This window comes from Pseudomonas sp. GW823-FHT01D03, assembly GCF_058798255.1.
Genome location: NZ_JBXAKK010000001.1, coordinates 1,994,042 through 2,051,712 on the forward strand (window position 1 = coordinate 1,994,042; position 57,671 = coordinate 2,051,712).

The window sequence follows — 57,671 nt, forward strand, 5'->3', positions numbered from 1 at the left end:
TTTCGAAATGATCGGCCAGATGGGCTTCGACGCCACCGCGCTGCGGGTTTACAGCCACGTCGAGCGGATCAACCACGTGCATACGCCGGGCAACAGCTCCGGGATCGTTGACGGTGCGGCGCTGATGTTGATCGGCTCCGAAGCCAAGGGTCGTGCACTGGGCCTGCAACCGCGGGCGCGCATCGTCGCCACAGCGGTCACCAGCACTGACCCGACCATCATGCTCACCGGCCCGGCACCGGCCACCCGCAAGGCTTTGGCCAAGGCGGGTTTGCGCGTGGAAGACATCGATCTGTTCGAGGTCAACGAGGCGTTTGCCTCGGTGGTGCTCAAGTTCATCAAGGACATGGCGGTGGACCCGGACAAGGTCAACGTCAACGGCGGCTCCATCGCCATGGGTCATCCACTGGGCGCCACCGGTTGCGCGATCCTCGGCACTTTGCTCGATGAACTGGAAGCCCGGCGCCTGCGCTACGGCCTGGCGACGCTGTGTGTCGGCGGCGGCATGGGCATTGCCACCATCATCGAACGCCTCTGAGCCCCGACTTCAAGGAAACCTTGTTATGAGCGAAGCCATTCGTTACGAAAAAGGCCAGGACACCATCGTCGTGCTGACCATCGACATGCCGGGCCAGAGCGCCAACACCATGAATGCCGTGTACCGCGAGGCCATGAGCGCCTGCGTTGCGCGGCTGGTGGCGGAAAAAGACAGTATCGCCGGGGTCATCATGACCTCGGCAAAGAAAACCTTCTTTGCCGGCGGCGACCTCAATGAGCTGATCAAGGTCGGCAAACCCGAAGCCAAAGCCTTCTATGACATGGTGCTGAGCCTCAAGGCGCAATTGCGCACCCTGGAAACTCTCGGCAAACCGGTGGTCGCGGCGATCAACGGCGCGGCGCTCGGCGGTGGCTGGGAAATCTGTCTGGCCTGCCATCACCGGGTGGCGCTGGACGATGCGGCGGTGCAACTCGGTCTGCCGGAGGTGACCCTTGGTCTGTTGCCGGGCGGTGGCGGGGTGGTGCGCATGGTGCGCATGCTCGGCATCGAAAAAGCCTTGCCGTATCTGCTCGAAGGCAAGAAGGTGCGCCCACAGCAGGCGTTGCAGGCCGGTCTGATTGATGAACTGGCGGCGGATCATAACGAGTTGCTGGCCAAGGCGCGCGCCTGGATTGTCGCCAACCCGAATGCGGTGCAGCGTTGGGACGCGAAGGGTTATCAGATTCCCGGCGGCACACCGTCGAATCCGAAAGTCGCGCAGATGCTGGCGATTGCGCCGTCGATCCTGCGCAGCAAGACTCAGGGCACGCTGCCGGCGCCGGAGAAAATTCTCTGTGCGGCGGTGGAAGGCGCGCAGGTTGATTTCGACACCGCGCACCTGATCGAAACCCGTTACTTCACCGAACTGACCACCGGGCAGATCTCGAAAAACCTGATCGGCACCTTCTGGTTCCAGCTCAACGAAATCAACGCCGGTGGCTCGCGGCCGCAGGGTGTAGCGCCATATGTCACGCGCAAGGTCGGTGTGCTGGGCGCGGGGATGATGGGCGCCGGGATTGCCTTCGTCAGTGCCTCGGCCGGTATCGACGTGGTGCTCAAGGACATCAACCTGGCGGCAGCCGAGAAGGGCAAGGCGCATTCGGCGGCGCTGCTGGACAAGAAAGTCGCCCGTGGCCAGATGACCGCTGAAAAACGCGAAGCGGTGCTGGCGCGGATTCACGCCACTGAAGATGATGCAGATCTGGCGGGTTGCGACCTGATCATCGAGGCGGTGTTCGAGGATCGCGAACTCAAAGCCAAGGTCTCATCGGCAGCGCAAAAAATTGTCGGTTCTGACGCGGTGATTGCCTCCAACACTTCAACGTTGCCGATCACCGGGCTGGCGACCGCAGTACCCGATCAGAGCAAATTCATCGGCCTGCATTTCTTCAGCCCGGTGGACAAAATGCCGCTGGTGGAAATCATCAAAGGTGCGCAAACCAGTGCTGAAACCCTGGCGCGGGGTTTCGACTTCGTCCTGCAAATCAAGAAAACCCCGATCGTGGTGAACGACAGTCGCGGCTTCTTTACCTCGCGGGTGTTCGGCACCTTCACCAATGAAGGCATCGCCATGCTCGGCGAAGGCGTGAGCGCGCCGATGATCGAGACCGAAGCGCGCAAGGCCGGGATGCCGGTCGGGCCGCTGGCGATCTCCGACGAAGTTTCCCTCAGCCTGATGAGCCATATCCGTCAGCAAACGGCCAGAGACCTGCAAGCGGAAGGGAAACCGCTGACAGATCATCCGGCATTCGCTGTGATTGAATTGCTGCTCAACGAATACAAGCGTCCGGGCAAAGCCGCCGGCGGTGGTTTTTACGATTACCCGGCCGGCGCTCAGAAGCATCTGTGGCCCGAATTGAAGACGTGTTTCGAGAAGGCCGACGGGCAGATTTCGCCGAAGGATGTGCGTGACCGGCTGTTGTTCGTGCAGGCCCTGGAAACCGTGCGCTGCGTGGAGGAGGGCGTGCTGACCTCGACGGCGGATGCCAACGTCGGCTCGATCTTCGGCATCGGTTTTGCGCCGTGGACCGGTGGTGCGTTGCAGTTCATCAATCAGTACGGGGTGCAGGACTTCGTCGCACGCGCGCAGTATCTGGCCGAGCAGTACGGCGAGCGTTTTGCGCCACCGGCGCTGCTGCTGGAAAAAGCCGCGAAAGGCGAGCTGTTTTAAGTGATCGGCTGAACGCTGCGGGGCTTGCCTTGCCGGGGTGTTTCAAGGCAGGCTCTGGGGTGTTCATTATTCCCATCACGTGTCAGGTATTTTTTATGTCGCTACGCATCTGCATTCTGGAAACCGACATCCTGCGTCCGGAACTGGTCGATCAATATCAGGGTTACGGGCAGATGTTTCAGCGCCTGTTCTCGCAGCAACCGATTGCCGCCGAGTTCACCGTGTACAACGTGATGCAGGGCGAATACCCCAACGACGACCTGACCTTCGATGCGTACCTGATCACCGGCAGCAAGGCCGATTCGTTCGGCACTGACCCGTGGATCCAGACCCTCAAGCAATACCTGCTGACCCGCTACGAGCGTGGCGACAAGCTGCTCGGCGTGTGCTTCGGCCATCAATTGCTGGCGCTGCTGCTGGGTGGCAAGAGCGAGCGCGCCAGCCAGGGCTGGGGCGTCGGCACCCACAACTACAAACTGGCGGCCAAGGCGCCCTGGATGAGCCCGGTCCGGGAAGAGCTGACGCTGCTGATCAGTCACCAGGATCAGGTCACTGCGCTACCGGAAAACGCCACGGTCATCGCTTCCAGCGATTTTTGCCCGTTTGCCGCGTACCACATCAACGATCAGGTGCTGTGCTTCCAGGGCCACCCGGAATTCATTCACGACTATTCGCGGGCGCTCCTGGATCTGCGCCAGGACGCGCTGGGTTCGCAGATCTACTCGAAAGGCGTGGCCAGCCTGGAGCAGGAGCACCATGGCGCCACGGTGGCAGAGTGGATGATGCGGTTTGTGGCGCATAAGCCAGAAGCCGAAGCGATTTAAGACCTGACAGTTACCTATGTGGCGAGGGAGCTTGCTCCCGCTCGGGTGCGCAGCAGCCGTAATTTACGGCAACTTGATGTCTGTATGGGGGCGCTTCGCACCCCAGCGGGAGCAAGCTCCCTCGCCACAGGACTACAACCACCCCGACTTCTTGAAGCTCGCCCACAAACTCACACATCCCACCGTGATAAACCCCAGCACGGCGAAATAGCCGTAGTGCCAGCTCAGCTCCGGCATGTTCTGGAAGTTCATCCCGTAAATCCCCGCCACCGCCGTCGGGAACGCCAGAATCGCTGCCCACGCAGCAAACTTGCGCTGCACCACGCTCTGCCGTGACGCCTCCAGCAATACGCCGACCTCGATGGTCTGGCTGGCGATGTCGGCCAATGTGGTCAAGTCTTCCATCTGCCGCGTGACGTGAATCTGCACATCGCGGAAGTACGGGCGCATGTTCTTGTCGATGAACGGGAAGCTCAGCTTCTGCAGTTCCTCACCGATCTCCACCATCGGCGCTGCATAGCGGCGCAGGCGCAACACATCGCGACGCAGGCCGTGGAGCTTCTGGATGTCATGCTCGTTCAACGCACTGCACAGCACGTTGCGCTCTAGCTCATCGATCTCGGCATGAATCGCTTCGCCCACCGGCTGGTAGTTTTCGATGACGAAATCCAGGATTGCATAGAGTACGAAATCTTCCCCGTGCTCCAGCAGCAGCGGACGCGCCTCACAGCGTTGGCGGACATGCGCGTAGGACGCCGAGTGACCGTTGCGAGCGGTGATGATGTAGCCCTTGCCGGCGAAGATATGCGTTTCGATGAACTGCAAAATCCCGTGTTCACGGATCGGCGAGTAGATGACGATAAACAAAGCGTCGCCAAAGGTTTCCAGCTTCGGCCGACTGTGTTTTTCCAGGGCGTCTTCGATGGCCAGTTCGTGCAGATTGAACTGGCGTTGCAGGTTGGACAGCTCCTGAGCGTCCGGTTCTTCCAGACCGATCCAGACAAAGTGCCCGGTTTTCGCGGCCCAGGCGGCGCCCTCATCGAGGGTAATATTGGTGACTTTCTTACCGGCGCTGTAAACCGCAGCAGCAACAACTCGACCCATGGTGGTGGTTCACTTCTTCTTGGCAGATGGCAGGGAATACAAGGCTTCAGCTTAGCCGTGTCGCTGCTTGAGAGTCAGTGAAATCTGCACAGTTCACCCGGCAAAAGAAAACCCGCACAAGGCGGGTTTGTTTTTCACGCAGCCTGCAGCTGCTGATCCATCGCGGCGATGCATTCGCGCATCTGTTCACGGCACTGGGACATGAGCATGGGCATGTCATCCATGGTCAACCCGGCTGTAGGAATCGCCGGCAGCGATCGTATGAGAATTTTCCCGCTGCGCCAGCGGTTCAGGCGCATGTGCTTGATGTAGCTGCTGACGCACACCGGCACGATCGGCACTCCAGCGGCGATCGCCATCTGGAATGCGCCTTTCTTGAATGGCAGCAGTTCTTCACCGAGGTTGCGCGTACCTTCCGGGAATACCCAGATCGAGGTGTCTTTGTGTTGCAAGGTGTGGGTGGTGGTGAGCATCGACTTGCGCGCCTTGTGCGCGTTGCCACGATCAATCAGCACGTTGCCCGCCAGCCAGAACAGTTGGCCGAACAGCGGCACCCATTTCAGGCTTTTCTTGCCGATGCACACGGTACGCCGAGGCACCACGTTGCCGAACACAAACAGGTCGTAATTGGATTGATGGTTGGCAACGATCACGCAGCTGTCAGGCTTGTTCATCAACGGGCCAACGTCGGCTTTTACCCGCAAGCGCAGAATGCACATCGCCGGAAGCGCGTAGAGGCGGGCGCACAGTCGGCTGTTGTCCGGATTGAACGGACGGCACAGGCCGAGGATCACCCCCAACACACCGGCCAGAATAAAGTGCAGGCCCATCAATAACATACGAAACACAAACAGCATTTTCAGGCCCCACCGGGACAAAAGGTGGCGCAGTGTACGGATGTGCACTGTTTTCGGCAATTGCTGCTATAGAGTGCGGAGATAGGCGATGTTTAAGCGCATGTTTCCGAGTTGATTGTCAGACCCGTCCTAGAGCAGTCGATGCCCGATCAACCGAACACCCAAGAAAAAGCCCGACACGACGGTCGGGCTTTTTTTCGGCTCGGGAAGCGCGGGCTTAGCCCAGATGCTCCTGATCCTGGATGATCGCGTTGTCGAGGGCTTCGAGCAGTGCCTTGCGCACTTTGAGCTTGGTGTTCTTGTGCGCATTCATGTTGATTTTCTTCAACTGACGCGCCGCTGCCAGGGCTGCGCCTTGCAGCTCTTCGGCCGCCACCACCTTGTCGAGGAAACCGGCATCCACCGCGCTTTTCGGATCAAACATCTCGCCGTTGATCACCGAACGGTGGAACGCCGAACGACGCAGACGATCACGCGCCAGCTCGATGCCGGCGTGGTGCATGGTCATGCCGATCTGCACTTCATTCAGACCGATGCTGAACGGGCCGTCGACACCAATGCGGTAGTCGGCGGACAACAGCAGGAACGCGCCTTTGGCCACGGCGTGACCAGGGCAGGCAACGATCACCGGGAACGGATGAGAGAGCAGGCGACGGGCCAGGGTCGAACCCGCGGTCACCAAAGCCACGGCTTCTTTAGGGCCAGAGGTCATCACCTTCAAGTCGTAGCCGCCAGACAGAATCCCCGGCTGACCGGTAATGATCACGATGGCACGATCAGTCACCGCCCGATCCAGCGCCGCGTTGAACGCCGCAATCACATCCGGGGAAATGGCATTGACCTTGCCGTTGTTCAAGGTCAGGGTCGCGATACCGTCTTCGAGGTGGTAGGCAATCAACTCACTCATGACGCTATTCCTTGTAAGAAAGATGGGCAGACGTTACCCACCGCCGTAGGCCAGGTAAAGCGCCGTGACTGACTCGCCAGTCACCGTTTCCGCCCCCACCCGGCGTAGCACGCCGTTCTGCTTCTATATAGAAGGGTGGCCGTCACCAGAGATTGGCCGGTTTGCCATCGCCCATCAGCGGGAAAAATGTGTTTTTGTCTTAAGCGCATGAAAATTCTGAAAAAAAGTTTGCCATCAGAAAAGCTTTCGACTACATTAGCGCGCCTCGACAGACAGAACATGTTTGAAGAGATACGGTGAAGTGTCCGAGTGGCTTAAGGAGCACGCCTGGAAAGTGTGTATACAGGAAACTGTATCGAGAGTTCGAATCTCTCCTTCACCGCCACATTCAATGCACAAAACCCCTGATTTCGAAAGAAATCAGGGGTTTTGTGGTTTCTGGCGTCTGGATTTTAATCCGCTGCGCAAGTGATCCGTGCAGGTGCTCAGCCTGATTCGCCATAGCGCATTACAATCGCCGCTTTATCAGTAGAAAAAAGGACTGTTCCCATGATCATCTCCACCACCCACGCCATTGAAGGCCGACAGATCACCGCGTACCTGGACATTGTCAGCGCGGAATCGGTGCAGGGCGTCAATGTGATCCGTGACCTGTTTGCCGGCATGCGCGACTTTTTCGGTGGGCGCTCGCAGACGCTGGAGCGTGCGTTGAAAGAGGCGCGGGTTCAGGCGACGGACGAGATCAAGGAGCGGGCGCGGGCGTTGCAGGCGGATGCAGTGGTCGGGCTGGATTTCGAGATCAGCATGCCGGCGGGCAAGGGTGGCATGGTTGTCGTGTTCGCGACCGGCACGGCGGTCAAGTTGCGTTGATGCAGTCGCCGTTTTCAAGCGAGCCCATTCAGATGATGAATGGGCTTTTTGCTTTTTGCCTTCGGTCAGCCCTGTGGCTTGAGGATGACAAGTCCGTGGGCGTCATAGGTCAGTGGCGTATCGATCGCGACCAGAGGAGGGGTACCGGTGGCGGGCGTCGGATCGGCCGGCTGACTCGGATGGTAGATAACGCCGGGGGTCAGAACCGGTTTGTCCGGGTAGGTGATGGTGATGTCGCCTGAAGCGAGCTTTTCCTTGAATTTCTCACCGGCGGCTTTGCCGGCAGCGATCTGTTCGTCCGTGAGTTTTACGACAGGCATTTCCGGGAATCCGTTGATTTTCATGTTCTCTCCTTGAGATTCATTTGTATGAAAAAGGGCAACGGCCTGTCGCCGGGAATCTTTAGCGTTGTGAGATCAACGGTTGGTTCGGATGTTGAACAGGTGTAGGCCATTCGTCGGGCATCTGTCGAACTGAACCGCAAGTCCAGTAATGACCGGCTAGTCTCAAAAGCCTGGGAGGTCGATATTTTTCGGGCAAAAAGGCTTGGCCGGTATCGATCCATTACGAAGGGGAGAGGCTATGACTGGTCCGTATATCGAAGACGATGGAGCCGAATTTTCATTCAATAACTGTGTCCGTTGCGGTCAGACGGAGTACCAGTCGGGCTTTGGCGAGGATCCGGTGCAGACCGGCAAGATCAAGTCCACGGTGCCCAAAGGCCCGAAAGCCAAATTTCTTCCGAAGGTTTCGGCCCGCTCAAGAAAGTAAGGCGAGACACCAAACGACCCCGTCTATGAACGGGGTTTTTTTATGCCTGCTGTTTATGAAATGGGAATTTCCTACAAACTCTTTGGCTGGTTTTGTTTTTTTCACAAACTTTTCACGTCCGCGGTCGTAGGGTGAAGCCATCCGTTAGAAAGCAAGTCTCCAGCCCGTCTCCCCAGCGGGCTTTTTTTTGCCTGCGATAAAACCTTTTGCCAGATCGCTGTCCAATCGGCGCCAAGAGTGCGGCGGCAGCTGATTTGTCTGGACTTCAGCGCGGCGGCGACATTCAATCTCGGCCCCATTTGATCTCCCTATTTTTTGAGGTTTCTGTCATGCGTCTAACATTGCCTGCTCTGGTTCTGGGGCTTCTGGTTGCTCAAGGTGCGGTCGCCGGTGAAGGCACGGCGGCACTCGGCGGTGGTCTGGGTGGTGCGCTGGGTAATGTGGTCGGCCAGAAAATGGGCGGCAGCACCGGCGCGGCGATTGGTGCCGGTGTTGCAGGCGCGGCGGGCAGCGCGATGGCCGCCGGCAAGGGCAGCCGCACCAAAGCGGCCATCGGTGGTGGTGTTGGCGCGGCCGGTGGTTCGGTAATCGGCAACAGCCTGGGCGGCAGAAATGGCGCGACCATTGGCGCCGGTCTCGGTGGTGCTGCCGGTGGTGCTGTGGGCGCCAACCTGTCCAAGGGGCACAAGCGTCACTGATACTGAGCGCTTGTCAGAAAAAGCCCGGCTCAATGTCGGGCTTTTTCATGGCTGAACGTTTTCCCGAAAAATGTCTCCAATCTGACATAGGCCCTATGGGCATACCCTCCCGATTCGGGAACTGTGAGGTTCAAATGCGCTTGTCATTGTCTGCACTGTTTTTCGGATTACTGGTCGCTCAAGGCGCCATGGCCGCCGGAGATGGTAGCGCTGCTGTAGGCGGCGGACTGGGCGGCGTGCTCGGTAACGTGGTCGGTGGCCAGCTCGGCGGCAGCACCGGTGCTGCAGTAGGCGCGGGGGTTGGTGGCGCGGCGGGCAGCGCGGTCGGGGCGAATAAACACAATCGCACCGAAGCCGCCATTGGCGGTGGCCTTGGCGCTGCCGGCGGCTCGGTAGTCGGTAACAGCCTGGGCGGCTCCACCGGTTCTGCCATTGGTGCCGGTTTGGGCGGCGCGGCCGGTGGTGCGGTGGGCAACAATCTGGGGGATGACGGCGGCAAAGCCCACTCCGGTGGTGGTCACAAGCACAACAAGTACAAACATAAAAAACGCCATCATTGATTGAATACTCGAAAACAAACCCGGCCTGGTGCCGGGTTTTTCGTGTCTGGCGGTCGGACACTGGAACGATTGCCTGTGAGGCTTTTCGAACGTTATACAGCCCACCAGACGTAGAGGTTTGCCATGACGCCCGAAACCGAAGGCAAGGAAGAAAAAGGCCCGAGCGGTTTGCCGTTTATCAATGATCCGGGGAACGAGGATCCGGGGTCGCTGATGGATGATGCGACCGTGCCGTTGAATGATGCGGATGAGGCTTTGGATGAGGAGTATGAAGAGGATGAGGATGAGCAATAAGTTGTCTTGAAAGTCGAGCGTGGCGGCGCACTGAATTTAAATATCCGGGGCCTGTACTTCAGGCCCTTTGATTTGGATCGGTTTGTTCTCGAGGTCAAGCTTGTTAAACAGTCGTCCAGGCGGACGAAAGCAAACCGACCAAATATTTTGTTATTTGCCTGTTAATTCAGGTCTGACTAGTACGTACAGGTTATCTGATGTCGACATTTTTTCTATTCGACCTGATGCGATGTATTCTTGAAACTCCTTTTCAATTGTTTTTTTGTCGCAGTATTTTTTATATTCAGATGGCCTATCGCTAGCGTAAATGTAAAGGCGCCATACATCAAAACCGTCGATTCTGTTATCCGAACCATAATCAAAGTCCACTGATTCTGATGGGAAGTGAATGGCGCACCCTACGCCGTGCAGTTCATATTGAATTTCATCAGTTATTTCACCGCAGCGTTCGATTTGCTTGCTTCGCCAAAGTCTTAAAATATTCCGAGTGCCAAATTTTCTTTGTAGCAATTCTGTTCCACTTTCAACTTTTGAAAGGAAGTCAGTTATTAGGTCCTCAAGATTTTTATCGTCTTTTTTCATCTTCTTCTGTGATGCTCCAATCGGTCGTGTCCGACATTGTTAGCCGATTCAATGACTTCTTCGATAGTATTGAGCTCTCCCTTGTGCTCTCTGATGTTCGTGATCAGTTTTACAGTTATAGGTGTTGCTGTTTGTTTTGCAGCTGCTGCACGGTGATGTCCATCTAGAATATAGAAGTTGCCCTGATGTTCTGCTACGTCTGTGGGATAGCTGACATCGTATCCACCTGCTCGCATTTGATCCCTTATTTTTTCGACGTGTTTAGTTGATTTTTTTCCCATGATCGCATGCGTTCGCTTCACTGAATGTGGGTCAACGCCATGAATCAAGTCCGGTAATTGTGGTTCACCCACATCTACCTTAGCGCCACCAATCCCGCCCGGCACCTCACAGCCTGGCCTGTTCGGCGGCGGACAGTTCGACGTCAACCCCAACGGATCCACCCACCCCGTCGGATTCGGCGTGTACTGGTACTGATTCAGCCCACCTGCGAGCTTCACCGGATCCGGCGTCAGATACCTGCCCAACCTCGGGTCGTAATACCGATGCCGGTTGTAATGCAGCCCGCTTTCCGCATCGAAATACTGCCCCTGAAAGCGCAGCGGCTGGTCCAGGTAGTCCTCGCCCGCGAGGGTGATCGCCGCGACTTTGCCGTAGGCGTCGTACTGCGCTGACCAGACGATTTCGCCGCTGTAGTCGGTCAGTTCCTGCGGCGTGCCGAGGTGGTCGAGTTGGTAGTAGAACGGGCAGGCCTTTTTCGGGCCTTTGCCGTCGAGCAGGGCCAGCGGGCGGAAGGTGCCGGGTTCGTAGACATAGCTGCGGTGGTGGGTTTTGCTGCTTTCGGCGACGAGGTGGTCGCCTTGCCAGAAGAACTCGGTGCTGATGCCGTCGACGGTTTTGCGGATGCGCCGGCCGAAGGCGTCGTACTGGTAGGACGCGGTTTGGCCGTCGGGGCGGGTCAGGCCGATCAGGCGGTGCTGGCAGTCGTAGCGGTATTCGGTGACGAGTTGCTGGTCGCGGCCACGGCGTTCGCGGATCAGGTTGCCGAAGGCGTCGTAGTCGTAGTGCCGGTCGCCCTGCATCAGCAGGCGGTTGCCCTTGATCCGGGTCGGGCCGGGACGATCCTGCATCAGCAGGTTGCCGGCCGGGTCGTGGGCGAAGGATTCCGGCAGTTCGTCACGCGAGTGACGGACGCGAATCAGCCGGTCGAGGGCGTCGTAGTAATAACTGCGCTGGCCGTGTCGACTGTCGGCGATACCGGCCAGATTGCCGTTGACCGCATAGCTGTAGTGGCGCAAGTACAAGGGGCGCGTTTGCTGATTGACGGTATGCAGCTGCAATCGGCCCTGCTCGTCGTAGGCATAATCGCTGCGCAGCAGGCCTTGTTGCCGTTGTTGCTCACGGCCGGACTGGTAGACGTGGCTGGTCAGCCGCGTGCCATTAAGGTCAATGGCCGTCAGCGCGCCGCCCTTGGCGTAGTGGTAATCGAGCTTGCTGTTGTCCGGCAGACGCTGGCGCTTGAGCTGGCCGCAGGCGTCATACGCATAACGCAAGGTGCCCCAGCCCTGATGCTCGGTGATCAGCCGATCCTGCAGGTCGTATTCGAAGGCCAGTGGATGTTTCTGACCGTCATCGACCCCGGTCAAACGGCCCAGGCGGTCGTAGGTATAAGCCACCTCAACCCCGTCCGGTAGGGTCTTGAGCAGCAAGCGCCCGGCCGCATCACGCGCATAGGTGGTGACCAGCGTCGAGCCGTCATCGCCGAACTCGGTCTTTTCCAGCAGGTGCCCGTTGCGGTCGTAGGCGTAAGCGGTGCGTCGGCCGTCGAAGCCGGTTTCCTGTCGGATCAATCCGGTGGGCGTGTAGTCCAGTCGGTATTTTTCCCCGGATTCGTTCTCGATTTCCGTGAGCAACAACTGCGCATGGTCGTAGCGATACTGCACCCGCGTGCCGTCGGGATTGATCTTGCGCGAGACCAGGTGCAGGTCGTCGTCATACTCGTAGCGGGTGATGTGGCCGAGTTCGTCGCGCTCGGCGGTGACCTGGCCGTAGGTACCGTAGCTGTAGGCGCGGGTGGCGCCCGTAGGAAAGGTCGTCTGCACCAGTCGGCCAACGGCGTCCCACTGTTGGCGAGTGATCGCGCCGTGTTTGTCGCAAGTGGTCGTCCGCCGCCCCAGCGCATCGTAGGAAAAGCGCCGCACACCACCGTCAGGCAGGGTTTCCTCGATCAGTTGGCCAAGGTCGTTCCAGACAAAAATGTGCCGGCTGGTGTCCGGATGACGGATCGACAGCAACTGCCCACGGGTGTCGTAGTAGTAATAGGTGACCAGCCCGTCGGGGTCGACGGCCTCGGTGACATCGCCCTCGGCGTTGCGCCGAAACGTCCACACCGCCTCGCCGCGGGAACGGCTGTGCAGGAAACCGTTGCGGTACTCGTAGGACGTTGGCTCATCGTCCGGCGGCAGCAGCGCGATCAGGCGTCCGACGTCGTCGTAGCGATACTCGGTGACCGCACCCAGAGGATCCTGCTCGGCGATCAGCCGGCCCTGATCGTCATAAACCTTGAGGTGCTCACCACCATCGGCCTCGACCTTGCGCACCAGCCGTGCGCTGTCGTCGTGGACGTAGGTTTCTTCGCTGCCATCGACATAGTGCACCGCGACGCTGCCGTCATCGGCCCAGACGTAACGCGTGTCCATCTGCGCGAACGACGCCCAATGGCGCACGCAACGCGCCGCTTTACCCGAGCGTTCCCACTCCCAGAAGAAACTCGCGCCGCCGGTCAGTTGCCGCTGCAGGATGACGTGCTGATCGTCGTAGTCGTAACGCTCGCTGTCACCGACCGCGTCGGTCGCGGCCAACAACCGCTGACGGGCGTCGTAGCAATAACTGACCAGCGTTTGCTCGGTGCGCCAGCCATCAGCCTCAAGCACCTGGTAATCAACCGCGACCAGATGCGCCCGGTCATAGCGCAAAAGCAGCGAGCGGCCCGCGCCATTGTCGAGCCGGACAATCCGCTGCTGATGATCGCGAGAAACGCTCAGACGATTGCTATACGCATCACTGACCGCCACCAACCGCCCGGCACGAAAGTGATAAAACCGCGCCACATCCCCCGCCAGCGCGAGGATCAGTTCCTCCGGCTCATCGCCGAGAAAAATCGCCGCCCGCGACAGGCTGTTGTGAATCGCCGGGCGTTCAACGCTGGGCAACGGAAACCGTGTGCGACGGTTCTCGTGATCGACCCAGACCACCGCATCGCCATCAAACTCCAGCCGATGCGCCAGCGAATGGCTCCAGCCAAACCCCAGCCCGACATCGATCTCCACCGCGCTGGTGCGGTACAACCGGGTGAATTCGAACGGCAGCAAGCCATCGAGCGTGCCATCGCTCAGGGTCAGCAGTTCTTCGCCGGTGACCATCGACACCGGACAGCCGTTGGTGCAGGTCAGCGGCGCGCAGTCGGCGCTGTCGCCGTTGGGGTTTTGCGCTTGATCGGAGGCGTCGTCACGAGATTCGTGACGCTCCATCCGCGTCGTGCCACGGGACTTGTCCCGGGCCATCGGTGCCGGATTCGGCACGGTCAACACCACGGCGTCCGCCTGACGAATGTTCAGCGGGATCGCCGGCGTCGGCCTCAACGGCACTTCGCGCGCATGCGCCATCAACGGCTTCAACGCGCCCGCGTGCTTGTTCAGATCCGCAGTTGAGGACAGTTCGCTCAGGCGCAACGCCGACGCTGCCAGCCATTGCCGCGCCCGTGCCGAGTTGATCTTGCTCAGCACCTTGCTGCTCAGTCTCACGGGCACGCCAACGCCGCCGCAAACGCGCATCAGCAAAAAGCTGATCAACAACTCGGCCCGGATTTCTGCCACCACTTCCGCCAGGTACTGCGGCGGCAGCATCTTCAACCAACTGCTAAACGCGGCCAGATGGATAAACAGCAACGGCTCGTCACTGAGGATCAGCAAGCCATTGGCGATGGCCTCACTGGAAGCGTCGAGCAGCGCTTGCAACTCGACAGCGCTCAAGTACTGCAGCAGTTTTTCGCTGTTGGCCTGCAGGTCGGCGAGCAGGCCAAACAGCTGTTTAACGTCATCCCAGATGTCGTGCAGGGCTTTCTCGAAACCGCGCCAGTCGGCCTGCTGCAACTGGCGGTAACGATCGTCGAAACCGGAACCGGAAAATTCCGTCCACAGCGGCTGAAACCCGTTCCACTCCTGGCGAAGCCAGACCTCCAGCCCATCCAGAATCCCTTCGTAGGAGGCGTACAGGGCTTGGATATGGGCGGTGGAAACATCAGGAAAGAAGGTGATGCGATAACGCTGGCCCCGGTCGCAGTCGCTGACTTCCAGAATGCCGCTCGGGCCGATGGTATGGCGCAGCGGTTCACCGAAACTCAATACCCCGTCGACTTCGCCGATCACTGGCTCGAGCATCACCGGGGTATTGCCGATCGGTACGAAGCGCGCCGCCTCGAACATATGCACCAGGGTCAACGGGCCGCTCGCGGGGCACATGACCACCGAGGTCTGGATCGGCTGGCGGGATTTGACGGGCGCGCTTAGACGGACGTGGTCACCGACCTTGAACACCTGCTCGACATCCAGCGCCGTCCCGGTCCAGAACTTCTCGGCCCAGGCCTCGTAGTTGTTCAGGCACAGGCGGAACTCGCGGATCAGCGTTTCGAAGTCCGGGTGTTGCGGGTTCAGGGCGGCAACCACCAGCAGGCCGATGCTGTTGTTCAGGGCCAGGAGCCGATCGGTTTGGAACATTCGCAAGCACTCGCGCACATGAAAGAGGTGCGCGGACTTTGCGGGGGATCAAAATCGAAAGAAGTCGGGAAAGTAGGCGTTATCTGTAGGGCATTTCGCTAAATGTCAGCGAGTCATTCCACGGCCTGTAAACATTGCCCGTTGCTCAATGTCCGCTGGCCTCGCTATGCTGCTGAACCCATTAATCAGATCCGCGTAGCGGCGCCGGTTGGGCCGCCCGGGATGTTTTTGATAACGGATCCGATGATGAATGCACCGATGAAGACGTTTGGCCCGATCAAGGCCGTGATTTTCGACATGGACGGTTTGCTGCTGGATACGGAAGGTATCTACACCGAGGTCACCTCGCTCATTGCCGAGCGTTACGGGCGGACTTTCGACTGGAGCGTTAAACAGAACATCATCGGTCGTGGCGCCAATGATCTGGCGAACTACGTGGTGCAGGCGCTGGATCTGCCGATCAGCGCCGAAGAGTTTCTGCTGATCCGCGAGCCGCTGATGCGTGAACGCTTTCCCAAGGCTCAGGCGATGCCCGGCGCGGAGGAGCTGATTCGTCACCTCAAGGCGCACAACATTCCGATCGCCGTGGGCACCAGTTCGTCGCGGCAGTCGTTCGGTCAGAAAACCACCTTGCACCGCGAATGGTTTGCGCTGTTCGATTTCATTGTCACCGCAGATGATCCGGAAGTTGGCGCGGCGAAACCGGCGCCGGACATCTTTCTCACCGCCGCCCGGCGTCTGGGCGTCGCGCCTGAAGACTGTCTGGTGTTCGAGGATTCGCCGTTTGGCGTCACCGCAGCGAAAGCGGCGGGGATGACGGCCATCGCGATTCCCGATGCAGCCATGGCCGATGAAAAATACGCGCATGCCGACGGGATTTTGCGCACGCTCAAGGCATTCACCCCGAGTGCCTGCGGTTTGCCGGCGCTGGAGTGGGCTTGATCTGCCGATAAGCGCCGATAAAAAAACGCCGCCCTCTGCAAAAGAGGTGCGGCGTTTTTTGTACCCGGGATTCAGCGCAATCAGGCGCCAAAACCACCGTCGATGGTCAGGCTGGCACCGGTAATGTAACCGGCTTCCGGGCCGACCAGATAAGCGACGAAACCGGCGATTTCATCAGCAGTGCCGTAACGGCCCACCGCCATCAGCGGGATCAGGCTCTCGGCGAAATCGCCATGGGCCGGGTTCATATCAGTGTCGACCGGGCCGGGCTGCACGTTGTTGATGGTGATGCCGCGCGGGCCGAGATCACGGGCCAGGCCTTTGGTCAGACCGACCAGCGCCGATTTGCTCATCGCGTACACACCGCCACCGCCGAAGGGCATGCGGTCGGCGTTGGTGCTGCCGATGTTGACGATGCGCGAGCCTTCGCCCATGTGTCTGGCGGCTTCCTGAGATGCGATGAACACGCTGCGCACGTTGATCGCCAGGGTCTGGTCGAAGTCTTCCAGTTTGAAGTCTTCCAGCGGCGCGATGGCCAGAACGCCGGCGTTGTTCACCAGAATATCCAGGCGGCCAAAGGCTTCGACGGTGGCACTGACGGCGTTGCGGATGGCTGTTTCGTCGGCGCTGTCGGCCTTGATCGCCAGGGCTTTGCCGCCGTTGGCAGTGATGCTGTTCTGCAACTCTTCGGCCTTGGCGGTGGAACTGACGTAGGTGAAGGCGACAGCGGCGCCTTCAGCGGCCAGGCGTTTGACGATGGCGGCGCCGATGCCACGGGAACCGCCTTGAATCAGAGCGACTTTGCCGCTGAGGTGTTGAGTGGTCATGTTCAATCTCCAGAAAATTCAAGGCCGGGTGCCTTGTTGTTGGAGCCGAGTATCGGCCTCGCATCGACAACCGTGTAGACCATGATTGCTATAGTCTGTGTAAACCAGAAGTTTATAGTGGCGATCATGGAAACTTTCAGCAGTATCGAATGCTTCGTGCGCAGCGCCGAAGTCGGCAGCTTTGCCGAGGCCGCCCGACGCTTGAGCCTGACCCCGGCCGCCGTTGGCAAGAGTGTAGCGAAGCTCGAGGTGCGGCTCGGTGTACGGCTGTTCCAGCGTAGTACACGCAGCCTGACCCTGACCGAGGCCGGTCAGCTGTTTTTGAGTCAGGTCAGTGGCAGCCTGACGACGATTCAGAATGCGGTGGCCAATCTGGCGAGTGTGGAAGGGCTTCCGGCGGGAACGTTGAAAGTCAGCATGGGCACGGTATTCGGGCGGCTGTATGTCGTGCCGTTGCTGCAGGAGTTTTTACGTCGGTTTCCGGCGATCAACCCTGACTGGCATTTTGATAACCGTCAGGTCGATCTGATTGGGCAGGGTTTCGATGCGGCGATTGGCGGTGGTTTTGAATTGCCCCAAGGCGTCGTTGCACGCAGATTGGCACCCGCGCACCGTGTGTTGGTCGCATCTGCTGACTATCTGCAAAGGCACGAAGTCATCGCCGAACCGGATGACCTGCAACGTCACGATGGCATCCTGATCCGCTCGCCGCAAACCGGCCGGGTACGTTCCTGGCAGTTGATCAGTAGTGGCAGTCAGCTCTGTCAGCCCTTGACTCTCAAGACGCGCATGACCATGAGCGATTCCGAAGCCGCTTGTGCCACGGCAGCACAAGGGCTGGGGATCGCACTGGTCAGCATGCCGTTTGCCGTGGGTTACCTCGACGCGGGCACTTTGCAACGCGTGCTGCCGGACTGGTACATCGATGACGGCAACATTTCGATCTATTACGCCGAACATAAATTGTTGCCGGGCAAGACTCGGGCGTTTGTCGATTTTGTGATTGAGCAGTTTGCCGAGCGGGGGTTGGCTCGGCGGTTCAGTGCTTTCTGAGCAAGGCGTGGCACCGAGTTGAGCCATTCGCGAGCAAGCCCGCTCCCACAGGGGATTTTTGTACGCCACAGATCCAATGTAGGAGTGAGCCTGCTTGCGAAGAACGATAACGCGGTCTACCGGGCAAACCGCTCCGCCCAGCCAATGATCTGCTTCGGCCGCGGCGTCGCATAAGTCCGCACCTTGGACGTCGACAACCCCAGTCGCACCAGCGATTCAGCAATGGTCACCGCCGCCGTCACGCCATCCACCACCGGCACCCCGGTGCGGCGACGAATCTGTTCATCCAGCCCGGCCATGCCGCCGCAACCCAGGCAAATCACCTCCGCCTTGTCCTGAGTCACCGCCAGTTCCGCTTGTTGCACGATGGCTTCCAGTGCGCGCTGTGGTTCGTGCTCCAACTCCAGCACCGCAAGACCACTGGCCCGCACCGAGGCACAGCGATCCCACAGGCCCGAGAGTTTCAGCCGGTCCTCGATCAGCGGCACGGTGCGGTCCAGCGTGGTCACCACCGAATAGGCGTGACCGAGGAACATCGCGGTACTGGCAGCCGCGTCGGTGATGTCCACCACCGGCACGTTGAGCAGTTCCTGCAATCCTTCGCGGCCGTGTTCGCCGTAACCGGCCTGAATCACCGCGTCGAACGGTTGATCGTAGGACATCACCCGGTCCATCACGGCGATGGCCGCCAGGTAACTTTCGAAATTGCCTTCCACCGAGTCGGCGCCGAAGAACGGCGTCAGGCCGACGATTTCCGTGCCGGGAGACGCGACGGCCTGCGCCGAGCGGGCGATGGCGTGGGTGATGGATTCGGTGGTGTTGACGTTGACCACAAGAATACGCATGGGAAGTCCTTATTGCGGGCAGTTCAGCGGCCCAAATCCGGGCCGCGAGGAAGTTAATGGCAGACGTTGTCCACGGCGATCGATTCGCCACTGACGTCGGCGTAGTGCGGCTGACGTTTGGCGATGATCAGGTAGAGCATCGCGGCAATGCCGGCGCCCACCAGCCAGGAGAACGGCGAGATGCTGTGGAAACCCGGTACCAGCGCCAGGACGATGGCGATCAACGCCGCCGGAATGAACGCCGCCACGGCGCGGAAATTCACCCCACGGCTGTAGTAATAAGCGCCGTTGGGATCTTCGCTGTACAGCTGCGGGACGTTGATCCGGCCTCTGCGGATCAGCCAGTAGTCGACCATGATCACCCCGTACAACGGGCCGAGCAGGGCGCCGAGGCCGGACAGGAAGTAAACGATCACCAGCGGACTGTTGTAGAGATTCCACGGCAGGATCAGCACGGCGATGGTCGCGCTGATCAGCCCGGCGCGGCGGAAGGTCAGGTACTTCGGCGCCAGGTTGCTGAGGACGAAGGCCGGGGCGACGAAGTTGGCCATGATGTTCACTGCTACGGTAACGATCAGGAATGCCAGGCAACCGAGTACCAGAAAGAACGTGTTGGGAATCGAGGCGATGATTTCGGTCGGGCTTTCGATGATCCGCCCGTTGATCTGGAATTGCGCACCGCAGAGCAGGACGGTGATGGCGGCGAACACCAGAATGTTCACCGGCAGGCCCCAGAAATTGCCGACCTTGATGGTCTTGCGGCACGGCGAGGAGCGGGCGAAGTCGCAGAAATTGAGGATCAGCGTGCCGTAGATCGCCAGCCACAAGGCGCCGCCGGCAAAGATGTTGCGCCACATCTCGCCACCGCTCAGCGGTTCGCGGATTGACCAGGCAATCGTCGCGTTGGCCTGGGTGTACATCCACACGGCGAGGGCGGCGACGGTCAGCAGAATCACCGGCCCGGCAAACGCTTCGTAACGGCGGACCATTTCCATGCCGTAGGCGAGGATCGCCAGTTGCACGAACCAGATCGCCACGAAACACACCCAGCCCAGCGTCGACAGGCCGAGGATCGAGTTGTGGTCGTAATCGGCGAAACCGGGATGAATCGCCGTCAGCAGCACACGAAATACCACCGACGCCAGATACGTCTGAATGCCGAACCAGGCGATGGCGATCACCGCGCGAATCAACGCCGGAATCTGCGCACCGTGGATGCCGAAACTGATCCGGCTGATCACCGGAAACGGCACCCCGGTTTTCTGCCCCATGTAGCCGGACAGGTTCATGAAGAAGTACACCAGTGCCGCGCCGATCCCCAGCGACAGCAGAATCTGCCAGCCGCCCAGGCCCAGCGCATACAGACCGATGGCGAACGAGTAGTTGGCGATGTTGTGCACATCGTTGGTCCACAGGGCAAAAATACTGTATTTGCCCCAGCGCCGACCTTCGGCGCGGGTCGGTGCCAGGTCGCGGTTGTGCAGGCGCGGGCTCAGTTGTAACGGTTGAGCCAGACCCGCGTCGGGCAATGGTTGGTCGAGTGCAGAGGCGGGCAGATTCAGCGCGATGTTACTGGAGAGACTTGTACGCATTCCGGCAGGCTCCTGATGGGCGGGGCCGCGATGACTGTGCATGAGCGGTGAGGCTCGACAAATCTTCGTCGCGGCCAGCAGACATCACTGGTTACGGGGCATCTGCAGCCTGTACGGGATAGGGCGCTTCAGGCTTGCGGATCGAAAGTGTGGATTGATGTTTTGCAGTTTTGTATACAAAACATGTATGCACCAAAGCCAGATCTGTGCCAGTCAGCGATCTATGCAGCGCTGTGCTCATTTCGAAAAGTTATCGATGAGCGCTAAGTGCCTGAAAAACAGTGGTTATAAATTGACCGATTGAACAGGTATTTATTTTTTGCGAGGGATTTTGCGCAGGTGGCAGAGTGCAGGGAATTCAGCAGGGATGTAACTTTTCAGGGCGTGAAAGCAAAAAGTGCACACATAAATGGCACCGATGGTGACATTCGTGTGTACACATTTTTAATGGCGCCACGAAGCAAATGTGGGAGCGGGCTTGCTCGCGAAGGCGTCTTCCCAGTCAACAATTCGCTGACTGACAGACCGCTTTCGCGAGCAAGCCCGCTCCCACAGGGGGGGACATCATTGGGGCGAGATTTACGCCTTGCTGATGATATTCCCCGCATGCAGCCCGCACTCTTTCTGCGTCGCTTCTTCCCACCACCAGCGGCCTTCGCGCTCGTGCTGGTTCGGCAGCACCGGGCGGGTGCACGGTTCGCAGCCGATGCTGATGAAGCCGCGCTCGTGCAGGCTGTTGTACGGCAGTTCGAGCATGCGGATGTAGCCCCAGATCTCTTCGCTGGTCATCTGCGCCAGCGGGTTGAACTTGTACAGCGTGCGCTCGGGCGTGGAGAACGCGGTGTCGATCTCCAGCACCGCCACGGCGCTGCGGGTGCCCGGGCTCTGGTCGCGGCGCTGGCCGGTGGCCCAGGCTTTGACGCCGGACAGTTTGCGGCGCAGCGGTTCGATCTTGCGGATGCCGCAGCATTCGCCATGGCCGTCCTTGTAGAAGCTGAACAAGCCTTTTTCCTTCACGAACGGTTCGAGTTTCGTGTAGTCCGGCGACACCAGTTCGATATCGATCTTGTAGTGCTCGCGCACCTGATCGATGAAGCGATAGGTCTCCGGGTGCAGGCGGCCGGTGTCGAGGCTGAACACCTTGACGTTTTTGTTCAGCTTCCAGGCCATGTCCACCAGCACCACATCCTCGGCACCACTGAAAGAGATCCACAGCTCGTCACCGAACTCGGCGAACGCGAGTTTCAGGATGTCCTGGGCGGATTTGTTGGCATAGGTCGTGGCGAGTTCCACGACATCGAACGTTGGGCTCATCAGGGCGGCTTCCTACAGGTCGGTGGCGCTGGGCGCTCTATATGGCGGCGATGTTAACAAAAAGCGGCGGGATAGGGGGCGCCCGCTGCGTTGCGCGGTGGCGGGGGAGTCGCTAGAGTTCGGGCTCGCTCGACTCAATAATCACTACAAACGGGAGTGTCTTGTGGAAATTGCTTGCCTGGATCTTGAAGGGGTACTGGTGCCGGAAATCTGGATCGCCTTCGCCGAAAAAACCGGAATCGAATCCCTCAAGGCCACCACCCGGGACATTCCCGATTACGACGTGTTGATGCAGCAGCGCCTGCGCATCCTCGACGAGCACGGCCTGAAGCTCTCGGACATTCAGGAAGTGATTGCCACGCTCAAGCCGCTGGACGGCGCGGTGGAGTTCGTCGACTGGCTGCGTGAGCGCTTCCAGGTGGTTATTCTCTCGGACACCTTTTACGAGTTCTCCCAGCCGCTGATGCGGCAGTTGGGCTTCCCGACTTTGCTTTGCCACCGCCTGATCACCGACGACAGCGGGCGAGTGACCGGCTATCAATTGCGTCAGAAAGACCCCAAGCGTCAGTCGGTGCTGGCGTTCAAGAGCTTGTACTACCGGGTGATTGCGGCGGGGGATTCGTATAACGACACGAGCATGCTCGGCGAGGCGGACGCGGGGATTCTGTTCCATGCGCCGGACAACGTGATTCGCGAGTTCCCGCAGTTTCCGGCGGTGCATACGTTTGCCGAGTTGAAGCAGGAATTCCTCAAGGCCTCGAACCGGGATTTGAGTTTGTAATTACAACATTGTGGCGAGGGAGCTTGCTCCCGCTCGGCTGCGCAGCAGTCGTAAGATTTTGGGGGAGCGCTTCGCACTCCAGCGGGAGCAAGCTCCCTCGCCACAAAAAGTTATAGGTTTTGCAGGGTTTCGAGGAGGATTCTGACTTTGGTAATCGACTCCTGATACTCCGCCTGCCAGTCCGAATCCGCCACGATCCCGCCACCACCCCAGCAGCACACCTGCCCATCCTTGACCAACAGACTGCGAATCGCGATGGAGCTGTCCATCTCGCCGCGTACGTCCAGGTACAGCAACGAACCGCAATACAACCCGCGCCGGGTCGGCTCCAGTTCGTCGATGATCTGCATCGCGCGAATCTTCGGTGCGCCGGTGATCGAGCCACCGGGGAAGCTGCCAGCGATCAGGTCGAGGGCGTCGCGGTCATCCGCCAGTTCACCGGTCACGCTGCTGACCAGGTGATGCACATTGGGATAGCTTTCCAGGCTGAACAGCTCCGGCACCCGCACCGAGCCGATGCGGCAGGTGCGGCCGAGGTCGTTGCGCAGCAGGTCGACGATCATCAGGTTTTCCGCGCGATCCTTGGGGCTGGCCAGCAGTTCGGCGGCGTTGGCGGCGTCTTCGGCAGGCGTCAGGCCACGGGGGCGGGTGCCCTTGATCGGGCGGGTTTCCACCTGGCGCTGGCTGACTTTGACGAAGCGCTCCGGCGACAGGCTCAGCACCGCGTCGCCGTCGGGCAGGCTCTGGAAACCGGAAAACGGTGTCGGGCAGGCCTCGCGCAACGCGCAATAGGCCAGCCACGGATCGCCCTGACAGGTTGCGCGGAAACGCTGGGCGAAGTTGACCTGATAGCAGTCGCCGGCCTGGATGTATTGATGAATGCGTTCCAGCGCCTGGCGATAGTCATCGGCCGACAGATCTGCGGTCATCGGCGTGTCCAGCTTGAACGGCGTCAGCGGCGCTGAAGTCGGTTGGCTAAACAGCGCGATCAGCCGTTGCCGCTCGCTGTCGGCCAGCGACGGGTGAAACACCAATTGACTGGTGGCGGTCTGGTGATCGCTGATCAGCGCCCAATCGTAGAGGCCGAACCGTGCGTCGGGCAGTTGCAAATCGTCCCGGGCCTGGCTCGGCAGATTCTCGAGATGTCGGCCGAAGTCGTAGCTCAGATAGCCGATCAGGCCGCCAGCGAAGGGCAGGTCATATTCGCCAGGCAGCTGCGCTTCGCCCAGGCGGGTCAGGTTATTGCGCAGGCGTTGCAGGAAAACGCTGCCGCTTTCGTCGGGCAACACCGCCAGCTGTTCCAGCGGCCAGGCGCTGAGCAGGTCATAACGGCCACGGTCGGCACTTGGCCGGCCGCTGTCGAGCAGCACAGCGCCGGGCGCATGGCGGATGGCCGCGAAGTAATCGGCGGGGTTGGCGTGGTAGGGCAGCGGGTGTACGGAACAGGTCAACATGGGCGGGGCAGATCGGCCATTGAGGCGGGGTGGGGATTGTAGTCCTCTGCGGGAGTTGCTCCTAGAGGGGATGTCGGGGATGAGCAGATTGGGGGCAGGGTTGAGTCTTGTAGTGGCGGTAAGTCCGCTATCGCGAGCAGGCTCACTCCTACAATTTGGAATGCGTTCCCCTGTAGGAGTGAGCCTGCTCGCGATAGCCGCGCCTCAGTGCTGGATCAGCCCTCAACCGCCGGAATATGCCCAAACATTTCCTGAGTAAACGCCACCCGTTCCTCGACCGACTCCGTCACCCCGCGTGCCTTCAGCTCTTCCAGATGCGCCTCGACCGCATGCGTACGCAGGGTCAGCCCGCAATCGTTGGCAATCTGGATATTCAGCCCCGGCCGCGCGTTCAGCTCGAGAATCAGCGGGCCTTTCTCCTGGTCGAGCACCATGTCCACACCGATGTAACCCAGGCCGCACAGCTCGTAGCAGCCGGCGGCGAGCTTCATGAAACCGTCCCAGTAGGGCAGTTGCACGCCGTCCACCGCGTTGGTGGTGTCGGGGTGTTTGGTGATGATGTTGTTCAGCCAGGTGCCGCGCAGGGTCAGGCCGGTGGCGAGGTCGACACCGACGCCGATGGCACCCTGGTGCAGGTTGGCCTTGCCGCCGGACTGACGGGTCGGCAGGCGCAACATGGCCATTACCGGGTAGCCCATCAGCACGATGATGCGGATGTCCGGCACGCCTTCGTAGCTGATGCTTTTGAAGATCTGGTCGGGGGTCACCCGGTATTCGATCAGCGCGCGGTCGCGGTGACCGCCCAGCGAATACAGGCCCGTGAGGATGCTGGAAATGTGGTGCTCCAGCTCTTCGTGGGCGAGGATCTTGCCCGAGACCGTACGGTAGCGGCCCTCGAAGCGGTCGGCGATGACGATGATGCCGTCACCGCCGGCGCCCTGGGCCGGTTTGATCACGAAGTCGTTGCGCCCGCCGATGATCGCGTCGAGCTTGTCGATTTCCTTCTCCGTGGAGATCACGCCGTACAGCTCCGGCACATGAATGCCGGCCTCGATCGCGCGCTCCTTGGTGATGATCTTGTCATCGACGATCGGGTACAGGCTGCGCTTGTTGTACTTGAGCACGTAGTCGGCGTTACGCCGATTGATGCCCATGATGCCCCGCGCCTCCAGAGCCTTCCAGGTCTTCCAGAAACCGAACATCAGGCGTCAGCCTTCTTCAGGAAAGCCTTGAAGCGCACCAGTTCCGTCAGGCGGTAGCCGCGATAGCGACCCATCGCCAGCATGAAGCCAACCAGAATCAGCAGGATCGCCGGGAAAGTGAACACGAAGTACACCAGCTCCGGCACGGTCATGATCAGGTGCGCCAGGGACGCCGCGAACAGCGTACCGATCGCCACTTTCATGGCATGGCTGGCACCGCGTTCTTCCCAAGTGATCGACAGGCGTTCGATGGTCATGGTCAGAATCACCATCGGGAACAGCGCCACCGACAAACCGCGCTCCAGGCCAAGCTTGTGGCTGAACAGACTGATGGCGGCAATCAGCACCACCACGAAGGTCAACACTACCGAAAGGCGCGGCAGCATTTGCAGCTTCAGATGTTCCAGATACGAGCGTAATGACAGGCCCAGCGCGGTGATCACGGTAAACAGCAGGATGCCGAAGCCCAGTTGCGTTTCGCGGAAGGCCAGGGCGATCAGCACCGGGGTAAAGGTGCCGAGGGTCTGCAGGCCGATCAGGTTGCGCAGGATCAGGATCACCAGCACGCCGATCGGGATCATCACCATGATCATGAAGGTCTGCTGGGTCTGCAGCGGCAGGCCGTAGAGCGAGTATTCGAGGAAGTTGGCGTCGGTGTTTTCGTCGGTCAGCTTGGCCAGACGAATCGCGTTCATCTCGCTGTTGTTCAGGCTGAAGGTCACGTTGGCTTTCTTCGCGCCCTCGATGGTGATCAGGTTTTCATCACCGGTCCACCACAGCAGGCGGTCGGTCGGCAGGCCTTGCTCGCCGGTTTCCGGGTTGAAGTACAGCCAGTCGTTGCCATTGAAACTGCGCAGCCACAGTTCCGGGGTTTGCGGCTGATCGGCGACGAGGCGGATGGTGTGGACTTTTTCTACCGGCACGTGAGCGATGGACAGCAGCAGTTCGACGATCTTCGCCTTGTGCGGCGTCGACGGGTCGCCGGCCAGCAGCAGTTTGACGTTGTCATCGTTGGCGTTGTTGACGCGTTTGATCGCTTCGCCGATGAAGGTTTCGACGTCGGCCGAGTGCTGGCGGATCGGCGCGAGCAGGGCTTCGGCGGCGATCTTTTCCGGGCCTTCGATGGCGATGCTGTCGCGGAAGGTCGGGCCTTTGATCTTGGATTTTTCCGCGGTGTAGCGCTTGGTCAGCACCAGACGGTAATAAAGGGTCTGGTTGCCCTTGGCCCGGCGCGCGGACCAGGTGACCTTGCGGTTGCCGTCGACGCGGTTGACCGCCACACCGTAGTTATTGGAGATAAAGCTTTCGTTGAGGCTGACGTAATCGCGGCTCAGGGGCGGCACGAACATCTGGACTTTCACCGGGTCCTTGGTGCTGGCGACGAACTCGACTTTGGCGTCGATGTTCCACAGGTCGTCGGTGGCGTCTTCGGTCACCGGGATGCCGAGCACGAAAATCTGATAGGCCGTAACCGAAACGCCCAGGAGCACCAGAATGGTGATCAGGATTTTCAGGTGGAAGGTTAGAGAACGCATGGAAATTACTCGGCGGTATGAGCGGCGATGGTGCAGGCGGGTTTGCCGGCAGCGTATTTAAGACTGGGGTCGACCAGCGCGTCGAAGCGTTTCAGCGCTTCGGAGCCGATCAAAAGCGGGTATTGGAACGCACTACGGTCGGTCAGGTTCACTTCGATGCTGCGCAATGCCGAACCCATGCAGATATCCAGTTCGATCACCGGGCGCGCGGTGTACTTTTTACCTTCTTCCGGGTCGTAGTCGCCGGCACGGCGCTTGATCTTGCTGACCCGGGCCAGCGGTCGTTCGATCGGGTGTGAATGCGCGGCGTCGATTGCCAGGTAGAAACGCACCCAGGACTCACCATTGCGTTTGAAGCGTTTGATGTCGCGGGCACTCAGCGAGGCGGTTTTGGCGCCGGTGTCGAGTTTGGCCGCGACTTCCAGATTGATGCCGTCAAGCGATGCATATTCGTTGAGGCCGTACACGGTTTTTTCCCCCGCCGCGGCGAGGCCGGGCAGGCAAAACAGAGCAAAAAATGTGGGGAAGGGCTTGAGTCTCATAAATCCTGGTGCGCAGCGTTCCGTTTTCGGTTCAGGTTCCTGGCAAAACTTGCGCAAGTCCCTTCGTGTGCCTATCAGCTTTTTATGACAAGCCGTACAAATGGCCAGCAAATGCGGGCGGCATTCTAGCACGGTGGGTTTATGGCGCCAGCGCTGGGGCCTGTCTATAAAAGATCAAAAGATCGCAGCCTGCGGCAGCTCCTGCACTGGATTCGCGTACACCCTGTAGGAGCTGCCGAAGGCTGCGATCCTTTCGGGTTATTAGACGATTGTCGACAATGTCTATTTATCCTTTGACTGGTGCGGGTTAATTGGCTAGTTTTTGCCGCATTGGATTTAAAGGTGTCGACAATCATGCTGGATCAACTCGATCCCCCGGTCATCAGCGGCGACGATTCCGAGACGCTCTCGGAAAACGTCTTCCGGCGCATTCAGGCGGCCATCGTCAAAGGTGAGATCGCCCCGGGCAGCAAGATCTCCGAGCCAGAGCTGGCGCGCACCTACGGCATCAGCCGCGGGCCGCTGCGCGAAGCCATTCATCGGCTCGAAGGCCAACGGCTGCTGGTGCGCGTACCGCATGTCGGCGCGCGGGTGGTGTCGCTCAGCCATGCCGAATTGCTCGAGCTCTACGAAATCCGCGAATCCCTCGAAGGCATGGCTTGCCGTCTGGCGGCCGAGCGCATGAGCGTTGAAGAAATCGACGAACTGCGCCGGGTGCTGGAAACCCATGAGCGCGACGCGGCGTTCCAGGCTGGCGTCGGCTATTACCAGCAGGAAGGCGATTTCGACTTTCACTACCGGATCATCCAGGGCAGCGGCAACCGCACCCTGACCCAGATGCTCTGCGGCGAGCTGTATCAACTGGTGCGCATGTACCGCATCCAGTTTTCCACCACGCCCAACCGGCCACGCCAGGCCTTCGCCGAACACCACCGGATTCTCGATGCCATCGCCGACCGTGACGGCGAGCTCGCGGAATTGTTGATGCGCCGTCACATCGGCGCCTCGAAACGCAACATCGCCCGTCACTACCAGGACGGCGCCGACAATAAGACAGCCACTGAACGAGGTGAGTCATGAGTTCCAAGCACAACACTCCAGGCCAGCGTTTCCGCGATGCGGTCGCCAGCGAGCATCCCTTGCAGGTGGTCGGCGCGATCAACGCCAACCACGCGCTGCTGGCCAAGCGTGCCGGTTTCAAGGCGATCTACCTGTCCGGTGGCGGGGTGGCCGCAGGCTCGCTCGGCGTGCCGGACCTGGGCATCACCGGCCTGGATGATGTGCTGACTGACGTGCGGCGCATCACCGACGTTTGCGACCTGCCGTTGCTGGTGGACGTCGACACCGGTTTCGGTTCGTCGGCGTTCAACGTGGCGCGCACTGTAAAGTCGATGATCAAGTTTGGCGCGGCGGCGATTCACATCGAGGATCAGGTCGGCGCCAAGCGCTGCGGCCATCGTCCGAACAAGGAAATCGTCAGCCAGCAGGAAATGGTCGACCGGATCAAGGCCGCAGTCGATGCCCGTACCGACGACAGCTTCGTGATCATGGCGCGGACTGACGCGCTGGCGGTGGAAGGTCTGGAATCAGCGCTTGATCGCGCCGCCGCGTGCATCGAGGCCGGCGCCGACATGATCTTCCCGGAAGCCATCACCGAGCTTGAGATGTACAAGCTGTTCGCCAACCGGGTGAAGGCGCCGATCCTCGCCAACATCACCGAGTTCGGCGCGACGCCGCTGTACACCACCGAGCAGCTTGCGGGGGCGGATGTGTCGCTGGTGCTGTACCCGCTGTCGGCGTTCCGCGCGATGAACAAGGCAGCGGAAAACGTCTACACCGCGATCCGCCGCGACGGCACCCAGCAGAACGTCATCGACACCATGCAGACGCGCATGGAGCTTTACGATCGCATCGACTACCACACCTTCGAGCAGAAGCTCGATGCGTTGTTTGCACAGAAGAAAGGCTGAACAAGATCCCCTGTGGGAGCGAGCCAGCCCGCTCCCACACGTTTCCCCTACAAATTCAAGAAAATTGGAGACAGCAATGGCCGAAGCAAAAGTACTCAGTGGCGCCGGGCTCCGTGGCCAGGTTGCCGGGCAAACCGCTCTGTCCACCGTGGGCCAGGCCGGTGCCGGGCTGACTTATCGCGGTTACGACGTGCGTGAACTGGCGGCAGACGCGCAGTTCGAAGAGGCGGCGTACCTGTTGCTGTACGGCGAACTGCCGACCCAGGCACAACTCGACGCTTACCAGCAAAAGCTGAGCAAGCTGCGCGACCTGCCGCAAGCACTGAAAGAAGTGCTCGAACGCATCCCCGCCGACGCCCACCCGATGGACGTGATGCGCACCGGTTGCTCGTTCCTCGGCAACATCGAGCCGGAGAAAGACTTCTCCGAACAGCGCGACAAGACCGACCGCCTGCTCGCCGCGTTCCCGGCGATCATGTGCTACTGGTATCGCTTCAGCCACGACGGCAAACGCATCAACTGCGTCAGCGACGAGCCATCGATCGGCGGCCACTTCCTGCACTTGTTGCACGACAAGAAGCCGAGCGAACTGCACGTCAAAGTGATGAACGTGTCGCTGATCCTCTACGCCGAACACGAATTCAACGCCTCGACTTTCACCGCTCGCGTTTGCGCATCGACCCTGTCCGACCTGTATTCCTGCGTCACCGCAGCGATCGGTTCGTTGCGTGGCCCGCTGCATGGTGGCGCCAACGAGGCGGCAATGGAAATGATCGAGCGCTTCTCGTCGCCGCAAGAGGCGATCAAAGGCACCCTCGGCATGCTCGAGCGCAAGGACAAGATCATGGGCTTCGGCCACGCGATCTATAAGGACAGCGATCCGCGCAACGAGGTGATCAAGGGCTGGTCGAAAAAACTTGCCGACGAAGTCGGTGACAAGGTGTTGTTCGCGGTTTCCGAAGCCATCGACAAGACCATGTGGGAGCAGAAAAAGCTGTTCCCCAACGCCGACTTCTACCATGCCTCGGCGTACCACTTCATGGGCATCCCGACCAAGCTGTTCACGCCGATCTTCGTCTGCTCGCGCCTGACCGGCTGGGCCGCGCACGTGTTCGAACAGCGCGCCAACAACCGCATCATCCGTCCAAGCGCCGAGTACGTCGGCGTCGAACAGCGCAAGTTCGTGCCAATCGAACGTCGCTGAATGGTGGGCCTGCCACACGGGTAACTGGATAAACCGGGAGCCAATGTGGGAGCGGGCTTGTTCGCGAATGCGGTGTATCAGTCGACAAATCCGTTGAATGACACTCTGCATTCGGGAGCAAGCCCCCTCCCACAATTGACCGAGTCCACTTCAGTGCCGGTGTCTGACCCACCCTTTGAAACTACCGTGACCCGAGTCCTGACCCGATGAACACAGAATTCCGCAAAAACCTGCCCGGCAGTTCCCTGGATTATTTCGACGTCCGTGCGGCGGTCGAAGCGATTCAGCCCGGCAGCTATGACACCCTGCCGTACACCTCCCGCGTGCTGGCGGAAAACCTCGTGCGTCGCTGCGACCCGGCCACGCTCACCGATTCCCTCAAGCAACTGATCGAACGCAAACGCGACCTCGACTTCCCGTGGTTCCCGGCGCGTGTGGTGTGCCACGACATTCTCGGCCAGACCGCGCTGGTCGACCTTGCAGGCCTGCGTGACGCGATTGCCCAGCAGGGCGGTGACCCGGCGCAGGTCAACCCGGTGGTGCCGACGCAACTGATCGTCGACCACTCGCTGGCGGTGGAAGCGGGCGGTTTCGACAAGCAGGCGTTCGAGAAGAACCGCGCCATCGAAGACCGGCGCAACGAAGACCGTTTCCACTTCATCAACTGGACCAAAAAGGCCTTCAAGAACGTCGACGTGATCCCTCCGGGCAACGGCATCATGCACCAGATCAACCTGGAGAAAATGTCTCCGGTGATCCAGGTGCGCGACGGCGTGGCATTCCCTGATACCTGCGTCGGCACCGACAGCCACACCCCGCACGTCGATGCGCTGGGCGTGATCGCCATCGGCGTTGGCGGTCTCGAAGCCGAGAGCGTGATGCTCGGCCGCGCCTCGTGGATGCGCCTGCCGGAAAGCGTCGGCGTCGAACTGACCGGCAAGCTGCAACCGGGCATCACCGCCACCGACATGGTGCTGGCACTGACCGAATACTTGCGCAAACAGAAAGTCGTCGGCGCCTGGCTGGAGTTCTTCGGCGAAGGTGCTTCGGCGCTGACCCTCGGCGACCGCGCGACCATCTCCAACATGGCCCCGGAATACGGCGCCACCGCTGCGATGTTCTACATCGACCAGCAGACCATCGACTACCTGAAACTCACCGGTCGCGAAGACCAGCAAGTGCAACTGGTCGAGCAGTACGCCAAACTCAACGGCCTGTGGGCCGACAGCCTGAAAGGCGCGCAATACGAGCGTGGCCTGAGCTTCGATCTGTCGTCGGTGGTGCGCAACATGGCCGGCCCGAGCAACCCGCACGCCCGTGTCGCGGTAGCGGATCTGGCGGCCAAAGGCATCTCCGGGCAGTGGGATGATGTGCCGGGGCAAATGCCTGACGGCGCAGTGATCATTGCCGCCATCACCAGTTGCACCAACACCAGCAACCCGCGCAACGTGATCGCCGCCGGCCTCTTGGCGCGCAATGCCAACAAGCTTGGCCTGACCCGCAAGCCGTGGGTCAAATCCTCGCTGGCGCCGGGTTCGAAAACCGTGGCGCTGTACCTTGACGAAGCGGGGCTGACCACGGAGCTGGAGCAACTCGGTTTCGGCGTCGTCGCGTTTGCCTGCACCACCTGCAACGGCATGTCCGGCGCCCTCGATCCGGTGATCCAGCAAGAGATCATCGACCGCGATCTGTATGCGACTGCCGTGCTCTCCGGCAACCGCAACTTCGACGGCCGCATCCACCCGTACGCCAAACAGGCGTTCCTCGCGTCGCCGCCGCTGGTGGTCGCTTACGCCATCGCCGGGACCATTCGTTTCGACATCGAGAAAGATGTGTTGGGTGTGGTCGACGGCAAGGAAATCCGCCTGAAAGACATCTGGCCGAGCGATGAAGAAATCGACGCGGTGGTGAAGTCTTCGGTCAAGCCGGAGCAGTTCCGGCAGGTCTACATTCCGATGTTCGCCATCCACGAAGACACCGGCCCGAAAGTCACGCCGCTGTACGACTGGCGCGAGATGAGCACTTACATCCGCCGTCCGCCGTACTGGGAAGGCGCACTGGCCGGCGCCCGTCCGCTGAAGGGCATGCGCCCGCTGGCGGTGCTGCCGGACAACATCACCACCGATCACCTGTCGCCCTCCAACGCGATCATGCTCGATAGCGCCGCCGGCGAATATCTGGCGAAAATGGGCCTGCCGGAAGAGGACTTCAACTCGTACGCCACGCACCGCGGCGACCACCTGACCGCGCAGCGCGCGACCTTCGCCAACCCGAAGCTGTTCAACGAGATGGTTCAGGAAAACGGCAAGGTCAAACAGGGTTCGCTGGCCCGCGTCGAGCCGGAAGGCAAAGTCATGCGCATGTGGGAAGCCATCGAAACCTACATGGAGCGCAAGCAGCCGTTGATCATCATTGCCGGTGCCGACTACGGTCAGGGTTCGTCCCGCGACTGGGCGGCGAAGGGCGTGCGTCTGGCAGGTGTCGAAGCGATCGTCGCCGAAGGTTTCGAGCGCATCCACCGCACCAACCTGGTGGGCATGGGCGTATTGCCGCTGGAGTTCAAGCTGGGCACGGACCGTCACACGCTGGCCATCGACGGCAGCGAAACCTACGACGTGATCGGCGAGCGCAAACCGCGCGCGGACCTGACGCTGGTGATCCATCGCCAGAACGGCGAGCGGGTTGATGTGCCGGTGACCTGCCGTCTGGATACTGCTGAAGAAGTGTCGATCTACGAGGCCGGCGGCGTGTTGCAACGCTTTGCTCAGGACTTCCTTGAAGAGTCGGCGGTTGCCGTTTAAATCAACTGATGCGGGCATGGGATTTTAAGTCCCATGCTTTCGGTAAGGAGCAATATGGCTCACGCACCACAAATCAAAATCCCCGCCACCTACATGCGCGGCGGCACCAGCAAAGGCGTGTTCTTCAGCCTCAAGGATCTGCCCGAAGCCGCGCAGATTCCCGGCCCGGCCCGCGATGCCTTGCTGCTGCGAGTGATCGGCAGCCCCGACCCGTACGACAAGCAGATCGACGGCATGGGCGGCGCCACCTCGAGCACCAGCAAAACCGTGATCCTGTCGAAAAGCATCAAGGCTGATCACGACGTCGATTACCTGTTCGGTCAGGTCTCCATCGACAAGCCGTTCGTCGACTGGAGCGGCAACTGCGGCAACCTCTCGGCAGCGGTCGGTTCATTCGCCATCAGCAACGGTCTGGTGGAGGCCAGCCGCATTCCGCACAACGGTGTCGCGGTGGTGCGCGTGTGGCAGGCCAACATCGGCAAGACCATCATCGCCCACGTGCCGATCACCAACGGCGAAGTGCAGGAAACCGGTGATTTCGAACTCGACGGCGTGACCTTTCCGGCCGCCGAAGTGCAGGTCGAATTCATCGATCCGGCGGCGGAAGAAGAGGGCGGCGGCGGTTCGATGTTCCCCACCGGCAACCTGATTGATGAGCTGGAGGTGCCGGGTGTCGGCACGTTCCAGGCGACCATGATCAACGCCGGGATCCCGACGATTTTCGTCAACGCCGCAGACATCGGCTACATCGGAACCGAGCTGCAAGGCGCGATCAACAGCGACCCGAAAGCGTTGCAGATGTTCGAAACCATCCGCGCCTACGGTGCATTGCGCATGGGTCTGATTTCCAATCTGGACGAAGCGGCCAAGCGACAGCACACGCCGAAAGTCGCGTTCGTCGCCAGACCTGCGGATTATGTGGCGTCCAGCGGCAAGGCGATTGCTGCCGGCGATGTGGATTTGCTGGTACGCGCGCTATCGATGGGCAAATTGCACCACGCGATGATGGGCACGGCGGCGGTGGCGATTGGCACGGCGGCGGCGATTTCCGGGACTCTGGTGAATCTCGCAGCAGGCGGTGTCGAGCGCAACGCTGTGCGCTTCGGCCATCCTTCCGGAACCTTGCGCGTGGGCGCCGAAGCCAGCCTGGAAAACGATGAGTGGGTGGTGAGGAAAGCCATCATGAGCCGCAGTGCGCGGGTGTTGATGGAAGGCTACGTGCGCATCCCCGGCGACTCCTTCTGACCCAACACCGAACAACACTGTGGGAGCGGGCTTGCTCGCGAAGGCGTAGTGTCAGTCGACATTTTCGCTGGCTGACACACCGCCTTCGCGAGCAAGCCCGCTCCCACAGGGGATTGCATTTCAAATATAAGAAAATCCGCCTGAACCGAGGTCCCATCAACGAACCACTGCCAGAGTGAATCGAACATGAGCGCCAACGTCGACCTGAACAACCGCCCCGACTACGACCGTGTCCTGCAGGACATCGCCGATCACGTCCTCACCTACGAGATCGAATCTGCCGAAGCCCTCGACACCGCCCGCAACTGCCTGATGGATACCCTCGGCTGTGGCCTGCTGGCGCTGCGCTTCCCCGAGTGCACAAAGCATCTTGGCCCAATCGTCGAGGGCACCGTCGTGCCGTTCGGCGCTCGGGTCCCCGGCACGTCCTATCGTCTCGACCCGGTGAAAGCCGCGTGGGATATCGGCTGTATCGTGCGCTGGCTGGATTACAACGACACCTGGCTCGCCGCCGAGTGGGGGCATCCGTCGGACAACCTCGGCGGTATTCTCGCGGTGGCCGATCATCTGTCGCAGAAGCGTATCGCCAACGGCGAGGCACCGCTGACAATGCGCGACGTGCTCGAAGCGATGATCATGGCCCACGAGATTCAAGGTGTGATCGCCCTGGAAAACTCCTTCAACCGCGTCGGCCTCGACCATGTTCTGCTGGTGAAAGTCGCCTCGACTGCGGTCACTGCCAAACTGATGGGTGCCAATCGCGAGCAACTGCTGTCGGCGTTGTCCCATGCCTTCGCCGATGGTCAGGCGCTGCGCACCTATCGCCATGCGCCGAACGCCGGGTCGCGCAAGTCCTGGGCGGCGGGGGATGCGACCAGTCGCGGTGTTCGTCTGGCCGACATCGCCCTGCGTGGCGAGATGGGTATTCCCGGAGTGTTGACGGCCAAACAGTGGGGCTTCTACGACGTGTCGTTCAGCCACACCAACAACGATCTGGCGCTAAAACCCGAGGGAAAGCGCGCCTTCAGCTTCTCGCGGCCCTACGGCAGTTACGTGATGGAAAACGTGCTGTTCAAGATCAGCTTTCCCGCCGAGTTTCATGCGCAGACGGCCTGCGAAGCGGCGGTGACCTTGCATCCGTTGGTGCGCAATCGACTGCATGAAATCGATCGCATCGTCATCACCACCCACGAGTCGGCGATTCGCATCATTTCCAAGGTCGGGCCGCTGGCCAACGCTGCCGACCGCGACCACTGCATTCAGTACATGACAGCCGTCCCGCTGGCGTTCGGCAATCTGATAGCCGAACAGTACGAGGACGACTTCCATGCCGCGCACCCGATCATCGATGTGCTGCGCGAGAAGATGGTCATCGTTGAAGACCCGCGTTTCACCCGCGAATACCTGGAGGCCGACAAGCGTTCGATTGCCAACGCGGTGCAGGTGTTTTTCAAGGATGGTTCGAGCACCGAGAACGTGGTGGTCGAATACCCGATCGGCCATCGGCGCCGCCGGGTTGAAGGCATTCCATTGCTGGAGGACAAGTTCAAGGCCAATCTGCTGACACGATTCACCGGGCAGCGTAGTCGCGAGATCTTCGCGTTGTGCAAGGATCAGGTGCAGCTTGAGGCGACTCCCGTGAATCGTTTCATTGACCTGTTTGTCATCTGACAAAGCAAGCGCTGAAGGCCAAATGCAGGCATGAGCCTGCTCGCCATAGCAGTGTGTCAGACAACATCAATGCTGGAGGTGCCGCCGCCTTCGCGAGCAAGCCCGCTCCCACAGGGTTTCAGAGTGTTCATGCATGTTGTGCCAGGCACAAAACCTTGTGGGAGCGGGCTTGCTCGCGAAGGCGTCGGATCAGACACCACGAATTTATTTGAAACGCCGCTCGACGCCTTTCTCCACCAGAATCTTCGCCGAAATCTCTTCCACCGAAAAATGCGTGGAGTTGATGTGCGGGATGTTCTCGCGGCGGAACAGGTTTTCCACTTCGCGCACTTCGAATTCGCACTGGGCGTAGCTCGAATAGCGGCTGTTGGGCTTGCGCTCGTTGCGGATTGCGGTGAGGCGATCGGGGTCGATGGTCAGGCCGAACAGCTTGTGCTGATGGGCGCGCAGGGCGGTCGGCAGGGTCAGGCGCTCCATGTCGTCTTCGGTCAGCGGGTAGTTGGCCGCGCGGATGCCGAACTGCATCGCCATGTACAGACACGTCGGCGTCTTACCACAACGCGACACGCCCACTAGTATCAGATCGGCCTTGTCGTAATAGTGGGTGCGCGCGCCGTCATCGTTGTCGAGGGCGAAGTTCACCGCCTCGATGCGCTCCATGTAATTGGAGTTGTGCCCGATCGAGTGGGACTTGCCGACGGTGTAGGAAGAATGCTCGGTCAGTTCCTGTTCGAGCGGGGCGAGGAAGGTCGAGAAAATGTCGATCATGAAACCATTGGACGTTGCGAGAATCTCACGGATGTCCTGATTGACGATGGTGTCGAAGATGATCGGGCGGAAGCCGTCGGTTTCAGCGGCTTTGTTGATTTGTTGTACCATGGCCCGCGCTTTGTCCGCGTTGTCGATATACGGCCGCGTGAGCTTGGTGAAGGTAATGTTTTCGAACTGCGCCAGAAGGCTTTGACCCAGGGTTTCGGCGGTAATGCCGGTGCCATCGGAGATAAAGAAAGCAGATCGTTTCATTTGCACCTTGGGCCTTAAGCTAATGAGCATTCTTGGATATGATAGGCGCGATTTGCCGGCCGCCATTGGCCCGCATTCTCACTTATTTTCCAGGTCCAGGCCATACAGCCGGCCAACGCTCCCCCGAGCCGCCGGTTTCTGAGCTTTTCCAACACAGTTAGTGGAGAGATCACCTTGGTAGAGTACGTAGTTTCCCTCGATAAGCTCGGCAAACACGATGTTGAGCATGTGGGGGGCAAGAACGCATCCCTGGGCGAGATGATCAGTAACCTGGCAGGCGCCGGTGTTTCGGTCCCCGGCGGCTTCGCCACGACGGCTCAGGCCTATCGTGATTTCCTCGAGCTGAGCGGCCTCAACGACCAGATCCACAAGGCTCTCGACGCCCTGGACGTCGATGATGTCAACGCACTGGCCAAGACCGGTGCGCAGATCCGTCAATGGATCATGGACGCCGAATTCCCTGAAAAACTCAATGCCGAGATCCGCACCGCGTTCGCCACGCTGTCGGCCGGTAACCCTGACGTGGCCGTGGCCGTGCGTTCTTCCGCCACCGCCGAAGACTTGCCGGATGCTTCGTTCGCCGGCCAGCAGGAAACCTTCCTGAACATCCGTGGTGTGGAAAACGTTATCCGCGCCGCCAAAGAAGTATTCGCTTCGCTGTTCAACGACCGGGCGATTTCCTACCGCGTGCACCAGGGCTTCGACCACAAACTGGTCGCCCTGTCGGCCGGCGTGCAGCGCATGGTGCGTTCGGAAACCGGTACCGCCGGCGTGATGTTCACCCTCGATACCGAATCCGGTTTCCGTGACGTGGTGTTCATCACCGGCGCCTACGGTCTGGGCGAAACCGTCGTACAAGGCGCGGTCAACCCGGATGAATTCTACGTACACAAAGGCACCCTGGACGCTGGTCGTCCGGCAATCCTGCGCCGCAACCTGGGCAGCAAAGCCATCAAGATGATCTATGGCGACGAGGCCAAGGCCGGTCGTTCGGTGAAGACTGTCGATGTCGACAAGGCCGAACGCGCGCGCTTCTGCCTGACCGACGCCGAAGTCAGCGAGCTGGCCAAGCAGGCGATGATCATCGAGAAGCACTACGGCTGCCCGATGGATATCGAGTGGGCCAAGGACGGCGACGACGGCAAGCTGTACATCGTGCAGGCCCGTCCGGAAACCGTGAAGAGCCGCACCCAGGCCAACGTCATGGAACGTTACCTGTTGAAAGAAACCGGCACCGTGCTGGTGGAAGGTCGTGCCATCGGCCAGCGCATCGGCGCCGGTAAAGTGCGGATCATCAAAGACGTCTCGGAAATGGACAAAGTCCAGGCCGGCGACGTACTGGTCTCCGACATGACCGACCCGGACTGGGAACCGGTGATGAAGCGCGCCAGCGCCATCGTCACCAACCGTGGTGGCCGTACCTGCCACGCGGCGATCATCGCCCGTGAATTGGGGATTCCAGCGGTCGTGGGTTGCGGCAACGCCACCCAACTGCTGAAAGATGGCCAGGGCGTGACCGTGTCCTGCGCCGAAGGCGACACCGGTTACATCTTTGAAGGCGAACTGGGCTTCGACGTCAAGAAGAACTCCGTGGACGCCATGCCGGAGCTGCCGTTCAAGATCATGATGAACGTCGGCAACCCGGACCGCGCCTTCGACTTCGCGCAGCTGCCGAACGCCGGTGTCGGCCTGGCCCGTCTGGAATTCATCATCAACCGCATGATCGGCGTACACCCGAAAGCGCTGTTGAACTACGACGGCCTGCCGCAGGAAATCAAGGACAGCGTCGACAAGCGCATCGCCGGTTACAATGATCCGGTCGGCTTCTACGTCGAAAAACTGGTGGAAGGCATCAGCACCCTCGCTGCAGCGTTCTGGCCGAAGAAGGTCATCGTGCGTCTGTCGGACTTCAAGTCCAACGAATACGCCAACCTCATCGGCGGCAAGCTGTACGAGCCGGAAGAAGAAAACCCGATGCTCGGCTTCCGTGGCGCTTCGCGTTACATCAGCGAATCGTTCCGTGACTGCTTCGAACTCGAATGCCGCGCGCTGAAGCGTGTGCGCAACGAGATGGGCCTGACCAACGTTGAAATCATGGTGCCGTTCGTCCGTACCCTCGGCGAAGCCAGCCAAGTGGTCGATCTGCTCGCCGAAAACGGCCTGGCCCGTGGCGACAACGGCCTGCGCGTGATCATGATGTGCGAACTGCCATCCAACGCGATTCTCGCCGAAGAATTCCTCGAATTCTTCGACGGCTTCTCGATCGGTTCCAACGACCTGACCCAGTTGACCCTGGGCCTGGACCGTGACTCCGGGATCATCGCGCACCTGTTCGACGAGCGTAATCCGGCGGTGAAGAAGCTGCTGGCCAACGCGATTGCCGCGTGCAACAAGGCCGGCAAGTACATCGGCATCTGCGGTCAGGGCCCTTCGGACCACCCGGATCTGGCCAAATGGCTGATGGAGCAGGGCATCGAAAGCGTGTCGCTGAACCCGGACTCCGTGCTGGAAACCTGGTTCTTCCTTGCTGAAGGTCAGGCGCAGGCGTAATCAGTATGTGAACGGCCATCCTCCTCTGTGGGAGCGGGCTTGCTCGCGAAGACGGAATAAGATCCGCCACAAATGTTGGCTGATACACCGCTTTCGCGAGCAAGCCCGCTCCCACAAAGGTCGGGGGCTTTGAGATTGAAGTAGGGCGGGCTCTCCGGATGCCGCCCTTTTTTGTGCAAGAGCATTATGCAAAGCAGCAGCAACCTGTTTCCTGTCGCCCTGATCAGCGCCGAACGTCGCGGTGATCTGAGCGAAGACGTGTATCGACTCAAACCCGGCAACAGTCCCGACTGGTCCGTGGAAATCGCCGTGACCCGCCTGGGTATGGCCGACAACACGACACCACGCGGCGTGCCGGTGATTTTGCTGCACGGCAGCTTTTCCAACCGGCGTTTCTGGTTTTCCCCCAAATGCCTCGGGCTGGGCGCGTACCTGACGCGCCTGGGCTTCGACGTGTGGATCCCGGAGATGCGCGGTCATGGCCTGTCGCAGCGCAATGAGGACTACCGGCGCAACCGTGTGGCCGACTACGCCCGGTACGATCTGCCGGCGATTGCCGCGTTCGTGCGCGAGCAGAGCGGGCAGGTGCCACACTGGATCGGCCATTCGCTGGGCGGCATTACCCTGGCGGCGGCGCTGGGTGGCGAATACCTTGGCGAGCCAGCCGTGGCTTCCGCGGCGTTTTTCGGCACGCAGGTCAGTCGCACGTACTGGCCGCTGAAGATCCCACCGGTGGAGTGGAGCGGGCGCTTCATTCTCAAGCGTTTCGCGCAATTGTCCGGCTCACGCCTCAAGCGCGGCCCGGAAGACGAGCCGATCGGGCTGGCGCTGGAAAGCATGCGCTGGTATGGCTTGTTCGGGCGGTTTGGCGACAAGGACAAGGATTGGTGGGCAGGGCTTGCCGAGGTTCAGCTGCCAGTATTGGCCGTGACGGCGTCGGGCGATCATCAGGATCCGGCGTGGGCCTGCCGCAAACTGTTCGAGCAGATCGGCTCCGAGCACAAGCAGTTCATCAATCTGGGACGCGAGCAGGGCTTCAGCGACAACTTCGGGCATGTCGAGATGCTGGTGAGCAAAGCTGCGCAGGCCGAGGTCTGGCCGCTGGTGGCGCGCTGGCTGAACGATCAGCAGACGCCGTTGCTCGGCGGCAAGCCCGATCTTGCCGCTGCGGTCTGAGCCCGGGGCTCTGAAAAGGGCATTTCGTTCGGGTCGGCTTGCGGCTAAGATATGACGCATTGTGCGATTCTGGTCATATTAGGTGGCTGTTTAGCTATTACGTTTCAGCGTTTGTTCAGGTTCGTTCAGCGACCATTGCATGAACTAAGGTAAACAGCGACCGCCGGGACTCGTTTCAAAAGAGTGCGACATCCTAGATCGTCTTCCTTTTTACAGGAGTTTTTCGATGAACCATTACCTCACGCCTGACCTGTGCGACGCCTATCCGGAGCTGGTGCAGGTGCTGGAACCGATGTTCAGCAATTTCGGCGGCCGTGATTCCTTCGGCGGCGAAATCGTGACCATCAAATGTTTCGAAGATAACTCGCTGGTCAAAGAGCAAGCCGAACTCAAGGGTAACGGCAAGGTGCTGGTGGTCGATGGCGGCGGTTCGCTGCGTCGCGCGCTACTGGGCGACATGATCGCCGAGAAAGCCGCGAAAAACGGCTGGGAAGGGATGGTCATCTACGGTTGCATCCGTGACGTCGACGTTATTGCCCAGACCGATCTCGGCGTTCAGGCGTTGGCCAGCCATCCGATGAAGACCGAAAAACGCGGCATCGGTGACCTCAACGTACCGGTGACTTTCGCCGGCGTGACGTTCCACCCGGGCCAATACATCTATGCGGACAACAACGGTGTGATCGTTTCGCCAAGTCCGCTGCAGATGCCTGAATAAGCTTTTCGACAAAGGGATGCGGATGTTCGAGGAAGAAAACGCGCAGTGGGGGCTGGTGCATGCCCTGGTGCTGGACGGTAAAGGCGGTGCGCGTTCGATTGCCCGGACTGAGCTCGACGATCTGCAGCTGCAGGCCCATGAGAGCCTGTGGTTGCATTGGGATCGCAGCCATCCGCAAACCCAGACCTGGCTGCGCAAATCCAGCGGCCTGAATGAATTTGCCTGCGACCTGCTGCTGGAAGAAAATACCCGGCCGCGCCTGTTGCCGTTGCCGGATGCCGAGCTGTTGCTGTTCCTGCGCGGGGTCAATCTGAATCCCGGTGCCGAGCCGGAAGACATGGTCTCGGTGCGGATTTTCGCTTCGGCGCAACGGGTCATCTCCCTGCGCTTGCGTCCGCTGCGTGCCACCGATGAACTGTTGGCGCTGCTGAGCGAAGGCAAAGGCCCGAAAACCTCTTCTGAACTGATCCTGTATCTGGCGCAATTCCTCACCAACAAGGTGCAGGATCTGGTCACGTGCCTGTCGGAACTGGTCGATGAAGAGGAAGAAAAACTGGATGCCGACGAACGGTATACCCCCGAACATGGCTCGATTCTGCACATCCGCCGCCGGGCGGCCGGACTGAAGCGTTTTCTGGCACCGCAGCGGGATATTTTCGGACAACTGACACGGATAAAACTGCCGTGGTTTGTCGACGATGACGCCGACTACTGGAACGAATTGAACAACAGCCTGACGCGCTATCTCGAGGAGCTGGAATTGACCCGAGAGCGCATGGGGCTTGTGCTGGAGGCTGAAGACCGGCGTTTGAACGTGCGCATGAATCGCACGATGTACCGCTTCGGCATCATCACCTGCATCTTTTTGCCGATGAGTTTTCTCACCGGCCTGTTGGGCATCAATGTGGGCGGCATTCCGTTCGCCAGCAGCCCTTATGGTTTCCTGATTGCCTGTCTGACGGTGCTGGCCATGGCCTTCGGTCAATGGTGGTTATTCCGTCGTTTGCGCTGGGTATGAAGATGCGACATGTGACCCGACCAAATTTGCCCGCGTCTTTCACAGACATCACGAGAGGTGCGTATGCACGATCCGTTTGAACAGTCTTTGCGCGACATGCTCAACGCCTCGCCGTCCAGCCGCGACGACGATGCCTGCCTGGGCCGCGTACTCAAAACCGCCAACCGCCAGGTCGGCGCCGGTGATCTGTTCAGCCTGCTGGGCCGCTGGCTGCCCGCGCTGATGATCGCCCTGAATAACGGATCGGCCCACGTCTCGCCGGTTTCCCGTCTTCGTAAAACCACTGCACGCACTGCTGATAAGGCTGATTGAATATGGAACTTGATCTCTGGACTCAGAGCCTCGTCACGGCAATGACTGCGTTGTGGACCAAAGTCGCCAATTTCATCCCGAACCTGTTCGGCGCACTGGTGGTGCTGCTGTTGGGTTTCGTGGTGGCCAAGCTGCTCGATACCTTGCTGTCCAAACTGCTGGCCAAACTGGGCCTTGACCGCCTGATGGGCGGCACCGGGCTGACCAAGTTGATGTCGCGGGCCGGCCTGCAGGTGCCGATCTCGACCTTGATCGGTAAAATCGTTTATTGGTTCGTTCTGCTGATTTTCCTGGTTTCTGCAGCAGAGTCCCTTGGACTTGAGCGAGTTTCAGCTACGCTGGACATGTTGGCGCTGTATTTGCCGAAAGTTTTCGGTGCCGCGCTGGTGCTGCTGGTCGGTGTTTTGCTCGCGCAATTGGCCAACGGGCTGGTGCGCGGGGCGGCGGAAGGCGTAGGGCTGGACTACGCTTCGGGTTTGGGCCGAATCGCCCAGGGGCTGGTGATCATCATCAGCATCTCGGTCGCGATCAGCCAGCTCGAGGTCAAGACTGACCTGCTGAACCATGTGATTGTCATCGTATTGATTACCGTTGGTCTGGCTGTTGCGCTGGCCATGGGTTTGGGAAGCCGGGAAATTGCCGGTCAGATTCTTGCGGGAATCTATGTGCGTGAGTTGTATCAGGTTGGGCAACAAGTGCGTGTTGGCGAGGTCGAAGGCCAGATCGAAGAGATCGGCACGGTTAAAACCACAGTGCTGACCGATGAGGGTGAGCTAGTCTCACTCTCCAATCGGATCCTGCTGGAACAGCATGTGAGTAGCCGCTAACCCGGCAAACCCTGCTAATGTATGCCGCCGCAAAATGCCCTGAGAGGGGTGCGGCGGACATTGACCTGACTGTCGGCACGACTTGTTTTGAATAAAGCCCAAACGCTATCCACGCGCTATGACCCCCGTGAGCTCTCTGATGAGGAGTTGGTCGCGCGCGCGCATACCGAGCTGTTTCACGTGACGCGCGCCTATGAAGAGCTGATGCGGCGTTACCAGCGAACATTATTTAACGTTTGTGCGAGATATCTTGGGAACGATCGCGACGCAGACGATGTCTGTCAGGAAGTGATGCTTAAGGTGTTGTACGGCCTGAAGAACTTCGAGGGGAAATCGAAGTTCAAAACCTGGCTCTACAGCATCACGTATAACGAATGCATCACGCAGTATCGGAAGGAACGGCGTAAGCGTCGCTTGATGGACGCTCTCAGTCTGGACCCTCTTGAAGAAGCGTCTGAAGAAAAGGCGCCGAAGCCGGAGGAGAAGGGTGGGCTTGATCGCTGGCTGGTGTATGTGAATCCGATTGACCGCGAAATTCTGGTGCTACGATTTGTCGCAGAGCTGGAGTTTCAGGAGATCGCAGACATCATGCACATGGGTTTGAGTGCGACAAAAATGCGTTACAAACGCGCTCTAGATAAATTGCGTGAGAAATTTGCAGGCATTGCTGAAACTTAGTTCAGCGCAAATATCTCTTACGTGTAGGCAAGTTCTGATAGACTTGCCGCCGAGTTGTCCCCCGGTTTGCGGGACTGCTTCACAATCACCAGATGGGGATTTAACGGATGAAACTGAAAAACACCTTGGGCTTGGCCATTGGTTCTCTGATTGCCGCCACTTCGTTCGGCGCTCTGGCACAAGGCCAAGGCGCAGTTGAAATCGAAGGCTTCGCTAAGAAAGAACAATTCGACAGCGCTCGTAACTTCAAGAACAACGGCAACCTGTTCGGCGGTTCGATCGGTTACTTCCTGACCGACGACGTTGAACTGCGTCTGGGCTACGATGAAGTGCACAACGTACGTGCCGACGATGGCAAGAACGTCAAAGGCGCTAACACCGCTCTGGACGCTCTGTACCACTTCAACAACCCAGGCGACATGCTTCGTCCATACGTTTCGGCCGGTTTCTCTGACCAGAGCATCGACCAGAACGGTTCGAACGGTCGTAACCGTTCCACCTTCGCCAACATTGGCGGCGGTGCCAAGCTGTACTTCACCGAGAACTTCTACGCCCGTGCCGGCGTTGAAGCTCAGTACAACATCGACCAGGGCGACACCGAGTGGGCTCCTAGCGTCGGTATCGGTGTGAACTTCGGTGGCGGCTCCAAGCCAGCTGCTGCTCCAGTTCCAGCACCTGCTGAAGTTTGCTCCGACAGCGACAACGATGGCGTTTGCGACAACGTTGACAAGTGCCCGGACACCCCAGCCAACGTAACTGTTGACGCTGATGGCTGCCCAGCAGTTGCTGAAGTTGTTCGTGTTGAGCTGGACGTGAAATTCGACTTCGACAAGTCGGTAGTCAAGCCTAACAGCTACGGCGACATCAAAAACCTGGCTGACTTCATGAAGCAGTACCCATCCACCACCACTACTGTTGAAGGTCACACTGACTCCGTCGGTCCTGACGCTTACAACCAGAAACTGTCTGAGCGTCGTGCAAACGCCGTTAAGCAAGTTCTGACCAACCAGTACGGTGTTGAATCGTCCCGCGTTCAGTCGATCGGCTACGGCGAATCCCGCCCAGTTGCTGACAACAAAACTGAAGCTGGTCGCGCTGTTAACCGTCGCGTAGAAGCGCAGGTTGAAGCTCAAGCTAAGTAATTAGCTGCCGCTACGAGAAAAGCCCGGCTCAGGCCGGGCTTTTCTTTGCCTGCGATTTGGCTTTGAAGGTCTAAAGATCGCAGCCTGCGGCAGCTCCTACACAGTATCCGCACACATCCTGTAGGAGCTGCCGAAGGCTGCGATCCTTTGATTTTTTATAACAGCGGCCACAGTGCCAATGACCAGAATGGCCGGGCTCTTCAGTCCAAACCTGCAGGCGTCGTCACTCATGCTCATCAAATCACTGCGGCACTCGCGCTGTTCTGGCAGAGAGGCATTTTCGATCATCGCCACCGGCGTATCCGCCGCCATCCCGCCCGCCAATAGCTGATCGCGAATCTCGCCAAGCTTGGCCACCCCCATGTAAATCACCAGTGTCGTCCCGCCCTGCGCCAGCGCCTGCCAGTTCAACTGGCTGTCGTCCTGGGTATGCGCGGTCACCAGCGTCACCCCGCGCGCCACGCCGCGCAACGTCAGCGGAATATCGCATTGCGTCGCGCCGGCGAGTCCGGCGGTAATCCCGTTGACCAGTTCGACCTCAACCCCACACTCGCGCAACCACTGCGCCTCTTCACCACCACGGCCGAAAATGCATGGGTCTCCGCCCTTGAGTCGCACCACGCATTTGCCTTGGCGTGCATAACGCAGCATCAGCCGGTGGATGAACGCCTGCGGCGTCGAGCGACAGCCGCCGCGCTTGCCCACGGCAATGATTCGCGCGGTGGGGCAATGCTCCAGCACCGCGGCATTGACCAGATCGTCAATCAACACCACCTGCGCTTCACGCAATGCGCGTACCGCTTTGAGCGTCAGCAGTTCGGGATCACCGGGACCTGCACCCACCAGCCAGACTTTTGCATTCATGGTGTTTTCCTTATCAGATGACCGATACCGGCTGCAGCTCAGCGGCCAGCAAACGCTTGATTTCCGGGACGCACGAGCCGCATTGCGTGCCGCATCCCAGTTGTTGTTTGAGACCCTGCAAGTCGAGGCCTTGGCGAATTCCGGCACACACCGCGCCGTGGCTGACGTTTTTGCAGTTGCACAGGGTTTTGCCCGGATTGGCCTGCAAACCGGCATTACCTGGCGGCGCGCTCATCGGCGCCAGCAGCCAGCGCCGCAATTGTTCATCGGCGCGGCCCTCCAGCCACAAGCCTTGCAGCCAATGTTGGGCCAAGGTTTCGCCGGCCAGGCGGATCGCGGTGATGCGGCCGTGTTCGATACGTACCCGCTTGCCGATGGCGCGGCGTGGGTCGTCGTAGGCCAGCACTGGCCCGTCGAGCAACGCCAGGCACTGGTCGATATCGCGCAGCAGTTGCGGCTCCGGTGCCGTGGCGCTGGCAGCGCGTATCAGCAGCGCCGGCCGCTCACGTCCGACAAGGCTGAAACTCACGTAGGAAAATGCCTCACAGAGCGGCCGTAGCCTCTCAAAATACCGCTGAACATCGCCTTCGATGAGTGCGAACAAGTGCCATGGCAGATTCACCGCTTCCAGACGTACGCCGCTGTGTTTGAGTTCGGGCTGCTTTGACAAAGGATCGAAGGCCGGCAAGGTCAGACTGTTGACCCCGCCCTTGAGAAACCGGTCGCCCCAGTGCATCGGCAGAAAGGCCTGACCGGGGCGCACACTGTCATCGTTGTCGACTGCGACGATGAGCGCACCGCGCCGACTCTTCAGGTTGACCAGATCCCCCGGCTGCAAACGATGGCGGCGCATTTCGTCCGGATGCAGGCTCAACAGCGCTTCGCCGACATGCCCGAACAGTTGCGCCGCGGTGCCGGTGCGGCTCATGCCGTGCCATTGATCGCGCAGGCGGCCGGTGATCAGCGTCAACGGAAACCTTGCATCGCGTGGTTCTTTGGCTGCGCGATAAGGATCGGCAACGAACTGCGCACGACCGTTGGCCGTGGGAAAAATCCCGTCGCCATACAAACGCGCGGTGCCTTGTCGGGCGCCAGTGGGGAAGGGCCATTGCTGCGGGCCAAGTTCATCGATCAATGGATGGCTGATGCCTGACAGGTCCAGATCGCGTCCACGGGTTAGCTGTTTGTATTCGTCGAACAACTGCGCCGGATGCTCGAAAGCAAACAGGCTCGGTTGATGCGGGCGCAGACGTTGCTCCAGCCGTCGTGCGAAATCCACGGTGATCGCCCAGTCCGGCCGCGCTTCGCCCGGTGGGAGAATGGCCTGGCGCACGTGGGAAATGCGCCGTTCGGAGTTGGTCACCGAGCCTTCCTTCTCGCCCCAACTGGCAGCGGGTAACAACAGGTCGGCGAAGGCGGCGGTTTCGGTGGTGCGGAAGGCTTCCTGCAACACCACGAACGGGCAAGCTTGCAGTGCTTCGCGAACCGCGTGTTGGTCTGGCATGGACTGCGCGGGGTTGGTGCAGGCAATCCATAGCGCCTTGATCTGGCCGCTGCGCATCCGTTCGAACAGCTCGATGGCGCTCAGGCCGCTGCTTTCAGGCAGTTGATCGACGCCCCAATAGGCTGCCACTTCGGCGCGGTGCTCGGGGTTGGCTGCCTCCCGGTGACCGGGCAGCAAATTGGACAGACTGCCGGTTTCCCGTCCACCCATGGCATTCGGCTGACCGGTCAGTGAGAAAGGTCCTGCGCCTGGACGGCCGATTTGCCCGGTGGCCAGGTGCAGATTGATCAGCGCGCTGTTTTTCGCGCTGCCAGCCGTGGATTGATTCAGGCCCATGCACCACAGCGACAGGAAACTCGGCGCGCTGCCCACCCATTCCGCGCACTGCTGCAATTGCTCGACACTGATCCCGCACAGTTGCGCAACCATTTGCGGGGTGTAGTCGCGCACCAGATTTTTCAGCTCAGGCAAGCCGTCGGTGTGCGCCTTGATGAAGTCGCGGTCGATCCAGTCTTCCCACAGCAGCAGATGCAAAATCCCATGAAACAGAGCGACATCGGTGCCGGGCAGAATCGCCAGATGCAGGTCCGCCAACTCACAGGTATCGGTGCGCCGGGGATCGATGACGATGACTTTCATCTGCGGCCGGCGGGATTTCGCCTCTTCAAGACGACGGAAAAGGACCGGGTGGGCGTAGGCCATGTTACTGCCGGCGATCATCACGCAATCGCTCAGCTCCAGATCCTCATAACTGCACGGTGGCGCATCGGCGCCGAGGCTGCGCTTGTAACCGACCACCGCCGACGACATGCACAGCCGGGAATTGCTGTCGATGTTGTTGGTGCCGACCAGCGCTCGGGCGAGTTTGTTGAAGGCGTAGTAGTCCTCGGTCAGCAACTGCCCGGAGATGTAAAACGCCACGCTGTCCGGGCCGTGTTCGGCGATGGTCTCGGCAAAGACCTGGGTCGCGTGATCCAGCGCCGTATCCCAGTCGCAACGGCTGCGCGCCAGGTCTTTGCCCAGACGCAGCTCCGGGTACAGCGCCCGGGCGGCCAGATCGCCGGTCAGGTGCAGGGTCGAGCCTTTGCTGCACAATTTGCCGAAGTTGGCCGGATGCGCCGGATCGCCGCTGACGCCGAGAATGCGCTCGCCGTCATGCTCGATCAGCACGCCGCAGCCGACCCCGCAATAACAGCAGGTCGAGGCGGTCGTCTGGCGATTCATCAGACCGCTTCCCGCAGTGCCAGCTGCACGCGGCCGTTTTCGACCCGGGCCGGATGATGGTGCGCGCAGCCGATGTCCGGGGCTTGGGCTTCGCCGGTTTGCAGGTCGATCTGCCAGTTGTGCAGCGGGCAGGCCACGCGTTTACCGTAGATCAAACCTTGTGACAGCGGCCCGCCCTTGTGTGGGCAGCGGTCGTCGAGGGCGAAAACTTCGTCGTCGCTCGTACGAAAAATCGCGATGTCGCCTTTCGGCCCGGCAATGATCCGCGAACCGAGGGCATTGATCTCTTCCAGGGCACAGATATCGAGCCAGTTCATGCCGGTACCTCCAGGTTTTTCACGGGGATCACGTCGAATTCTTTCTTCAGTTGCGGCTGCGCCAGACGCTCTTTCCACGGGTCCTGCTCGAATGACAGGGAGAACTGCAGACGCTCGTTCAGGGCCTTGCGGCGTTCCGGGTTTTCGAGCACGGCTTGCTTGATGTGCTCCATACCGACCCGTTGCAGGTAGTGCACGGTGCGTTCGAGGTAGAAGGCTTCTTCGCGATACAGCTGCAGGAACGCGCCGTTGTACTCGCGGACTTCCTCGGCGGTTTTCAGCTTGACGAAGAACTCGGCGACTTCGGTCTTGATCCCGCCGTTGCCGCCGATGTACATCTCCCAGCCGGAGTCGACACCGATGATTCCTACGTCCTTGATCCCCGCTTCCGAGCAGTTGCGTGGGCATCCGGAGACAGCGAGTTTGACTTTGTGCGGCGACCACATGTTGAACAGGTCGTGCTCCAGCTCGATGCCCAACTGCGTCGAGTTCTGCGTGCCGAAGCGGCAGAACTCGCTGCCGACGCAGGTTTTCACGGTGCGGATGGATTTGCCGTAGGCGTGGCCGGAGGGCATGTCGAGGTCTTTCCAGACGCCCGGCAAGTCCTGCTTCTTGATCCCCAGCAGGTCGATGCGCTGACCACCGGTGACCTTGACCATCGGTACGTTGTACTTGTCGGCCACGTCGGCGATGCGCCGCAGTTCCGAAGGGTTGGTCACGCCGCCCCACATCCGTGGCACCACCGAATAGGTGCCGTCCTTCTGAATGTTGGCGTGGGCGCGTTCATTGATCAGGCGCGATTGCGGATCGTCCTTGGCTTCGCCCGGCCAGGTGGAAATCAGGTAGTAGTTCAGTGCTGGCCGGCAGGTGGCACAGCCGTTCGGAGTGCGCCAGTTGAGGTAGCTCATGGTGCCGGCGATGGTCAGCAGATGCTGTTCGCGGATCGCCTGGCGGATCTGCCCGTGGTTGAGGTCGCTGCAACCGCAGATGGCTTTTTCGCTTTTCGGTTTGACGTCCGCCGCGCCGCCAACGGTGTTGATCAGGATCTGCTCGACCAGCCCGGCGCAGGAGCCGCAGGAACTGGCAGCTTTGGTGTGTTTTTTCACTTCATCGACGCTGAACAGGCCGTGTTCCTGAATCGCCTTGACGATGGTGCCTTTGCACACGCCGTTGCAGCCGCAGACTTCGGCGGTGTCGGCCATGACCATGGCTTTGTCCTGGCCCTGATGTCCTACGTCGCCTAATGCGTTTTCTCCGAACATCAGGTGATCACGGATTTCGCCGATGGCGTGATTCTCACGAATCTGTCGGAAATACCAACCGCCATCTGCCGTATCGCCGTACAGACAGGCGCCGACCAGCACGTCATCCTTGATCACCAGTTTTTTGTACACGCCGCCGATCGGGTCGGAGAGGGTGATGGTTTCGGTGCCTTCGCCGCCCATGAAATCGCCGGCGGAAAACAGGTCGATGCCGGTGACTTTCAATTTGGTCGAGGTCACCGAGCCCTGATAGCGGGCGAAACCCAGTTGTGCGAGGTGATTGGCGCAGACCTTGGCCTGTTCGAACAGCGGTGCCACCAGGCCATAGGCGATGCCGCGATGGCTGGCGCACTCGCCGATGGCATAGATGCGCGGGTCGTAGGTCTGCAGGGTGTCGTTGACCAGAATCCCGCGATTGCAGGGGATGCCGGCGCGTTCCGCCAGTTCGGTGTTGGGGCGGATGCCGGCGGCCATCACCACCAGATCGGCGGGGATGATCTCGCCGTTCTTGAACTGCACCGAGCCGACCCGGCCGTTGCCTGCGTCGTGCAGGGCCTGGGTCTGCTCGCACAAACGAAAGTGCAGGCCACGGGCTTCGAGCGCGGTTTGCAGCAGTTGGCCGCTGGTCTTGTCCAGTTGCCGTTCCAGCAGCCATTCGCCGATGTGCACCACGGTGACGTGCATGCCGCGCAGCATCAGGCCGTTGGCGGCTTCGAGACCGAGCAGGCCGCCGCCGATGACCACCGCGTGTTTGTGGGTTTTGGCGGTGTCGATCATAGCCTGGGTGTCGGCGATGTCGCGGTAACCGATCACGCCCTGCAAGTCGTTGCCGGGGATCGGCAGGATGAACGGCGTCGAACCGGTGGCGATCAGCAGGCGATCATATTCAGCCTCGGTGCCGTCCTCGGCGATCACCCGGCGCTTGACCCGGTCGATCTCCACCACCTTGCGGTTGAGCAATAACTTGATGTGGTTTTCCAGGTACCAGTCGAGGTCGTTGAGCACGATCTCTTCAAAGGTCTGCTCACCGGCCAGCACCGGCGACAGCAGGATGCGGTTGTAGTTGGTGTGCGGTTCGGCGCCGAAGACCGTGATGTCGTACAGCTCATTGCTCAGCTTGAGCAGTTCTTCCAGGGTGCGAACCCCGGCCATGCCATTGCCGATCATCACCAGTTTGAGTTTTTTCATCAGGTTCTCCGGGGAGCGGTGGCTGGCCTCTTGTGGGCAGTCAGGCCGTGCTCGACAAATGTTGCGCAAACAAAAAAAGGCGTCCCGCTAGTTGCCTAGCGAGGACGCCTTTGTCCTGGTCCCGTTCTCTCGGGAAGCGCAGCCTTCGTCGTTGAAGGTTGGGCTTTATGTATGGTGAAACGGGTAATGCAGTGGTTGTGCCAAGTGTGGCGGTGGCGGGTTTATTGCGTTTTGTCAGCGTTCATCAAGGTTTTTTTGCACCTTATCGAAGCGGGCTGCCCAGTCGTGGAGCGTTCAGACAGAGGGATTTGTAGTGATTGGGCGGGCGCCTTCGCGAGCAAGCCCGCTCTCACAGGGGACTTGTGAGCGACTCAGATCCCCTGTGGGAGCGGGCTTGCTCGCGAAGGGCGCGACGCGGTATCAACGATGAAACAACACCACCAGCAGCACCAGATTCCCAAGCAAGGCCAGCAATGCCACCGTCCGCCAGACCTTCAACGGCTCACGCTCCAACAACGGTCTGGGCCGCACGCTCAAACTGCGTCGCTCACCCTGTTCCAGCACCAGCAGCCATTCTTCAGCCGTTTCAAAGCGCTGTTGCGGATCGGCAGCCACGCCACGCTCCAGACTCTGCGCAATCCATTCCGGCAGGTCCGGGCGGTAGCGACCGGCACTCACCGGCAGGCCAAATCGCGGCCGCTGGAACGCTTCGACCTCACCATAGGGAAAGTGCCCGGTCAGCAGGAAATACAAGGTCACGCCCACCGCGTACAGATCCTGTTGCCCACTTGGTGGCTCGCCGCGAAAGGCTTCCGGGGCGATGAAACTGGGCGTTCCCGGCAGTGTTGACGGTGCGTCTTCGGACAGACCGGGGCAGTACGCCAGACCGAAATCCAGCAGGCGCAACTCGCCATCGTCGCCCAGATGCAGGTTTTCCGGCTTGATGTCGCGGTGCAGAATCTGCCGCCGGTGCAACAGGCCTACCGCCCGCAGCAGACGCTCGGCAATGTCCTGCCACTGCGCCAACGGCAACGGGTGGCTGTGTTGAAACAGCTGCGCCAGAGTCATACCGGAATATTCGCGCATCACGTAGTACAAATGCTGACGCTGAGTGCCGCTGTGGACTTCAGGAAAATGCCGCCCGGCGACACGCTTGAGGAACCATTCTTCCGACAGCAAGGCTTGTCCGGTCTGGGGATCATCGGCCAGTCGCGCCGGCAATGTTTTCAACAACCAGCCTCGCGCTTGGCTATCCAGCACTCGATACAGCAGCGATTGCTGGCTCTGAGCGACAACGCCTTGCACCTGCCAGCCTTCGAACATCTGCCCGGTCTTCAGCGGCGGCGGCAGTGGCCATTGCTGCAAATGGATCAGTGCATCGCCGATGTTCGCTTCGCCGAGTGCATCGACCCGCACCAGCAACGCACTGGCGTTGTCCTGACTGCCGGCCAGATGCGCGGCGTTGACCAGCGTGTGGGCGGCGCTGTCGAGATCCGGTTGATCGCGCAGAATCGCGGCAATCGCGGTATCGCCCAGAGTCGACCACACGCCATCGCTGAGCAGCACGAAACATTCGCCCTCGCGTAATTCACCGTCGAGAAAATCCAGCACCAAATGCTGATCCAGCCCCAGCGCGCGTTTGAGCACGTGCTGCATGCCCGGCTGCTCCCAGACATGATCCTGCGAGATCCGCTGCAAAGCGTCAGCCTGCCAGCGGTAGACCCGGCAATCACCGACGTGGGCCAGGGTGAAGCGCCGACCGCGCAGGACCAGCGCGCTGACCGTGGTCAGCAGCGGTTGCCCGCCGCCATTGGCCTGTAACCAGCGATTTTGCGCGAGCAGCAGGCGATCCAGCGCCTGCGCCACGCTCCAGGTCTGTGGCGTGGCGTAGTAGTCCAGCGCCAGTGCTTGCAGGGTCGAGCGTGCAGCCAATCCGCCATCGGCGCACTGGCTGACACCGTCGGCGATAGCGACCAGATAACCTTTGCTGGCGGCCAGCGCCGGGGCGGGCGTCACCAGGCGCAGGGCGTCCTGGTTTTCCGCGCGCGGGCCGGTGGCGCTGGCCTGGGCAAAGCTCAATTGCAGGGGCATCGACGCCTCAGACTCGCGCAGCGGTGACCGCCGCCGAACCCCAGGTGGTTCTCCAGCGACGTTTGACCCCGTGCAGGCCGAACCACGCCAGCACGCCGAGGCTGGCGAACAACCACAGCGCCAGTTGATAGCTGCCGGTGCTTTGCTTGATCGCGCCCATGCCGGCCGCCAGGGCAAAACCGCCGATGCCGCCGGCCATGCCGATCAGCCCGGTCATCACCCCGATCTCCAGGCGAAAACGTTGCGGCACCAACTGGAACACTGCGCCGTTGCCGGCGCCGAGACCGAGCATGGTGCAGACGAACAGCGCCAGTGCCGCGTAGGAGCTGGGCAGGTTGAAACCGACAGCGGCGATGCAGATTGCCGCCACGGTGTACATCGCCAGCAACGTGCGGATGCCGCCGAAGCGATCCGCCAACGCACCGCCGAGCGGACGCATCAGGCTGCCACCGAACACACAGGCAGCGGTGTAGTAACCGGCGGTCACCGGGCTCAGGCCGTATTGGTCGTTGAAGTAGCCGGGCAGGGCGCTGGCCAGACCGATAAAGCCGCCGAAGGTCACGCTGTAGAAAAACATGAACCACCAACTGTCGCGATCGCCGAGGGCTTTGAAGTAGTCGGCCATGGCTTTGGCCTGGGGCCGCTGCGGGGCGTTTTTTGCCAGCCAGGCGAACAGCACCAGGGTCAGGATCAACGGAATCAGGGCGAAACCGAAAACGTTGCTCCAGCCGAACGCCGCAGCCAGCACCGGGGCAATCAGTGCGGCAAACACGGTGCCGGAGTTACCGGCGCCGGCGATACCCATGGCCTTGCCCTGATGCTGCGGCGGATACCACTGCGAAGCCAGCGGCAGGGCCACAGCAAACGAAGCACCGGCCATGCCGAGGAACAGTCCCAGGATCAGCGCCTGTTCATAACTGTGGATGCCGAGTTTCCATGCGCCGAACAGCGCGCAGATCACGATCACCTGACCGATCAGACCAGCGGTTTTCGGCGACAGACGATCGGCCAGCATGCCCATCACAAAGCGCAGCACCGCACCCGCCAGAATCGGCGTCGCCACCACCAGACCGCGTTGTTGCGTGGTCAGGTGCAGGTCGGCGGCGATCTGCACCGCCAACGGGCCGAGCAGGTACCAGACCATGAAACTCAGGTCGAAATACAGAAAGGCTGCGAACAGGGTCGGGGTGTGGCCGGATTTCCAGAAGCTTGAATTCATCGCGCACCTCAGCTGAAAAGAGTCTCAAAGGAGTCACAGCAGGTGGAGCGCCGCCACGGCCGCACCACCGGCCCCGAGCTGTGGGGCCAAAACGCAAAAACGCCGCCACCTGATACGCCGGTTGGGCGAACGGGTGAGCGACGTCTTTGTCGTGGGTGGGGCAACCGCCGTTGGTTACCTGTGCTGAATGCTTAGCCAGATTTGTGCCAATAAGTGAAACCGCGTCGCGGCCTTCGCGAGCAAGCCCGCTCCCACAGGGAATGCATTTCAAAGTGAAACCCCGACCTGCTTCACAGGGGAATGCATTCCAAATGCGGGAGCGGGCTTGCTCGCGAAGGGGCCCGGAAAGCCAGCGCAGGCCTTCAGCCAAGCAACTCACTCATCGCAATGATCTGCTCCGCCACCTGAATCAGTTTCTGCTGGCGGCTCATGGCCTGGCGGCGCATCAGGGTGTAGGCCTCTTCTTCGTTGCAGTCCTTCATCTTCATCAGCAGCCCTTTGGCCAGTTCGATGCGTTTGCGCTCGGCCAGTTGCTGATCGCGGGCCAGCAGTTGCGCGCGCAAGGCCTGGTCGCTTTCGAAGCGCGCCATCGCCACATCGAGAATCGGCTGCAGGCGCTGGGCGTGAATGCCCTCGACGATGTAGGCACTGACCCCGGACTTGATCGCCTGACGCATCACCCCCGGGTCGTGTTCGTCGGTGAACATCACGATCGGCCGGGGCTGGTCGCGGCTGACGAGCACCACTTGCTCCATGACATCGCGGCTCGGTGACTCGGTATCGATCAGAATCACGTCCGGGCGCACCGTTTCGACGCGCGCCGGCAGATCGATGGTCAGGCCGGATTCATCGATGACCTCGAAACCGGCCTCGGTCAGCGCGGCTTTCAGGCGGCCGACTTTTTTCGCGGTGTCGTTGATCAGCAGAATGCGCAGCATATTGGCGGTCTCCTGTCAGCGGCGGGCGAGAAGGGGGGCGCTGTCGCTCAGGGCGTGCAACTTGAAGCTGCGGGCGTAACCAGCCGGATCGCTGCCGTCCCAGACTTTGCCATCGAGCAACTGGCTGCTGCGCATCTCCTTGCCCCACGCGGCGACACCGACGGCGGTGGCTGCTTCGCGGTAAATGTCCAGTTGCTGAACCTGGCGGGCCACCGCGAGGTAGTCGGGATCCTCGCGTAACAGGCCCCAACGGCGGAATTGGGTCATGAACCACATGCCGTCGGACAGGTACGGCAGATTCACCTCGCCGTTGCCGTGAAAGCGCAAGGCGTGCGGGTCCTGCCAGCGATTGCCAAGGCCATCGGCGTAATCACCGAGAAAACGCGGTTCGATGCAGGACAGCGGGGCGTCGAGGTATTCCGGGGCGCTCAGCAACTGCGCGGTGCTGCGGCGGTTTTCCGGGTTTTGCTCGATGAAGCGGCTGGCCTCGAGGATCGCCATCACCAGCGCCCGTGCGGTGTTGGGGTATTGCTCGACGAACGCGCGGGTGCAGCCAAGGACTTTTTCCGGGTGGTCAGGCCAGATGCTCTGGCTGGTAGCGAGGGTGAACCCCAGATCCTGTTGCACGGCGCTGGCCGCCCACGGCTCACCGACGCAGAAGCCATCGATGCGCCCGGCTTGCAGGTGAGCGACCATTTGCGGCGGCGGTACCACTACGCTGTCAACGTCCTGCAATGGATGAATGCCCTGACTCGCCAGCCAGTAATACAGCCACATCGCATGGGTGCCGGTGGGAAAGGTCTGGGCGAAGGTCAGTTTTGCGCGGGTTTGGTGCGCCTGCCGATCGAGTGCTTCAGGACTGGTCACGCCCAGTTGCTGCAAACCGTGAGACAGGTTGAGGCTCTGGCCGTTCTGGTTCAGGCCCATCAGCACCGCCATGTCGCTCGGCGCCACGCCACCGATGCCCAGGTGCACCGCGTAAATCAGCCCGTACAGGCTGTGGGCGACATCCAGTTCACCGCTGACCAGTTTGTCGCGCAAGGTCGCCCAGGACGCCTGGCGCTTGAGGTTGATCGTCAGGCCGTAGGGCTGGGCGAAGCCCTGTGTCGCGGCCACGACTACCGAAGCGCAATCGCTCAGGGCCATGAAGCCGAGGTTGATCACGCTTTTTTCCGGAGCATCACTGCCGTTGACCCAGGCCAGCGGCCCGACGGACGAATCACTCATATAAAGCCACCCTCAAAAAAAACGCCGTCCCAGGCTTTGCTAAGGCAAAACCTCCGAACGACGCCATTGTCCGTGCCCGCACGCCGCCATTGGCCTGTGGGCTGATACCCTGAAAGTGCAAGGCATATGCCAGTCAGGCTGATTTACCTGTGTGCCTCGCGCCGGGGGACGTTGCCCGGCTATAATCGCCGCCTCTTTTCGCCGCCCGAGTCATCGCCGCCCATGTACACCCTGGCCCGTCAGCTGTTGTTCAAACTTTCCCCGGAAACCTCCCACGATCTGTCGCTGGATCTGATCGGCGCGGGTGGGCGTTTGGGCCTCAACGGCATGCTGTGCAAGAAGCCGGCGAATGTGCCGGTGACGGTCATGGGCCTGGACTTCCCGAACCCGGTGGGTCTGGCGGCCGGTCTGGACAAGAACGGCGCGGCCATCGACGGTTTCTCGCAACTGGGTTTCGGTTTCGTC

At 60.4% G+C, this 57,671-nt stretch carries 49 protein-coding genes and 1 tRNA gene (2 of these 50 running past the window's edge); 27 read left to right on the forward strand and 23 right to left on the reverse strand.

Annotation, left to right across the window (positions count from 1 at the left end; translation table 11 throughout):
* From AC1RBR_RS08945 to AC1RBR_RS08955, 3 genes are all read left to right on the forward strand, one after another.
* Positions 1-538, forward strand: the 3' end of a protein-coding gene (locus AC1RBR_RS08945; RefSeq protein WP_204896406.1) for an acetyl-CoA C-acetyltransferase. The gene continues 668 nt to the left of window position 1, outside the view; the window shows 538 of its 1,206 coding nt (coding positions 669-1,206); its start codon lies beyond the left edge, outside the window; the stop codon is at positions 536-538.
* A gap of 25 nt (positions 539-563) precedes the next feature.
* Complete coding sequence (locus AC1RBR_RS08950; protein ID WP_492563901.1) at positions 564-2,708, forward strand: 3-hydroxyacyl-CoA dehydrogenase NAD-binding domain-containing protein; 2,145 nt, start codon at positions 564-566, stop codon at positions 2,706-2,708.
* A gap of 95 nt (positions 2,709-2,803) precedes the next feature.
* Complete coding sequence (locus tag AC1RBR_RS08955; protein WP_492563903.1) at positions 2,804-3,532, forward strand: amidotransferase; 729 nt, start codon at positions 2,804-2,806, stop codon at positions 3,530-3,532.
* A gap of 132 nt (positions 3,533-3,664) precedes the next feature.
* Here AC1RBR_RS08955 and AC1RBR_RS08960 read toward each other — a convergent pair whose 3' ends face one another.
* The 3 genes from AC1RBR_RS08960 to AC1RBR_RS08970 form a co-directional block, all read right to left on the reverse strand.
* Entirely contained in the window at positions 3,665-4,636 is a 972-nt protein-coding gene (locus AC1RBR_RS08960) for a magnesium and cobalt transport protein CorA (RefSeq protein WP_095139971.1), read from the reverse strand.
* A 134-nt stretch (positions 4,637-4,770) separates the two neighbouring features.
* Positions 4,771-5,493 carry a 1-acylglycerol-3-phosphate O-acyltransferase gene (locus AC1RBR_RS08965; RefSeq protein WP_166495557.1) on the reverse strand — a complete coding sequence of 241 codons (723 nt, stop codon included), beginning with the start codon at positions 5,491-5,493 and terminating at the stop codon, positions 4,771-4,773.
* 217 nt (positions 5,494-5,710) lie between these two features.
* A complete protein-coding gene (locus AC1RBR_RS08970; protein WP_456019072.1) occupies positions 5,711-6,400 on the reverse strand; it encodes a crotonase/enoyl-CoA hydratase family protein in 690 nt (229 codons plus the stop codon).
* A gap of 295 nt (positions 6,401-6,695) precedes the next feature.
* Here AC1RBR_RS08970 and AC1RBR_RS08975 point away from each other — a divergent pair.
* Positions 6,696-6,785: transfer RNA gene (locus AC1RBR_RS08975), tRNA-Ser, on the forward strand.
* Positions 6,786-6,949: 164 nt separating this feature from the next.
* Positions 6,950-7,270: a YbjQ family protein gene (locus AC1RBR_RS08980; RefSeq protein WP_007960724.1), complete on the forward strand. Its 321-nt coding sequence runs from the start codon at positions 6,950-6,952 to the stop codon at positions 7,268-7,270.
* 65 nt (positions 7,271-7,335) lie between these two features.
* On the opposite strand, the gene AC1RBR_RS08985 is transcribed toward AC1RBR_RS08980, so the two are convergent.
* A complete protein-coding gene (locus AC1RBR_RS08985) occupies positions 7,336-7,614 on the reverse strand; it encodes a hypothetical protein (RefSeq protein WP_047598840.1) in 279 nt (92 codons plus the stop codon).
* A gap of 238 nt (positions 7,615-7,852) precedes the next feature.
* On the opposite strand from AC1RBR_RS08985, the gene AC1RBR_RS08990 reads away from it, so the two are divergent.
* The 4 genes from AC1RBR_RS08990 to AC1RBR_RS09005 all read left to right on the forward strand — a co-directional run bounded on the left by AC1RBR_RS08990 (position 7,853) and on the right by AC1RBR_RS09005 (position 9,593).
* Positions 7,853-8,041, forward strand: a complete 189-nt coding sequence (locus tag AC1RBR_RS08990; RefSeq protein ID WP_095139968.1) for a hypothetical protein — start codon at positions 7,853-7,855, stop codon at positions 8,039-8,041.
* A gap of 329 nt (positions 8,042-8,370) precedes the next feature.
* A complete protein-coding gene (locus tag AC1RBR_RS08995; protein WP_007960728.1) occupies positions 8,371-8,739 on the forward strand; it encodes a glycine zipper domain-containing protein in 369 nt (122 codons plus the stop codon).
* A gap of 134 nt (positions 8,740-8,873) precedes the next feature.
* The gene (locus AC1RBR_RS09000) at positions 8,874-9,299 is read left to right on the forward strand and encodes a glycine zipper domain-containing protein (RefSeq protein WP_095139967.1); all 426 of its coding nucleotides are present in this window, start codon (positions 8,874-8,876) and stop codon (positions 9,297-9,299) included.
* A gap of 123 nt (positions 9,300-9,422) precedes the next feature.
* Positions 9,423-9,593: a hypothetical protein gene (locus AC1RBR_RS09005; protein WP_169844085.1), complete on the forward strand. Its 171-nt coding sequence runs from the start codon at positions 9,423-9,425 to the stop codon at positions 9,591-9,593.
* A 150-nt stretch (positions 9,594-9,743) separates the two neighbouring features.
* On the opposite strand, the gene AC1RBR_RS09010 is transcribed toward AC1RBR_RS09005, so the two are convergent.
* Positions 9,744-10,175, reverse strand: coding sequence for a DUF6896 domain-containing protein (locus AC1RBR_RS09010; RefSeq protein ID WP_492563908.1), 432 nt, complete (start codon positions 10,173-10,175; stop codon positions 9,744-9,746).
* Positions 10,172-14,950 carry an RHS repeat-associated core domain-containing protein gene (locus AC1RBR_RS09015; protein WP_492563910.1) on the reverse strand — a complete coding sequence of 1,593 codons (4,779 nt, stop codon included), beginning with the start codon at positions 14,948-14,950 and terminating at the stop codon, positions 10,172-10,174. The genes AC1RBR_RS09010 and AC1RBR_RS09015 overlap by 4 nt, the downstream gene beginning before the upstream one ends.
* Before the next feature lie 246 nt (positions 14,951-15,196).
* Between AC1RBR_RS09015 and AC1RBR_RS09020 the strand changes: the two genes are divergently transcribed.
* Positions 15,197-15,892, forward strand: a complete 696-nt coding sequence (locus AC1RBR_RS09020; protein ID WP_492563911.1) for an HAD-IA family hydrolase — start codon at positions 15,197-15,199, stop codon at positions 15,890-15,892.
* Positions 15,893-15,972: 80 nt separating this feature from the next.
* On the opposite strand, the gene AC1RBR_RS09025 is transcribed toward AC1RBR_RS09020, so the two are convergent.
* Complete coding sequence (locus tag AC1RBR_RS09025) at positions 15,973-16,719, reverse strand: 3-oxoacyl-ACP reductase family protein (protein WP_095138624.1); 747 nt, start codon at positions 16,717-16,719, stop codon at positions 15,973-15,975.
* A gap of 126 nt (positions 16,720-16,845) precedes the next feature.
* Here AC1RBR_RS09025 and AC1RBR_RS09030 point away from each other — a divergent pair, with 126 nt between their 5' ends.
* Positions 16,846-17,772, forward strand: coding sequence for a LysR family transcriptional regulator (locus tag AC1RBR_RS09030; protein WP_492563912.1), 927 nt, complete (start codon positions 16,846-16,848; stop codon positions 17,770-17,772).
* A 116-nt stretch (positions 17,773-17,888) separates the two neighbouring features.
* Here AC1RBR_RS09030 and AC1RBR_RS09035 read toward each other — a convergent pair whose 3' ends face one another.
* The 3 genes from AC1RBR_RS09035 to AC1RBR_RS09045 all read right to left on the reverse strand — a co-directional run bounded on the left by AC1RBR_RS09035 (position 17,889) and on the right by AC1RBR_RS09045 (position 21,523).
* Complete coding sequence (locus tag AC1RBR_RS09035) at positions 17,889-18,617, reverse strand: aspartate/glutamate racemase family protein (protein ID WP_492563913.1); 729 nt, start codon at positions 18,615-18,617, stop codon at positions 17,889-17,891.
* Positions 18,618-18,670: 53 nt separating this feature from the next.
* The gene (locus AC1RBR_RS09040) at positions 18,671-20,209 is read right to left on the reverse strand and encodes an NCS1 family nucleobase:cation symporter-1 (RefSeq protein ID WP_492563915.1); all 1,539 of its coding nucleotides are present in this window, start codon (positions 20,207-20,209) and stop codon (positions 18,671-18,673) included.
* A 579-nt stretch (positions 20,210-20,788) separates the two neighbouring features.
* Positions 20,789-21,523, reverse strand: coding sequence for a phosphoadenylyl-sulfate reductase (locus AC1RBR_RS09045; RefSeq protein ID WP_003223260.1), 735 nt, complete (start codon positions 21,521-21,523; stop codon positions 20,789-20,791).
* A 163-nt stretch (positions 21,524-21,686) separates the two neighbouring features.
* Between AC1RBR_RS09045 and thrH the strand changes: the two genes are divergently transcribed.
* Complete coding sequence (thrH, locus tag AC1RBR_RS09050) at positions 21,687-22,304, forward strand: bifunctional phosphoserine phosphatase/homoserine phosphotransferase ThrH (RefSeq protein ID WP_480404907.1); 618 nt, start codon at positions 21,687-21,689, stop codon at positions 22,302-22,304.
* A 110-nt stretch (positions 22,305-22,414) separates the two neighbouring features.
* Here the strand turns inward: thrH and pabB are convergent, their stop codons facing one another.
* The 4 genes from pabB to rloA all read right to left on the reverse strand — a co-directional run bounded on the left by pabB (position 22,415) and on the right by rloA (position 27,037).
* A complete protein-coding gene (pabB, locus tag AC1RBR_RS09055; protein WP_492563918.1) occupies positions 22,415-23,758 on the reverse strand; it encodes an aminodeoxychorismate synthase component I in 1,344 nt (447 codons plus the stop codon).
* A gap of 215 nt (positions 23,759-23,973) precedes the next feature.
* Positions 23,974-24,960, reverse strand: coding sequence for an alpha-L-glutamate ligase-like protein (locus AC1RBR_RS09060; RefSeq protein ID WP_204896382.1), 987 nt, complete (start codon positions 24,958-24,960; stop codon positions 23,974-23,976).
* Positions 24,960-26,495 carry an osmotic stress tolerance membrane protein RloB gene (gene rloB / locus AC1RBR_RS09065; RefSeq protein WP_007960894.1) on the reverse strand — a complete coding sequence of 512 codons (1,536 nt, stop codon included), beginning with the start codon at positions 26,493-26,495 and terminating at the stop codon, positions 24,960-24,962. The genes AC1RBR_RS09060 and rloB overlap by 1 nt, the downstream gene beginning before the upstream one ends.
* Positions 26,496-26,500: 5 nt before the next feature.
* Positions 26,501-27,037: a retropepsin-like aspartic peptidase RloA gene (gene rloA, locus AC1RBR_RS09070; RefSeq protein ID WP_007916436.1), complete on the reverse strand. Its 537-nt coding sequence runs from the start codon at positions 27,035-27,037 to the stop codon at positions 26,501-26,503.
* Positions 27,038-27,394: 357 nt separating this feature from the next.
* On the opposite strand from rloA, the gene AC1RBR_RS09075 reads away from it, so the two are divergent.
* The 6 genes from AC1RBR_RS09075 (at position 27,395) to prpD (ending at position 35,928) form a co-directional block, all read left to right on the forward strand.
* The gene (locus tag AC1RBR_RS09075; RefSeq protein WP_169432611.1) at positions 27,395-28,117 is read left to right on the forward strand and encodes a GntR family transcriptional regulator; all 723 of its coding nucleotides are present in this window, start codon (positions 27,395-27,397) and stop codon (positions 28,115-28,117) included.
* A complete protein-coding gene (gene prpB, locus AC1RBR_RS09080) occupies positions 28,114-29,007 on the forward strand; it encodes a methylisocitrate lyase (RefSeq protein ID WP_095138631.1) in 894 nt (297 codons plus the stop codon). The genes AC1RBR_RS09075 and prpB overlap by 4 nt, the downstream gene beginning before the upstream one ends.
* Before the next feature lie 76 nt (positions 29,008-29,083).
* Positions 29,084-30,211 (forward strand): bifunctional 2-methylcitrate synthase/citrate synthase, encoded by a 1,128-nt coding sequence (gene prpC / locus AC1RBR_RS09085; protein ID WP_492563921.1) that lies wholly within the window; start codon positions 29,084-29,086, stop codon positions 30,209-30,211.
* Between the two features lie 206 nt (positions 30,212-30,417).
* Positions 30,418-33,012 (forward strand): Fe/S-dependent 2-methylisocitrate dehydratase AcnD, encoded by a 2,595-nt coding sequence (acnD, locus tag AC1RBR_RS09090; protein ID WP_492563923.1) that lies wholly within the window; start codon positions 30,418-30,420, stop codon positions 33,010-33,012.
* Between the two features lie 54 nt (positions 33,013-33,066).
* Positions 33,067-34,257, forward strand: coding sequence for a 2-methylaconitate cis-trans isomerase PrpF (prpF, locus tag AC1RBR_RS09095; protein WP_492563925.1), 1,191 nt, complete (start codon positions 33,067-33,069; stop codon positions 34,255-34,257).
* Positions 34,258-34,443: 186 nt separating this feature from the next.
* Entirely contained in the window at positions 34,444-35,928 is a 1,485-nt protein-coding gene (prpD, locus tag AC1RBR_RS09100) for a 2-methylcitrate dehydratase (protein WP_492563927.1), read from the forward strand.
* Between the two features lie 204 nt (positions 35,929-36,132).
* Here the strand turns inward: prpD and ppsR are convergent, their stop codons facing one another.
* A complete protein-coding gene (ppsR, locus tag AC1RBR_RS09105) occupies positions 36,133-36,951 on the reverse strand; it encodes a posphoenolpyruvate synthetase regulatory kinase/phosphorylase PpsR (RefSeq protein WP_007960912.1) in 819 nt (272 codons plus the stop codon).
* Positions 36,952-37,125: 174 nt separating this feature from the next.
* On the opposite strand from ppsR, the gene ppsA reads away from it, so the two are divergent.
* From ppsA to AC1RBR_RS09145, 8 genes are all read left to right on the forward strand, one after another.
* Positions 37,126-39,501 (forward strand): phosphoenolpyruvate synthase, encoded by a 2,376-nt coding sequence (ppsA, locus tag AC1RBR_RS09110; protein WP_492563929.1) that lies wholly within the window; start codon positions 37,126-37,128, stop codon positions 39,499-39,501.
* Positions 39,502-39,687: 186 nt separating this feature from the next.
* Complete coding sequence (locus AC1RBR_RS09115; protein WP_492563930.1) at positions 39,688-40,677, forward strand: alpha/beta fold hydrolase; 990 nt, start codon at positions 39,688-39,690, stop codon at positions 40,675-40,677.
* Between the two features lie 226 nt (positions 40,678-40,903).
* Positions 40,904-41,395 (forward strand): ribonuclease E activity regulator RraA, encoded by a 492-nt coding sequence (rraA, locus tag AC1RBR_RS09120; protein ID WP_096797093.1) that lies wholly within the window; start codon positions 40,904-40,906, stop codon positions 41,393-41,395.
* A 22-nt stretch (positions 41,396-41,417) separates the two neighbouring features.
* Positions 41,418-42,413 carry a zinc transporter ZntB gene (locus AC1RBR_RS09125; protein ID WP_095138639.1) on the forward strand — a complete coding sequence of 332 codons (996 nt, stop codon included), beginning with the start codon at positions 41,418-41,420 and terminating at the stop codon, positions 42,411-42,413.
* A gap of 63 nt (positions 42,414-42,476) precedes the next feature.
* Positions 42,477-42,725 (forward strand): hypothetical protein, encoded by a 249-nt coding sequence (locus AC1RBR_RS09130; RefSeq protein WP_003223293.1) that lies wholly within the window; start codon positions 42,477-42,479, stop codon positions 42,723-42,725.
* A gap of 2 nt (positions 42,726-42,727) precedes the next feature.
* Positions 42,728-43,552, forward strand: a complete 825-nt coding sequence (locus tag AC1RBR_RS09135) for a mechanosensitive ion channel family protein (protein WP_095138641.1) — start codon at positions 42,728-42,730, stop codon at positions 43,550-43,552.
* 87 nt (positions 43,553-43,639) lie between these two features.
* On the forward strand, positions 43,640-44,230 hold the full coding sequence (gene sigX, locus AC1RBR_RS09140; RefSeq protein WP_064116922.1) for an RNA polymerase sigma factor SigX: 591 nt from the start codon (positions 43,640-43,642) through the stop codon (positions 44,228-44,230).
* A 107-nt stretch (positions 44,231-44,337) separates the two neighbouring features.
* Positions 44,338-45,372, forward strand: a complete 1,035-nt coding sequence (locus AC1RBR_RS09145) for an OmpA family protein (RefSeq protein ID WP_095138642.1) — start codon at positions 44,338-44,340, stop codon at positions 45,370-45,372.
* Positions 45,373-45,468: 96 nt separating this feature from the next.
* Here the strand turns inward: AC1RBR_RS09145 and cobA are convergent, their stop codons facing one another.
* The 8 genes from cobA to AC1RBR_RS09185 all read right to left on the reverse strand — a co-directional run bounded on the left by cobA (position 45,469) and on the right by AC1RBR_RS09185 (position 57,206).
* Positions 45,469-46,236 carry a uroporphyrinogen-III C-methyltransferase gene (cobA, locus tag AC1RBR_RS09150; RefSeq protein ID WP_492563934.1) on the reverse strand — a complete coding sequence of 256 codons (768 nt, stop codon included), beginning with the start codon at positions 46,234-46,236 and terminating at the stop codon, positions 45,469-45,471.
* 13 nt (positions 46,237-46,249) lie between these two features.
* Positions 46,250-48,964 carry a nitrate reductase gene (locus AC1RBR_RS09155; RefSeq protein WP_492563935.1) on the reverse strand — a complete coding sequence of 905 codons (2,715 nt, stop codon included), beginning with the start codon at positions 48,962-48,964 and terminating at the stop codon, positions 46,250-46,252.
* Complete coding sequence (gene nirD / locus AC1RBR_RS09160) at positions 48,964-49,281, reverse strand: nitrite reductase small subunit NirD (protein ID WP_041067740.1); 318 nt, start codon at positions 49,279-49,281, stop codon at positions 48,964-48,966. Before nirD ends, AC1RBR_RS09155 begins: the two co-directional genes overlap by 1 nt.
* Positions 49,278-51,731, reverse strand: coding sequence for a nitrite reductase large subunit NirB (gene nirB, locus AC1RBR_RS09165; RefSeq protein WP_492563937.1), 2,454 nt, complete (start codon positions 51,729-51,731; stop codon positions 49,278-49,280). The genes nirD and nirB overlap by 4 nt, the downstream gene beginning before the upstream one ends.
* Positions 51,732-52,151: 420 nt before the next feature.
* On the reverse strand, positions 52,152-53,822 hold the full coding sequence (locus tag AC1RBR_RS09170) for a bifunctional protein-serine/threonine kinase/phosphatase (protein WP_492563939.1): 1,671 nt from the start codon (positions 53,820-53,822) through the stop codon (positions 52,152-52,154).
* 7 nt (positions 53,823-53,829) lie between these two features.
* A complete protein-coding gene (locus tag AC1RBR_RS09175; protein ID WP_492563941.1) occupies positions 53,830-55,041 on the reverse strand; it encodes a nitrate/nitrite transporter in 1,212 nt (403 codons plus the stop codon).
* A gap of 362 nt (positions 55,042-55,403) precedes the next feature.
* Positions 55,404-55,979, reverse strand: coding sequence for an ANTAR domain-containing response regulator (locus AC1RBR_RS09180; protein WP_027613283.1), 576 nt, complete (start codon positions 55,977-55,979; stop codon positions 55,404-55,406).
* A 15-nt stretch (positions 55,980-55,994) separates the two neighbouring features.
* Positions 55,995-57,206 carry a CmpA/NrtA family ABC transporter substrate-binding protein gene (locus AC1RBR_RS09185; protein ID WP_492563942.1) on the reverse strand — a complete coding sequence of 404 codons (1,212 nt, stop codon included), beginning with the start codon at positions 57,204-57,206 and terminating at the stop codon, positions 55,995-55,997.
* A 222-nt stretch (positions 57,207-57,428) separates the two neighbouring features.
* Between AC1RBR_RS09185 and AC1RBR_RS09190 the strand changes: the two genes are divergently transcribed.
* Positions 57,429-57,671, forward strand: the 5' end (the start) of a protein-coding gene (locus AC1RBR_RS09190; protein WP_064586767.1) for a quinone-dependent dihydroorotate dehydrogenase. It continues 777 nt past the right edge of the window; only the first 243 of its 1,020 coding nucleotides appear in the window; it begins with the start codon at positions 57,429-57,431; its stop codon lies off the right edge, out of view.

Bases quoted from the DNA above. Each gene is read 5' to 3' on its own strand.
- AC1RBR_RS08950 (WP_492563901.1), top strand. From the start codon at position 564: ATGAGCGAAGCCATTCGTTACGAAAAAGGCCAGGACACCATCGTCGTG.
- AC1RBR_RS08955 (WP_492563903.1), top strand. From the start codon at position 2,804: ATGTCGCTACGCATCTGCATTCTGGAAACCGACATCCTGCGTCCGGAA.
- AC1RBR_RS08960 (WP_095139971.1), bottom strand. From the start codon at position 4,636: ATGGGTCGAGTTGTTGCTGCTGCGGTTTACAGCGCCGGTAAGAAAGTC.
- AC1RBR_RS08965 (WP_166495557.1), bottom strand. From the start codon at position 5,493: ATGCTGTTTGTGTTTCGTATGTTATTGATGGGCCTGCACTTTATTCTG.
- AC1RBR_RS08970 (WP_456019072.1), bottom strand. From the start codon at position 6,400: ATGAGTGAGTTGATTGCCTACCACCTCGAAGACGGTATCGCGACCCTG.
- AC1RBR_RS08980 (WP_007960724.1), top strand. From the start codon at position 6,950: ATGATCATCTCCACCACCCACGCCATTGAAGGCCGACAGATCACCGCG.
- AC1RBR_RS08985 (WP_047598840.1), bottom strand. From the start codon at position 7,614: ATGAAAATCAACGGATTCCCGGAAATGCCTGTCGTAAAACTCACGGAC.
- AC1RBR_RS08990 (WP_095139968.1), top strand. From the start codon at position 7,853: ATGACTGGTCCGTATATCGAAGACGATGGAGCCGAATTTTCATTCAAT.
- AC1RBR_RS08995 (WP_007960728.1), top strand. From the start codon at position 8,371: ATGCGTCTAACATTGCCTGCTCTGGTTCTGGGGCTTCTGGTTGCTCAA.
- AC1RBR_RS09000 (WP_095139967.1), top strand. From the start codon at position 8,874: ATGCGCTTGTCATTGTCTGCACTGTTTTTCGGATTACTGGTCGCTCAA.
- AC1RBR_RS09005 (WP_169844085.1), top strand. From the start codon at position 9,423: ATGACGCCCGAAACCGAAGGCAAGGAAGAAAAAGGCCCGAGCGGTTTG.
- AC1RBR_RS09010 (WP_492563908.1), bottom strand. From the start codon at position 10,175: ATGAAAAAAGACGATAAAAATCTTGAGGACCTAATAACTGACTTCCTT.
- AC1RBR_RS09015 (WP_492563910.1), bottom strand. From the start codon at position 14,950: ATGTTCCAAACCGATCGGCTCCTGGCCCTGAACAACAGCATCGGCCTG.
- AC1RBR_RS09020 (WP_492563911.1), top strand. From the start codon at position 15,197: ATGAATGCACCGATGAAGACGTTTGGCCCGATCAAGGCCGTGATTTTC.
- AC1RBR_RS09025 (WP_095138624.1), bottom strand. From the start codon at position 16,719: ATGACCACTCAACACCTCAGCGGCAAAGTCGCTCTGATTCAAGGCGGT.
- AC1RBR_RS09030 (WP_492563912.1), top strand. From the start codon at position 16,846: ATGGAAACTTTCAGCAGTATCGAATGCTTCGTGCGCAGCGCCGAAGTC.
- AC1RBR_RS09035 (WP_492563913.1), bottom strand. From the start codon at position 18,617: ATGCGTATTCTTGTGGTCAACGTCAACACCACCGAATCCATCACCCAC.
- AC1RBR_RS09040 (WP_492563915.1), bottom strand. From the start codon at position 20,209: ATGCGTACAAGTCTCTCCAGTAACATCGCGCTGAATCTGCCCGCCTCT.
- AC1RBR_RS09045 (WP_003223260.1), bottom strand. From the start codon at position 21,523: ATGAGCCCAACGTTCGATGTCGTGGAACTCGCCACGACCTATGCCAAC.
- pabB (WP_492563918.1), bottom strand. From the start codon at position 23,758: ATGTTGACCTGTTCCGTACACCCGCTGCCCTACCACGCCAACCCCGCC.
- AC1RBR_RS09060 (WP_204896382.1), bottom strand. From the start codon at position 24,960: ATGTTCGGTTTCTGGAAGACCTGGAAGGCTCTGGAGGCGCGGGGCATC.
- rloB (WP_007960894.1), bottom strand. From the start codon at position 26,495: ATGCGTTCTCTAACCTTCCACCTGAAAATCCTGATCACCATTCTGGTG.
- rloA (WP_007916436.1), bottom strand. From the start codon at position 27,037: ATGAGACTCAAGCCCTTCCCCACATTTTTTGCTCTGTTTTGCCTGCCC.
- prpB (WP_095138631.1), top strand. From the start codon at position 28,114: ATGAGTTCCAAGCACAACACTCCAGGCCAGCGTTTCCGCGATGCGGTC.
- prpC (WP_492563921.1), top strand. From the start codon at position 29,084: ATGGCCGAAGCAAAAGTACTCAGTGGCGCCGGGCTCCGTGGCCAGGTT.
- acnD (WP_492563923.1), top strand. From the start codon at position 30,418: ATGAACACAGAATTCCGCAAAAACCTGCCCGGCAGTTCCCTGGATTAT.
- prpF (WP_492563925.1), top strand. From the start codon at position 33,067: ATGGCTCACGCACCACAAATCAAAATCCCCGCCACCTACATGCGCGGC.
- prpD (WP_492563927.1), top strand. From the start codon at position 34,444: ATGAGCGCCAACGTCGACCTGAACAACCGCCCCGACTACGACCGTGTC.
- ppsR (WP_007960912.1), bottom strand. From the start codon at position 36,951: ATGAAACGATCTGCTTTCTTTATCTCCGATGGCACCGGCATTACCGCC.
- AC1RBR_RS09115 (WP_492563930.1), top strand. From the start codon at position 39,688: ATGCAAAGCAGCAGCAACCTGTTTCCTGTCGCCCTGATCAGCGCCGAA.
- rraA (WP_096797093.1), top strand. From the start codon at position 40,904: ATGAACCATTACCTCACGCCTGACCTGTGCGACGCCTATCCGGAGCTG.
- AC1RBR_RS09125 (WP_095138639.1), top strand. From the start codon at position 41,418: ATGTTCGAGGAAGAAAACGCGCAGTGGGGGCTGGTGCATGCCCTGGTG.
- AC1RBR_RS09130 (WP_003223293.1), top strand. From the start codon at position 42,477: ATGCACGATCCGTTTGAACAGTCTTTGCGCGACATGCTCAACGCCTCG.
- AC1RBR_RS09135 (WP_095138641.1), top strand. From the start codon at position 42,728: ATGGAACTTGATCTCTGGACTCAGAGCCTCGTCACGGCAATGACTGCG.
- AC1RBR_RS09145 (WP_095138642.1), top strand. From the start codon at position 44,338: ATGAAACTGAAAAACACCTTGGGCTTGGCCATTGGTTCTCTGATTGCC.
- cobA (WP_492563934.1), bottom strand. From the start codon at position 46,236: ATGAATGCAAAAGTCTGGCTGGTGGGTGCAGGTCCCGGTGATCCCGAA.
- AC1RBR_RS09155 (WP_492563935.1), bottom strand. From the start codon at position 48,964: ATGAATCGCCAGACGACCGCCTCGACCTGCTGTTATTGCGGGGTCGGC.
- nirD (WP_041067740.1), bottom strand. From the start codon at position 49,281: ATGAACTGGCTCGATATCTGTGCCCTGGAAGAGATCAATGCCCTCGGT.
- nirB (WP_492563937.1), bottom strand. From the start codon at position 51,731: ATGAAAAAACTCAAACTGGTGATGATCGGCAATGGCATGGCCGGGGTT.
- AC1RBR_RS09170 (WP_492563939.1), bottom strand. From the start codon at position 53,822: ATGCCCCTGCAATTGAGCTTTGCCCAGGCCAGCGCCACCGGCCCGCGC.
- AC1RBR_RS09175 (WP_492563941.1), bottom strand. From the start codon at position 55,041: ATGAATTCAAGCTTCTGGAAATCCGGCCACACCCCGACCCTGTTCGCA.
- AC1RBR_RS09180 (WP_027613283.1), bottom strand. From the start codon at position 55,979: ATGCTGCGCATTCTGCTGATCAACGACACCGCGAAAAAAGTCGGCCGC.
- AC1RBR_RS09185 (WP_492563942.1), bottom strand. From the start codon at position 57,206: ATGAGTGATTCGTCCGTCGGGCCGCTGGCCTGGGTCAACGGCAGTGAT.